The 47,481-nt window shown below is 74.2% G+C and carries 42 protein-coding genes and 1 pseudogene; 24 read left to right on the top strand and 19 right to left on the bottom strand.

Annotation, left to right across the window (positions count from 1 at the left end; translation table 11 throughout):
* On the bottom strand, positions 1-485 hold a 485-nt coding region (locus ABZU32_RS36520; protein ID WP_354930166.1), incomplete at its 3' end, for a helix-turn-helix domain-containing protein.
* A 192-nt stretch (positions 486-677) separates the two neighbouring features.
* Here ABZU32_RS36520 and ABZU32_RS36515 point away from each other — a divergent pair.
* A complete protein-coding gene (locus ABZU32_RS36515) occupies positions 678-1,850 on the top strand; it encodes an MFS transporter (protein ID WP_354930163.1) in 1,173 nt (390 codons plus the stop codon).
* A 50-nt stretch (positions 1,851-1,900) separates the two neighbouring features.
* Here ABZU32_RS36515 and ABZU32_RS36510 read toward each other — a convergent pair whose 3' ends face one another.
* Complete coding sequence (locus ABZU32_RS36510; protein WP_354930160.1) at positions 1,901-2,281, bottom strand: DUF427 domain-containing protein; 381 nt, start codon at positions 2,279-2,281, stop codon at positions 1,901-1,903.
* A gap of 274 nt (positions 2,282-2,555) precedes the next feature.
* Complete coding sequence (locus ABZU32_RS36505) at positions 2,556-3,404, bottom strand: alpha/beta hydrolase (protein WP_354930157.1); 849 nt, start codon at positions 3,402-3,404, stop codon at positions 2,556-2,558.
* 127 nt (positions 3,405-3,531) lie between these two features.
* On the opposite strand from ABZU32_RS36505, the gene ABZU32_RS36500 reads away from it, so the two are divergent.
* The 3 genes from ABZU32_RS36500 (at position 3,532) to ABZU32_RS36490 (ending at position 6,806) form a co-directional block, all read left to right on the top strand.
* A complete protein-coding gene (locus ABZU32_RS36500; RefSeq protein ID WP_354930154.1) occupies positions 3,532-4,872 on the top strand; it encodes a PLP-dependent aminotransferase family protein in 1,341 nt (446 codons plus the stop codon).
* Between the two features lie 156 nt (positions 4,873-5,028).
* A complete protein-coding gene (locus ABZU32_RS36495) occupies positions 5,029-5,745 on the top strand; it encodes a VIT1/CCC1 transporter family protein (protein WP_354930151.1) in 717 nt (238 codons plus the stop codon).
* Positions 5,746-5,909: 164 nt separating this feature from the next.
* Entirely contained in the window at positions 5,910-6,806 is an 897-nt protein-coding gene (locus tag ABZU32_RS36490) for a hypothetical protein (RefSeq protein ID WP_354930174.1), read from the top strand.
* 207 nt (positions 6,807-7,013) lie between these two features.
* Here ABZU32_RS36490 and ABZU32_RS36485 read toward each other — a convergent pair whose 3' ends face one another.
* The 3 genes from ABZU32_RS36485 to ABZU32_RS36475 form a co-directional block, all read right to left on the bottom strand.
* On the bottom strand, positions 7,014-8,003 hold the full coding sequence (locus tag ABZU32_RS36485) for a sulfotransferase (RefSeq protein ID WP_354852684.1): 990 nt from the start codon (positions 8,001-8,003) through the stop codon (positions 7,014-7,016).
* Positions 8,004-8,287: 284 nt separating this feature from the next.
* A complete protein-coding gene (locus tag ABZU32_RS36480) occupies positions 8,288-9,940 on the bottom strand; it encodes a TIGR03086 family metal-binding protein (RefSeq protein ID WP_354930148.1) in 1,653 nt (550 codons plus the stop codon).
* A gap of 40 nt (positions 9,941-9,980) precedes the next feature.
* On the bottom strand, positions 9,981-10,964 hold the full coding sequence (locus ABZU32_RS36475) for a cation diffusion facilitator family transporter (RefSeq protein ID WP_354930145.1): 984 nt from the start codon (positions 10,962-10,964) through the stop codon (positions 9,981-9,983).
* On the opposite strand from ABZU32_RS36475, the gene ABZU32_RS36470 reads away from it, so the two are divergent.
* Entirely contained in the window at positions 10,947-11,336 is a 390-nt protein-coding gene (locus ABZU32_RS36470; RefSeq protein WP_354930142.1) for a hypothetical protein, read from the top strand. The two genes, ABZU32_RS36475 and ABZU32_RS36470, sit on opposite strands and share 18 nt — an antisense overlap.
* A 108-nt stretch (positions 11,337-11,444) precedes the next feature.
* On the top strand, positions 11,445-11,768 hold the full coding sequence (locus ABZU32_RS36465; RefSeq protein WP_354852697.1) for a metalloregulator ArsR/SmtB family transcription factor: 324 nt from the start codon (positions 11,445-11,447) through the stop codon (positions 11,766-11,768).
* A 149-nt stretch (positions 11,769-11,917) separates the two neighbouring features.
* Here ABZU32_RS36465 and ABZU32_RS36460 read toward each other — a convergent pair whose 3' ends face one another.
* From ABZU32_RS36460 to ABZU32_RS36445, 4 genes are all read right to left on the bottom strand, one after another.
* Complete coding sequence (locus tag ABZU32_RS36460) at positions 11,918-12,610, bottom strand: isocitrate lyase/phosphoenolpyruvate mutase family protein (protein WP_354930139.1); 693 nt, start codon at positions 12,608-12,610, stop codon at positions 11,918-11,920.
* A gap of 258 nt (positions 12,611-12,868) precedes the next feature.
* Positions 12,869-14,170, bottom strand: a complete 1,302-nt coding sequence (locus ABZU32_RS36455; protein WP_354930136.1) for a cytochrome P450 — start codon at positions 14,168-14,170, stop codon at positions 12,869-12,871.
* A gap of 141 nt (positions 14,171-14,311) precedes the next feature.
* Positions 14,312-15,307: a GNAT family N-acetyltransferase gene (locus ABZU32_RS36450; RefSeq protein WP_354930133.1), complete on the bottom strand. Its 996-nt coding sequence runs from the start codon at positions 15,305-15,307 to the stop codon at positions 14,312-14,314.
* A 209-nt stretch (positions 15,308-15,516) separates the two neighbouring features.
* On the bottom strand, positions 15,517-16,434 hold the full coding sequence (locus tag ABZU32_RS36445) for an ATP-binding cassette domain-containing protein (RefSeq protein ID WP_354930130.1): 918 nt from the start codon (positions 16,432-16,434) through the stop codon (positions 15,517-15,519).
* Between the two features lie 167 nt (positions 16,435-16,601).
* Between ABZU32_RS36445 and ABZU32_RS36440 the strand changes: the two genes are divergently transcribed.
* From ABZU32_RS36440 to ABZU32_RS36430, 3 genes are all read left to right on the top strand, one after another.
* Complete coding sequence (locus ABZU32_RS36440; protein WP_354930127.1) at positions 16,602-17,894, top strand: sensor histidine kinase; 1,293 nt, start codon at positions 16,602-16,604, stop codon at positions 17,892-17,894.
* A gap of 41 nt (positions 17,895-17,935) precedes the next feature.
* Entirely contained in the window at positions 17,936-18,640 is a 705-nt protein-coding gene (locus ABZU32_RS36435; RefSeq protein ID WP_354930171.1) for a response regulator transcription factor, read from the top strand.
* Positions 18,641-18,754: 114 nt separating this feature from the next.
* Positions 18,755-19,549, top strand: a complete 795-nt coding sequence (locus ABZU32_RS36430) for a TetR/AcrR family transcriptional regulator (protein WP_354852708.1) — start codon at positions 18,755-18,757, stop codon at positions 19,547-19,549.
* 65 nt (positions 19,550-19,614) lie between these two features.
* Here the strand turns inward: ABZU32_RS36430 and ABZU32_RS36425 are convergent, their stop codons facing one another.
* Positions 19,615-19,983 (bottom strand): nuclear transport factor 2 family protein, encoded by a 369-nt coding sequence (locus ABZU32_RS36425; RefSeq protein ID WP_354852710.1) that lies wholly within the window; start codon positions 19,981-19,983, stop codon positions 19,615-19,617.
* 403 nt (positions 19,984-20,386) lie between these two features.
* On the opposite strand from ABZU32_RS36425, the gene ABZU32_RS36420 reads away from it, so the two are divergent.
* Complete coding sequence (locus tag ABZU32_RS36420; RefSeq protein ID WP_354930124.1) at positions 20,387-22,015, top strand: FAD-dependent monooxygenase; 1,629 nt, start codon at positions 20,387-20,389, stop codon at positions 22,013-22,015.
* 365 nt (positions 22,016-22,380) lie between these two features.
* On the opposite strand, the gene ABZU32_RS36415 is transcribed toward ABZU32_RS36420, so the two are convergent.
* The gene (locus ABZU32_RS36415) at positions 22,381-23,211 is read right to left on the bottom strand and encodes an ABC transporter permease (protein ID WP_354930169.1); all 831 of its coding nucleotides are present in this window, start codon (positions 23,209-23,211) and stop codon (positions 22,381-22,383) included.
* Positions 23,212-23,557: 346 nt separating this feature from the next.
* Positions 23,558-24,537 (bottom strand): annotated as a pseudogene (locus ABZU32_RS36410) (ATP-binding cassette domain-containing protein).
* A gap of 322 nt (positions 24,538-24,859) precedes the next feature.
* Between ABZU32_RS36410 and ABZU32_RS36405 the strand changes: the two are divergent.
* The gene (locus ABZU32_RS36405; protein WP_354930121.1) at positions 24,860-26,863 is read left to right on the top strand and encodes a cellulose binding domain-containing protein; all 2,004 of its coding nucleotides are present in this window, start codon (positions 24,860-24,862) and stop codon (positions 26,861-26,863) included.
* Positions 26,864-27,077: 214 nt separating this feature from the next.
* Positions 27,078-27,848 (top strand): TetR/AcrR family transcriptional regulator, encoded by a 771-nt coding sequence (locus tag ABZU32_RS36400; protein WP_354853354.1) that lies wholly within the window; start codon positions 27,078-27,080, stop codon positions 27,846-27,848.
* 13 nt (positions 27,849-27,861) lie between these two features.
* Here ABZU32_RS36400 and ABZU32_RS36395 read toward each other — a convergent pair whose 3' ends face one another.
* Complete coding sequence (locus tag ABZU32_RS36395) at positions 27,862-28,812, bottom strand: SDR family oxidoreductase (RefSeq protein WP_354930118.1); 951 nt, start codon at positions 28,810-28,812, stop codon at positions 27,862-27,864.
* Positions 28,813-28,927: 115 nt separating this feature from the next.
* Between ABZU32_RS36395 and ABZU32_RS36390 the strand changes: the two genes are divergently transcribed.
* Positions 28,928-29,509 (top strand): helix-turn-helix domain-containing protein, encoded by a 582-nt coding sequence (locus ABZU32_RS36390; protein ID WP_354930115.1) that lies wholly within the window; start codon positions 28,928-28,930, stop codon positions 29,507-29,509.
* On the opposite strand, the gene ABZU32_RS36385 is transcribed toward ABZU32_RS36390, so the two are convergent.
* A complete protein-coding gene (locus ABZU32_RS36385; RefSeq protein ID WP_354930112.1) occupies positions 29,506-30,012 on the bottom strand; it encodes a TetR/AcrR family transcriptional regulator in 507 nt (168 codons plus the stop codon). The two genes, ABZU32_RS36390 and ABZU32_RS36385, sit on opposite strands and share 4 nt — an antisense overlap.
* Positions 30,013-30,136: 124 nt before the next feature.
* Between ABZU32_RS36385 and ABZU32_RS36380 the strand changes: the two genes are divergently transcribed.
* The 4 genes from ABZU32_RS36380 to ABZU32_RS36365 all read left to right on the top strand — a co-directional run bounded on the left by ABZU32_RS36380 (position 30,137) and on the right by ABZU32_RS36365 (position 34,054).
* A complete protein-coding gene (locus tag ABZU32_RS36380) occupies positions 30,137-31,255 on the top strand; it encodes an FAD-dependent monooxygenase (RefSeq protein WP_354930109.1) in 1,119 nt (372 codons plus the stop codon).
* 273 nt (positions 31,256-31,528) lie between these two features.
* A complete protein-coding gene (locus tag ABZU32_RS36375; protein WP_354930106.1) occupies positions 31,529-32,053 on the top strand; it encodes an FAD-dependent oxidoreductase in 525 nt (174 codons plus the stop codon).
* Positions 31,984-32,829 carry a sigma factor-like helix-turn-helix DNA-binding protein gene (locus ABZU32_RS36370; RefSeq protein WP_354930103.1) on the top strand — a complete coding sequence of 282 codons (846 nt, stop codon included), beginning with the start codon at positions 31,984-31,986 and terminating at the stop codon, positions 32,827-32,829. Before ABZU32_RS36375 ends, ABZU32_RS36370 begins: the two co-directional genes overlap by 70 nt.
* A gap of 238 nt (positions 32,830-33,067) precedes the next feature.
* Complete coding sequence (locus ABZU32_RS36365; protein ID WP_354930099.1) at positions 33,068-34,054, top strand: hypothetical protein; 987 nt, start codon at positions 33,068-33,070, stop codon at positions 34,052-34,054.
* A gap of 51 nt (positions 34,055-34,105) precedes the next feature.
* Here ABZU32_RS36365 and ABZU32_RS36360 read toward each other — a convergent pair whose 3' ends face one another.
* Together ABZU32_RS36360 and ABZU32_RS36355 are read right to left on the bottom strand one after the other, a co-directional pair.
* Entirely contained in the window at positions 34,106-35,977 is a 1,872-nt protein-coding gene (locus ABZU32_RS36360) for a potassium transporter TrkA (protein ID WP_354930097.1), read from the bottom strand.
* 399 nt (positions 35,978-36,376) lie between these two features.
* A complete protein-coding gene (locus ABZU32_RS36355) occupies positions 36,377-39,880 on the bottom strand; it encodes a BTAD domain-containing putative transcriptional regulator (RefSeq protein WP_354930094.1) in 3,504 nt (1,167 codons plus the stop codon).
* A gap of 322 nt (positions 39,881-40,202) precedes the next feature.
* Between ABZU32_RS36355 and ABZU32_RS36350 the strand changes: the two genes are divergently transcribed.
* From ABZU32_RS36350 to ABZU32_RS36330, 5 genes are all read left to right on the top strand, one after another.
* The gene (locus ABZU32_RS36350) at positions 40,203-40,610 is read left to right on the top strand and encodes an ATP-binding protein (protein WP_354853338.1); all 408 of its coding nucleotides are present in this window, start codon (positions 40,203-40,205) and stop codon (positions 40,608-40,610) included.
* A gap of 186 nt (positions 40,611-40,796) precedes the next feature.
* Positions 40,797-41,177: an STAS domain-containing protein gene (locus tag ABZU32_RS36345; RefSeq protein ID WP_354853336.1), complete on the top strand. Its 381-nt coding sequence runs from the start codon at positions 40,797-40,799 to the stop codon at positions 41,175-41,177.
* 205 nt (positions 41,178-41,382) lie between these two features.
* Positions 41,383-42,723, top strand: coding sequence for a M1 family metallopeptidase (locus ABZU32_RS36340; RefSeq protein ID WP_354930091.1), 1,341 nt, complete (start codon positions 41,383-41,385; stop codon positions 42,721-42,723).
* A 51-nt stretch (positions 42,724-42,774) separates the two neighbouring features.
* Positions 42,775-43,260: a redox-sensitive transcriptional activator SoxR gene (gene soxR, locus ABZU32_RS36335; protein WP_354930088.1), complete on the top strand. Its 486-nt coding sequence runs from the start codon at positions 42,775-42,777 to the stop codon at positions 43,258-43,260.
* Positions 43,261-43,458: 198 nt separating this feature from the next.
* Positions 43,459-43,953 carry a universal stress protein gene (locus tag ABZU32_RS36330; protein ID WP_354930085.1) on the top strand — a complete coding sequence of 165 codons (495 nt, stop codon included), beginning with the start codon at positions 43,459-43,461 and terminating at the stop codon, positions 43,951-43,953.
* Here ABZU32_RS36330 and ABZU32_RS36325 read toward each other — a convergent pair.
* Positions 43,931-44,953: a YafY family protein gene (locus tag ABZU32_RS36325; RefSeq protein WP_354853326.1), complete on the bottom strand. Its 1,023-nt coding sequence runs from the start codon at positions 44,951-44,953 to the stop codon at positions 43,931-43,933. The genes ABZU32_RS36330 and ABZU32_RS36325 overlap by 23 nt on opposite strands.
* Positions 44,954-45,007: 54 nt before the next feature.
* Here ABZU32_RS36325 and ABZU32_RS36320 point away from each other — a divergent pair, with 54 nt between their 5' ends.
* Together ABZU32_RS36320 and ABZU32_RS36315 are read left to right on the top strand one after the other, a co-directional pair.
* The gene (locus ABZU32_RS36320; protein WP_354853324.1) at positions 45,008-45,760 is read left to right on the top strand and encodes a DeoR/GlpR family DNA-binding transcription regulator; all 753 of its coding nucleotides are present in this window, start codon (positions 45,008-45,010) and stop codon (positions 45,758-45,760) included.
* On the top strand, positions 45,757-46,953 hold the full coding sequence (locus tag ABZU32_RS36315; RefSeq protein ID WP_354930081.1) for an MFS transporter: 1,197 nt from the start codon (positions 45,757-45,759) through the stop codon (positions 46,951-46,953). The genes ABZU32_RS36320 and ABZU32_RS36315 overlap by 4 nt, the downstream gene beginning before the upstream one ends.
* A gap of 6 nt (positions 46,954-46,959) precedes the next feature.
* Here ABZU32_RS36315 and ABZU32_RS36310 read toward each other — a convergent pair.
* Positions 46,960-47,481 (bottom strand): hypothetical protein (locus ABZU32_RS36310; protein WP_354930078.1); only part of this gene is annotated, 522 nt, incomplete at its 5' end.

The raw sequence follows: 47,481 nt of genomic DNA, 5'->3' as shown, positions 1-47,481 counted from the left end.
GCCTCGGCCAGCTCGCGGGCGAACGCGGCGCGGTCGGCGGCCGAGGCGAAGCGGATCTCGCCGTCGATGGCGAAGGTCGCGACCTTCTGGCGCGCTTTGGCCGCCCCGGTGATCAGCTGCCCGACGTCGCGCACCAGCCGGGAGGCCACCGCCAGCAGCCACCGCGCCGACAATTGGTCGGGCGCCCGGGAGGGATCGGGCTGCACCGGGGCGAGCGCGACCGGCGAGATGACGTAGGAGGCGGCGGTGGCGCGCATCACGCGCTCGGTCACGTTGCCCTTGCGCCGCTCTTCCACCAGCTCGACCAGCCCGTACCGCTCAAGGGTCTTGAGGTGGTAGTTCACCTTCTGCCGCGGCAGGCCGACCTTGGCCGCCAGCATGGTGGCCGACCCGGGGACGGCCAGCTCGGCCAGCAGACGGGCCCGCACCGGATCGAGCGAGACCTCGGCCGCCGCCGGATCCTCGATGACCGCCACATCCAACATGCCGCAACACTCCCAGCGACCAGATTCGCCCGTCAAGGCGGCCCCGCCCCGTCCCGGAGCGGCGTGCCGTCCCCATGGGACCGTCCCCAGAAGCGTAGTCCCGCCCCCGCCGCGAAGGCCCGCCGGGACGAGCCCGCGACGCCATGATCACCTCGCGCCGGCCGGCGCGGGGGGCTCTGCTAGGTTCTTGCCGTGGACCGGGGCATCGTCAGGCGCGCCCGCGTGGCCATCGCCGTGACCTTCGCGGTGCACGGCGCGGTGTCCGGCTCTTTCGCCACCCGCATCCCCTGGCTGCAGGAGCATCTGGGCGCCGGTCCCGGAGAGCTCGGGCTCGTCCTGCTCGCTCCGGCCGTCGGCTCGCTGGTCACGATGCCCATGGTGGGGCGGTTCGCCCACCGCGTCGGGGTCCGGCCCGCCACCCGCCTGCTGATCGCCCTGTGGTGCGTCATGCTCGCCCTGCCGGCGCTCGCGCCGGGTCTGGCCCTGCTGTGGGTCACCCTGCTGGTGTACGGCGCGGTCGCGGGCATGTGCGACGTGGTGATGAACGCGCAGGGCATCGAGGTCGAGCAGCGGCTGGGCCGTTCGATCATGCCCGGCCTGCACGGAATGTGGAGCGTCGGCGGGCTCGCGGGCGGCGCGGTGGGGGTGGCGGCGGCGCACGCCGGAGTGGACGCCCGCGTCCACCTCGCCGCGATGGCCGCGGTGCTGCTGGTCGTGGGCGCGGCGGCCGGGCCATGGCTGCTGGACGTGCGCGCCCCAGCGGGTCAGGACGCTCCGGCGCGGTTCGTGCTGCCGTCCCGGCCCCTGCTCGTGCTGGGGGCGGTCGGCTTCTGCGCGGTCTTCGGGGAGGCGGCGGCCCAGGACTGGTGCGCGGTCTACCTTCGGCAGGTCACCGGCACCTCCCCCGGCGTCGCGGCGTTCGCCTACACCGGGTTCGCCTTCACCATGGCCGCGGGGCGACTGGGCGGGGACCTGGTGGTACGCCGCGTCGGCCCGGTCGTCTCGGTGCGCCTCAGCGGGCTGCTCGCCACGGCGGGCGGGGTGCTGGTCGTGGCGGCGCGCACCCCGCCGCCCGCCATCGCCGGGTTCATGCTGATCGGGCTCGGGGTGGCCGTGGTGGTGCCGCTGGTGTTCGCGGCGGCCGGCAACGCCGGGCGCACGCCCAGCGAGGGCGTCGCCGGGGTCGCCACGATCAGCTACAGCTCGGGCTTCGTCGCGCCGAGCATGATCGGCGGGGTGGCGTCCGTCACCAGCCTGCCGATCTCCTTCGTCCTGGTGACCGTGGCGATGACCGCGGTGCTCCTGGGCGCCGGCTCACTGGCTCGGCGCCCGCCCGCAGAGAACACCGACCGCGCCGCCGCCTGAGCGGACCCGCGCGCCGGGCGCCACGCCGGGGCGGGGACGCGGTGGGGCGGTCAGCCGGCGGGGTGCTCCTCGATGGCGACGCGGTCGGGATAGAAGGCGAGGTGGCCCTCGATTTCGGCGACGGCCGGGTAGGGGGTCTCGTAGGTCCAGATGGCGTTGACGCCCTTCTCACCGCCTTCGGCGAGGCTGTAGTAGGAGGCATCGCCCTTAAAGGGACAGTAGGTGGCGTGTTCGGTGCGCTCGAGCCGCCCCATGTCGACGTCCTCGCGCGGGATGTACTGCACCGGCGGGTAGTCCGCCTCGCGCAGGGTCAGGGCGTCACGGGTGTCGGCCAGCACGCGCCCGCCCGCCGACACCACGACGCGGCCGGGAGTGCGCTCGACGGTGATGGGGTGGTCGGGGCCTGGTGTCAGCACCGGCTTGTCGGCCATGGTCGTCTCTTCTCCGTTGGGCCGTGCCGGCGACCGGCCGTCGGGCCGCTCGGGGAAGCCGGGCGCGAAGGGCGGTGACCGGCCCCGTCTCCGGTCGTCCGTCCCATTCTCACCGCCCCGCCGACCACCGTGTACCACCGGCCGTCCCCGCCGGGGCCGGTGCGCCGTGCCGGCGCCGCCAGGGCCGGAGCCGGGCGGCGGCGGCCGGAACCCCGGATTCACCGGATCCGCGCCAGAGTCGCCGGATTCGCCGGCGCCGAGTCGCACGGCGGGCTCAGGAGCCGCCAACGGGACCGGGCCGGACGGGCGGACCAGGCGTCGCCGCGGCGAAGGTGGACAGGAACTCGTCGAGCGCGCGGCCGAACTCGGCGGGCGCCTCCAGGTTCGGCATGTGCGCGGCGCCCTCGATCACCGCCAGCGTCGAGCGCGGGATGCGGCGGTGCATGAACTCGGCGTCGGCGACCGGGGTGAACTCGTCGTGGCGTCCCACCACGACCAGCGCGGGCACCGCGACGGCGGCGAGCATGGCGCTGTAGTCGGGACGCTCGGCCCGGCCGCGCAGCGCCGCGGCCGCGCCCTCGGCGGGCGCGTCCCGCATCATCCGAAGCACGTGGGCGGCGACCTCGGGCATCGTCGCGATCGTGGAGGGGGCCACCATCTTGGGCAGCACCTCCTCGGCGTAAGGGCGCATGCCCTCGGCGAGGAGGCGGTCGGCCATGGCGTTGCGCGTCCTCCTGCCCTCCTCGGTCTCCCCTTGGGCGAAGGTGTCGGCCAGGACGAGCCCGCGCACGCGGCCGGGGAACAACCGGTGGAACTCCAGCACGATCTGGCCGCCCATGGACAACCCGCCGATGACGGCCTCGTCCACCCCCAGGTGGTCCATCAGGGCGGCGATGTCCCGGGCGAAGACCGCGAGCGGCGTGATGCCGAGGACGACGGTGCTGCCGCCGTAGCCGCGCAGGTCGGGGACGATGACCCGCCATGCCGGGCCGGCGAGGCCGGCGACCTGCGGCGCCCACATCGACCGGTCGAACGGGTGTCCGTGGACCAGCACCAGTGGGGCCCCTTCGCCCTCGTCGTCGTAGGCGACGGTGATCCCGTTGACCTCGGCCGTCGTCCCCATCGCTGCTCCCCTCCCACGGCGCCCGTGACGTCCGGGCCTGGCCGCGATGCTAGGTGGGACACGTCGATCGGTGCAATAGGGTAAATTGCCCTCGGTGCAATGTTGACTTCGTATCGATAGGGGTCCGATGGAGGACTACCGGGTGATCGCCGACGCCGTGGCCGCCGACATCGCCGCCGGCCGGCTGCGCCCGGGCGACCGGCTGCCGCCCCAGCGGCTCTTCGCGCGGCGGCGCGGCATCGCCGCCTCCACCGCCGGCCGGGTGTACCAGGAGCTCGCCAAGCGAGGCCTCGTCGCCGGAGAGGTGGGCCGCGGGACGTTCGTGCGCGCCCCGGGCCGCTCTCCAGGCAGCGCCCTGGTCGAGCCGGGCGGGTCGCGCGTGGACCTGGAGCTCAACTATCCGGTGGTGCCCGGGCAGCCGGCCCTGCTGGCCGGAAGCCTGGGCGGCATGCTGCGCCCGGACGTGCTCGGCTCGGCGCTGCGCCCGATGCCCGCACAAGGGACGGCCGCGGCCCGGGACGCGGCCGCCGGGTTGCTGGCCCGGGGCGGCTGGCGGCCCGACCCCGCCCGCGTGCTGTTCGCCGCCGGCGGGCGGCAGGCGATCGCCGCGGCGATCGCCGCGCTGGTGCCGCCGGGGGCGCGGCTCGGCGTCGAGGCCCTCACCTACCCGATGGTCAAGACGATCGCCGCCCGGCTCGGCGTCACCCTGGTCCCGCTGGCCTGCGACGAGAAGGGGCTGGTCCCGGAGTCGCTGGCCGCCGCCCACCGCGGCGCCCCGCTGCGCGCGGTGTACCTCCAGCCGACCCTGCACAACCCGTTGTCGTCGACCATGCCCGCCCACCGGCGCCAGGAACTGGCCGAGACGCTCGGCGACCTCGGACTGCACGCCATCGAGGACGCCGTCTGGGCGTTCCTGCACGCCGGTGACCAGCCGCCCCTCGCGGCGCTGGCCCCCGAGCGCACGATCCTGCTCGACAGCCTGTCCAAGCGACTGGCCCCGGGGCTGACGGCCGGCTTCGCGGTCACCCCCGCCGGCCTGGCGGCGCCGATGGCCGCCGCCCTGCGGTCGGGGGCCTGGACGGCGACGGGTTTCGCGCTGGAGGCCGCCGCCCGCTGGACCATCGACGGCACCGTCGACGCCGTCGTGCTGGCCAAGCGCGAGGACGCCGCGGCCCGCCAGCGCCTGGCCGCCCGCGCCCTCGCGGGGTTCGCCGTGCGCGCCGACCCCCACGGCTACTACTGCTGGTGGGAGCTGCCGCGCCCCTGGCACGCCGAGACCTTCGTCGCCGCCGCCGCGCGCCGGGGCATCGCGGTCACCCCGGCCGCGTCCTTCGCCGCGGGGCCGCACGGCGCGCCGCCCGCCGTCCGCGTCGGCCTGGCCTCACCGCCGCCGGAGGTGCTGGCAGGCGCCCTGGAGGAACTGGCGGCCCTTGGGCGGAGCTCCCCCGAGGACGCCCTCACCGACTGAGCCGCCGGGGGCTTTACCGTCCTTTGACACCGGCGTCCCGGCTGGCTAGCGTGAACGATCGGCCACGGACGACAGCGGCTTCGAGCAGGCGTCCATGTGCAGGGCGCCGGCGGTCCCGGCGCCCATCCGGTGGGCAGACCGCCCGAAAGGAACGCGATGTCCTCCGCTCCCCTCCACGCCGCCGAGGTGCACCACAGCCACAGGGACGTGACCGGCGGCTGGCTGCGGCCGGCGGTGTTCGGCGTCATGGACGGGCTGGTGTCCAACGCCTCGCTCATCGCCGGGGTCGTGGGCGGCGGCGCCGGGGCTCACACCGTCACGATCGCCGGCCTCGCGGGCCTGGTCTCCGGAGCCTTCTCCATGGCCACCGGCGAGTACACCTCCGTTCGTTCGCAGACCGAGATGACGCTCGCGGAGATCGACGTCGAGCGCCGGGAGATCGCCCGGAACCCCGAAGCCGAGGAGCGCGAGCTCGCGGCGCTGTACGAGTCCCGCGGACTCTCCCCTGACCTGGCCCGCGAGGTGGCCCGCCAGCTGCACCGGCACGACGAGGTCGCCTGGCGGGTGCACGCCCGCGAGGAGCTCGGCGTCGACCCCGACGACCTTCCCTCGCCGTGGAAGGCGGCCGGGTCCTCCTTCCTGGCCTTCGCGCTGGGCGCGCTGGTGCCGCTGCTGCCGTTCCTGTTCGGCGTCGGCTCGGTGGCCGTGGCGGTGGCGCTCACCGCGGTGGCGCTGTTCGCCACCGGAGCGCTGGTCGCGCGGCTCACCAGCCGCTCGCCGCTGTTCGGCGGCGCCAGGCAGCTCGCGCTCGGCGCGGCGGCGGCCGCGGTCACCTTCGGCGTCGGCCATCTCGTCGGCACGGTGGTCTCCTGAGCGACGGCCGTGACCAGGCAGCCGCCGCTCGGGACGGTGGCGCATGCCGGAATCGTGGGGACTCCGGGGTGGCCCCGGGAGCACTCTGGGGTGACTCGCACCCCCTATGACCGGCCAATCTTTCGTCATCACCCCCGATTCCCGTCTATTGTTTCGACGTGCCGATGAACGAAAACGACCCGCGAAGCGCCCTGCCGGCTCTCCGGCCCGACCGCTCGGTCCTCGTCCTCGCCCCTCCCGGGGATGAGCCCGGCCACTGGGTCGGGGCCCCGAGCTCCGTCCACAGCGATGGCGTCTTCTACCTCGCCTACCGCCTCCGGCGGCCGATCGGCGAGGGACGCGGCTACGCGGTCCGCGTCGCGCGCTCCCTGGACGGCGAGCGGTTCGAGCCGATCTACACCATCACCCGCGAGGAGGCCGACACCGAGTCCCTGGAGCGTCCCGCGCTGGTGCGCACGCCCGAGGGCCGGTGGCGGCTCTACATCAGCTGCGCCACCCACGGCACCAAGCACTGGCGCGTCGAGGTGATGGAGGCCGCCGACCCGTCGGCGTTCGACGCCGCCCAGCGCAAGGTCGTGCTGCCGGGCGACCCCAAGACCGCGGTCAAGGACCCGGTGATCCTCCACCGCGACGGCCAGTGGCACCTGTGGGCCTCCTGCCATCCCCTGTCGGACCCGGGCGAGGAGGACCAGATGGTCACCGACTACGCCACCAGCGCCGACGGCCTGGAGTGGACCTGGGAGGGCACGGCGCTCAGCGGCCGTCCGGGCTGCTGGGACGCGCGGGGCGCCCGCGTGACCTCGGTGCTGCACGCCGGCGACACCGTCCTGGCCACCTACGACGGACGGGCCACCGCGGCGGAGAACTACGAGGAGCGCACGGGGCTGGCCATCGGCGCCTACTCCACGCTGGCCCCGGTGGGCACCGAGCCCATCGCGGAGTCCCCCTACGGCGGCCTGCGCTACCTGGACATCCTGCCGCTGCCCGACGGCCGGCGGCGCGTGTACTACGAGATCACCAGGGAAGACGGCTCGCACGAGCTGCGCACCGAGCTGCACTGACCTCACTGCACTGACCTCACTGCACCGACCTCGCGGCACCGACCTCGCGGCGGGGCCGCACCCGGCTCCGCACCGCCCGCGGGGCCCGCACGGCGGCCGATCACGGCGTCAGGGGACCCGCGCGGCCGGCCGGTGGCGGCGTCCCGCCGGGGTCGCGGGCTCAGTGCACGCGCCGGCCGGTGATGGGGTCCCGCCGGAGGCGCGGGCTCAGTGCACGCGCGGGCGTCCGTTGCGCGCCTGCCCCTGGCCGGGGGGCCGGTCGCCCATCAGCCCGCCCGAGCGGTCACGGGGCCGCAGCCAGTCGCCGAACTCCTCCCCCGTGACCTCCTCCAGCAGCGCGATGTCGTCCCGGAACCCGGGGATGAGCGCCTGGCGCTGCTCCCAGCTCAACGGGCGGCGCGGACGGCCGCTGTCCTGCAGCGTCTTCTCCAGCGGCTCGGTGAGCCGGGCCGCCAGCGAGCCCGGCAGATGGCGTCCCAGGGTCGCGCCGGCGCGCATCAGCCGCGACAGCGCCCGGTGGCGCAGCGTCGGATCGGGATGGGCGGTCACGTTCTCGCGGGGCACCTCGGCGACCAGCCCCGGCTCGACGCCGAGGAACAGGCAGATGCGGTCGAGGGTCGCCGCCGGCTCGTCCACCAGGTCGCGGTAGCGGAACACCAGGACGTTCTCCCGGGGGAACAGGCCGAACAGGTGCTCCAGCTGCTCGCCGTACCGGCCGAGCGCCACGTAGTGCCAGAACGCCGACCATCCGGCGGCGATGCGGCGCTCCTCCTCGGCGCAGGCGCGCACGACGTCGCCGACCGGCTCCAGGCCCGCCGACCACAGGTGGGTCCAGTTGGAGTGGGCGCGCTCGACGGGATCGCGCAGCACGACGATCAGCCGGGCCTCGGGGAGCAGCGCGTGGATGCGCCGCTGCGCCTGCCGGTCGTACAGGTAGAAGGGGGTGGACTCCCCCTTGAGCGCGCCCGGCGGGGCCGGGTCGAACAGCGCCTCGTAGTCCGTCCTGCGCCAGACGTGCTCTTTGAAGGTCTGGGCGTCTCCGGGCCCGCCCCGATCGGGCGGCGGCCCGTCGGTGAGGAAGAACTTGGGCTCTTTGACGGCGGACATGAAGATCCCCGGATGCCGCGCGAGCGCGGCGTGCAGAGCCGTGGTGCCCGACTTGGGGGCTCCGATCACCAGGAAGTCCGGTAGGGCCACGCGATCTCCTTGGTCAGATCACACCACCGATCATCATACCCCCCTTAATGACTAGGAAATAGGGATTTAAACGTCGCATGCCAGATCCCTGCCCGATGATCTCCCCGCGGGACGGACGATCTCCCCGGCGCGGGCCGGGGAAGGCGGTGACACGGCCCGCACAGACGGAGGGCGAAAGTCCAGGTTGAGGGCGAAGCCCAGGTGGCCGCCCCGCCGGCGATCGCCCCCCGGCCGCCACGCCAGGGCCGGGCATCGCGCCGCCCGTGGGACGGCGCGAAAGCGGGTCAGTCCAGGCGGCGGCCCAGGTAGGCGGCCAGGCGGTCGGCAGGGGCCGCGCCGTCGGGCACCGGGCGCTCGGGGGCGAACGAGCCGCCGGGCGTGCGGGGCAGGCCGCCGTAGATCTCCCGCACCGACGGCATGAGCGCCTCGGCGACGTCGGGGACCAGGTCGGCCGGGCGGCCGATCGCCCTGGCCAGGTCCCAGCCGTGCACGGTCATCTCGATGAGGACCTGCTCCACCAGCCGCCAGCCCGGTGCGGGCCCGAACCGCTCGGCCAGCATGCCCGGCCGGCGGAAGGCGGCCATCGTGGCCTCGGCGGCGGCCCGGAAGGCGGCGACGTGGTCGCCGCCGAGGTGGTCGCCGGCGAAGTCGGAGCGAGGGGCGCCTTCGGCGAGGCCGGCCCACAGCAGGTTCTCCCAGACCAGGTGGTCCAGCAGCGCCCGCACATCCCATCCCTCGCACGGAGTCGGGTCGGCCAGCCTCCCGGGCGGCACGGCGGCGACCAGCTCCCCCACCTTCGCCAGCACACGGGCGCAGTCGCCGACGATCCCCTCCGGGCCGGCGTCGCCCACCGTCCCCGCGGCCGTTTCGGGGCGGTCGCCGGTGATGGCGGGCGCCGCGTCCTGCTCACCGGGCGCGGGGGCCCGACCCTCTTGCCGGAGGAGGGCGGCGATGCGGGCCTCACGGGCGCCGGGCTCGGGATTGGTGCGCAGTGCGGTCGTCAGCCACCGGCCCGCGGCCGCGATGCTCGGCCGCACCGGCAGGCCGTTGATGACGCACATGAGCTGCCAGTACCGCTCCAGGCGAGGGTCGGCGGCGTTCTCCAACTGTTCCAGCAGCATGCGGCGCGCCTCGGCGCCGTCCTGGTCCGGAGTGCCGGGAACGCGGACCTGGGTGGGGAGCCAGGCGGCGACGACGGCGGCCACCACCGGCTCGGCCGCCGGCGAGTCGGCTGCCGAGCCCGCCTCCATGGCGGCGCTCACCTGCCCGACCCACAGATCGGTGACCCGCTCCACCTCCCGCAGGTCCTGCTCGTCGTGCTCGCGAAGCGCGTGCCGCGCGGCGTACTCGGCCATGCGCCGCATGCCGGCGGCCAGTGCCGGGTCCTCCAGAAGCTCGCCGAGCTCCAGCCAGGCGTCGATCTGCTCGGGGGTGGGCTCGGGCGGCAGCTCGGGCAGGGCCGCGAGCAGCCCCTCACGATAGCCGGGGGCGTCGGCCTCCCCCACGGCGTCCGCCACGAACTCGCGGACGACGGCGTTGCGCTCGGCGGCGGACAGTCGTGCCAGCCTGGTCATGAGAGTGAGCCTTTCGGTGGCCGTTCTACCGGAGGTGATCGATCGCAGCACCGCCTGCTGCGACCTCAACGTGCGGATCCGGACCTCCAGCGCGTCGGCGTGGACCGCCGCCACCTCGGTCAGATCGCGCTCGCGGGCGACGACGTCCCTGATCGCGGCCATGCCCAGCCCGAGATCGCGCAGCGCGCGCGCCAGTTCGAGCCGGGCGACCGCGTCGGGGGCGTAGAGCCGGTACCGGGCCGCCGTGCGGTCCGCCGGCGGCACCACACCGATGTCGGACCAGTGGCGGATCAGCTTCACCGGCATCCCGGTGCGCTCCGCCAGCTCTCCGATGCTCAGCAACCTCTCGTCATCGCCACGCACCGGACCACCTTCGGGTCTCCCACAGTGGGAGAGTCAAGCCTCAGGCCGTGGTCGTCTCGCGGTGCCGGTTCAGCCGCTCGTGGTAGTCGGCGTCGCGCGGGCCGTGGGGGTCGGCGTGGACGGTCGCCGCGCGAAGGCGCGCCACCTGGTGGATGAGCCGGTGCTCGGCCTCGACGGCGACCGCGTGCGACTCCACGAGCGACAGGTCGTGGTCCACCTGGATCTCCACCTCGGCCCGCAGCGTGTGGCCGATCCACCGCAGCCGGACGGCGCCGACCCCCCGCACGCCCGGGGTCTGCGACAGGACGCGTTCGGCCTGGTCGAGCAGGGCGGGATCGACGGCGTCCATGAGACGGTGGTAGATCTCCCGGGCCGCGTTCCGCAGCACCAGGGCGATCGCCAGGGTGATCAGCAGGCCGATGATCGGGTCGGCGATGGGGTAGCCGAGCGCCGCTCCGCCCGCGCCCAGCAGCACGGCCAGGGAGGTGAAGCCGTCGGTGCGCGCGTGCAGGCCGTCGGCGACCAGGGCGGCCGAGCCGATCTCGCGGCCCACCCGGATGCGGTAGCGGGCCACCCACTCGTTGCCCAGGAAGCCGACCAGCCCCGCGCCCGCGACCCAGCCGAGCTGGCGGACCTCCTGCGGGTCGAGCAGGCGCTGGATCGCCTCGTAGCCGGCCAGCACCGCCGAGGCGGCGATGATGACGACGATCACCAGGCCGGCGAGGTCCTCGGCCTTGCCGTAGCCGTAGGTGAACCTGCGGGTCGCCGCCCGCCGTCCGAGCCAGAACGCGATGCCGAGCGGGACGGCGGTCAGGGCGTCGGCGAAGTTGTGCAGGGTGTCGCCGAGCAGCGCCACCGAGCCGGAGAAGGCGACGATCACCGCCTGCACGACGGCCGTGACCGCCAGGATCGCGAAGGACAGCCCGAGCACGCGGATGCCCCGGCTGCTGGACTCCAGCGCGGTGTCGGTCTTGTCGGCGCTGTCGTGGCTGTGCGGAGTGACCAGATGAGCCCCGAAAGCCACCAGCCGCCCGAGAAGCCCCTGCCTACCCCCGCCATGCCCATGCCCATGCCCGTGCCCGTGCCCGTGCCCATCCTGCTCCGCGTTCGCAGGCTCTTCCGCGTGCCCGTGCTCATGGCCGTGCTCATGGCCGTGCTCAGTGCCGTGCTGAGTGCCGTGCTGGCGGGCGTGCTCATGGCCGTGCTCATGCCCGTGCCCGTGCCCGTGACCGTGCTCCTGATCGGTCACGGGGTCGGGTGCCGGCTCCCCGGACCCCGCAAGGCCGTGCTGTTCTCCATCGCCATGGCTCTGCCCGCGTTCGCGTCCGTCCGCGGGCCGGTGCCGGTGTCCATGCTGGTGTTCGGGGTCATGCCGGTCGAGCCCGCCGGGGGATGAAGGGCCGGACTGCTGGTCAGACATGGCTGCCTCGCTTGCGGACGGGGATTCTTGCGTGGAGTATATGTAGTCATGTACGCACGCGACAACGAATCAGGTGCACATCCGTTGCACCAGCAACCGACTTCCTCTCAGGTCGACACGGCCGTCGAGGCGTTTCGCATGCTCAGTGACGGCACACGCCTTCGGCTGATGTGGATTCTGGTCTCCGGTGAGTACGACGTCTCCTCGCTGGCCGAGCTCATCGGTGTCGCGCGTCCCTCGGTCTCCCAGCACCTGGCCAAGCTGCGTCTGGCCGGGCTGGTCGACACGCGGCGGCACGGGCGTCGCGTCCTTTACCGCGCCCGCGACGCGCACGTCCGCCGGCTGATCTCCGAGGCCCTGTTCCACGCCGACCACGAGGTCTCGGGCATCCCCCGCCACGAGACCTGACGACGCCCGCCCGGCCTGCGGCACCCGCGAACAGGCGGCGTCCGTAACCGGACCGGACGGCGCCGGCCCGGCCGGCCGCATCCACGAACAGGCGGCGTCCATCCCCGGACCTGACGGCGCCCTGGTCGTCGGCGCAGCAGCCGCCGTGCTCAGCCGAAGGCGTCGGCGAGCGCCTGGGCCTGGGCGTAGGACGGCAGCCCGGCCGCCACCACCTCCTCGTGCGCGGCCGCCCACGCCAGCTCCACCGCGTTGTGCAGCGCCGCCCGGAACAGCAGGGAACCGCAGCTCACCCGGCGGACCCCGAGCTCGCGCAGGCGCGCCACGGACGGACCACCCGGCGTGAACAGGATGTTGAGCGGAGCGTCCACCCCCGCCGCGAGCGCGGCGATGGCGGGCTCGTCACCCGCACCCGGGACGAAGACGCCGTCGGCCCCGGCGTCGCGGTACGCCCGCACCCGCTCCAGGGCCACCGCCAGAGGTCCCCGCCACGCACCCTCCGGGTCACCGGACCAGCCGGGCTCGGTCGCCGCGAACCAGAAGACGTCGGTCCGCGCGTTGACGAACAGCCCGGGGACGACGTCCTTGATCGCCGCGATGAGGGCGCACTGGCGGTCCCGCCCGGCCAGGGTGCCGCCTGGGCGGCCGTCCTCGATGTTCAGCCCGGCCACGCCCGCCTCGGCCAGTTCGGCGGCCAGCGCGGCGACCTCGCCCGGGTCCTCGCTGAACCCCCCTTCCACGTCCACGCTGATCAGCGCCGGCAGCCGGGCCAGGCCCGCCGCCAGGCGCATGGTGTCCTCGCGGGTGGCGCCGGCGGCATCGGGCTTGCCCGCGGCGGCCGCCACGCCCAGGCTGGTGGTGCCGAGGGCGGTGAACCCGCGGGCACCAGCGCCGCCGCCGAGGCGTGGTCCCAGGCGTTGGGCAGGAACAGGGGTCGCTCGCCGTGGTGCAGGGCGCGGAACTCCTCGAAACGGTCGATCTTCGCGTTCAACGGACGCGACCTCCGATCACAGTGGGTACAGAACGCGCCGGAGGAGATCCCGATCCCGCACGGGCGATCACGCACGGGCGGGAGCCGCCTCCGCGGCGGAGACGATCAGCCCTCACCGGACCCGCACCTCCAGCCGCAGCGGGACGCGCAGATTCGCGGAGAGCCCGTGGACCGTGCCGCCTCCGGCCCGCTCGCAGCGGGGCAGCAGCACCTCCAGCACGCCGCACGCCAGCGCGAGGCCGTGGTCGGATCCCGGGCACGACCGCGGACCATGGCCGAAGGCGAGGTGTGCGGTCGTCCGCCGCGCGGGGTCGAAACGGCCGGGATCGGGGAACACCCGCGGATCGCGCTCGGCGGCGGCGAGGTCCAGAAGCACCACCGTGCCCGGCGGGACACCGCGTCCCGCGATCTCGGCTCCGGCGGTGGCCACGCGCCGGGTGGACCGCACCGGCGGGTCACGGCGCGCCGTCTCGGCGACGAGCCATTCGACCGGCCACCCACCCCGGCCCCCACCGCCCCCGGACTCCACCGACCGCTCCCCCATCCGGCTACCGGCCTCCGCCACTACCGGCCCCTCTCCCCATCCTTCGTCGCCCTCCGTCCCGACCGGCCGGTCAGCGGACCTGTCACCGGCTCCCGGCTCCCCTGGCGGCCGCTTGGGCGCGGGCGGTGGAGGCAGGGCCGCGTCGAGGGTGTTGCCGATCAGGCCGGCGGTCGCGTCGCACGCTTGGACCAGCAGACCTATGCGCGCGGCGACCGCCTCGGGGTCGCCGGGGCCGAGCAGGGCGACCAGAGCGGACACCGCCGCGTCGGCTTCGCCATTGTCCGCGGCGCCGCCCCCCGTACCCGGGTGGTAGGCCGCCGCGACCGCCGAGACGGCGCTGACGAAGTCCCCTACGCCGTCCGGACGCGCCGGATCGAGCCCGGCCACGCCGAGCGCACCGCCGAGCACGCCGATCGGGACCGTGCGCGCGATCGACGCCATGACGTCGAACGCCTCATCCCCGGCATCCTCGACCACGGCGGCCGTCCAGTCCCGGGCCGCCGCGCGCAGGACCGAGGGTTCCATGCGGCGCAGGTCGGCAGCGACCATGGCCCGCCGGCGCCGGTGCCGGGGTCCGTTGCTGAACCGTGCCACGCCGGCCCGCAGCCAGGCGACCGTCCCGGGGGCAGCGTCGTCCGCCGGGACGGTCGGGACGACGAAGCGTGGGTCGGCCAGCACGGCGCACACCTCGGCATGACCGCTGACCGTCACCTCGGCATGACCGCTGACCGTCACCTCGGCATGGCCGGCGGCCGTGACGGCCGAATCGTCCGGCGGCCGGCCGGGCTCGTGACCGGGCGCCAGGGGCGCGGGTTTTCCACCTGTGGCGACGGCCCGCCTGGGCGAGCCGTCCACCTGCGAGAACTCCATGCCCCGACGCTAGGGCCGCGTCGTTTCACCCGGCGTCGAAACGTCGCGCCGGGGCCGGAGAACGGTAGGGCACCGGACGCCGGCGTATCCCGCCGCCCCATCAGGGGACCCGGACGAATCGGACGGCGGGGCCCGGGGCCTCTAGGGCCAGGTGTAGTTGAGCTCGCGCTCGAACTCGACGTAGCCGGCGCGGCGGAAGGCCCTGGCCATGGGCACGTTGCCGAGGTCGGTGGAGGCGCGGACGCGCGGCACGCCCTCGGCGGCCAGGATGCGGGTGCCCTCGGCGAGCAGGTCGTCGATGTGGCCCTTCCCCCGGTGCGCCGGAAGCACCCCGATGTAGGCGATGATCGGGTTGTAGGAGTTGTGCGCCGGGATGACGAAGCCCACCGGCTCACCGCCGGGCGTCGTGGCGACGCGCCACCACTCGCGCGGGCTCTGGTAGCGCTCCAGCTCCTCCTCATACTGCTGGACGGCCGCCTCCCGGGGGGTCATCCGGGTCAGCTCGTCCCGGCTGTGGGCGTCCAGTGTGCCCTCGAGCACCTCGGTCATCAGCTCCACGAGCTCCTCGCGGCCCGCCACCGGCCGGAACGCCAGGCGCCCGCCGGGCTCGGCGATCGGGGTTCCCGGTCGCCAGTTCAGCCGCAGCCGCTCCACGAACAGCCGGGCGCCGGTGAGCTCCAGCGCGGCGACCCTGGTCTCGACGACCCGGCTCGCCACCGGATCGTCACGCCAGCCCGGCGGGACGTACCGGATGTACTCCGGCGGGCGGGCGCCCTCGGGCAGCACGTGCTCCATGGCGGTGCGCAGCAGCCGCACGCCGTCGTCACCGCTGGTCGCGACGGCGCCGCCGCCCGTGCCGGCCGGATGCGCGGTCGCGTCCGGGGCGGCGGTGTCCGCGGCCACGTCGAAAATGTCGAGCAGGAAGGGAGCGGGGTCGCCGGGACGGCTCCACCAGGCGAGCCGGGCGGTCGGCCGGTCGCCCCGCAGGGCGACCCACATCCAGCCGGGCCGGCGCCTGCCGGTCCGCAGGTCGTCGGCCAGCTCGCGGTCGAGCATGTAGGGCAGGCGGGTGAAAAGATCGAGTTCTTCCGGCCCGGTGATCGGGCGCATGGTCAGGTCTTGCGGTACAGCGGTCACAACACTCTCCTGTGGAGGCGCGCCCGCACGGTTTCCGATGGTCAGCGCCGGTGCGCGACCTCGGAGGACACGAGCGCGGTGATCTTGGTGGTCATCGCCTCTTCCCTCCTCTCGTCTCAACGGGCCCGCCGACGTCCGGCCCGGCCCCGGCCGCAATTCCTATCGGTACGCGCGCCCGCCGCGCAACGGCTTTTCCCGTGCCGGGCGGGTCAGTGCCCGGTGAGGGTGCGCGGGGTGGCGTGGTCGCCGGTTCCCGCGGTGAGCCGCAGGTAGGCCTCCTCCAGGGAGGCGCCGCGGGGGGACATCTCGTGGACGGCGATGCCGTGGCGCGCGGCCAGGTCGCCGATGGCGGCCACCTCCATCCCGGTCACCGACAGGCCGCCGCCAGGGTCGTCCGCGACGACGCCGCCCGCCTCGGTGAGCACCGCGGCCAGCTCCGCCGTGCGGGGCGAGCGCACCAGCACCCCCTGCCCGTAGCGGCCGGCGAGCTCGGGCACGGAGGTGTCGGCGATCAGCCGGCCGCGTCCGACGATGATCAGCCGGTCGGCGGTCAGCTCCATCTCGCTCATCAGGTGGCTGGACAGCAGGATGGTGCGCCCCTCGGCCGCCAGACCGCGCATCAGCTCCCGGATCCAGCGCACCCCGTCGGGGTCCAGGCCGTTGACCGGCTCGTCGAACAGCAGGACCTCCGGGTCGCCGAGCAGCGCCGCGGCGATGCCCAGCCGCTGCTTCATCCCGAGGGAGAAACCGCCGGCCCGCCGCCGGGCGACACCGGCCAGCCCTACCTGTTCGAGCACCTGCGCTACGCGGGCCTGGCCGATGCCGTTCCCCCGGGCGAGCCATCTGAGGTGGTCCAGGGCGCTGCGCCCGGGGTGCAGTGCCGCCGCGTCGAGCAGCGCGCCGACCGTGCTCATCGGGCGCCGCAGGGAGGCGTACGGGCGGCCGCCGACGAGCGCCGCGCCGGAGGTGGGGGCGGCCAGGCCGAGGACCAGGCGCATGGTGGTGGACTTGCCGGCGCCGTTCGGCCCGAGGAAACCGGTCACCTGCCCGGGCCGTACCTCGAAGGACAGCCGGTCGACGGCGAGGGCGCGGCCGTACCGCTTGGTCAGTTCTCTCACTTCGATCACCGTGCCAGGCTGCCGCGAGGACACCGCGCGGCGCATCGTCCCTGGGCCGCGATCCGGCGGCCCCGCCGCAGGCGTAGCGCGGGGCCCGCGGGCGGCCGGCGTCCGCCCGGGGGATGACATCCCCCGGCAGGAGGTGCCGGGCCGGCCGGCACCGGTAGCCTGCGGAGGTGGACGACGCGGAGACCCAGGCCGAGAAGGCGGACCTGTGGCCGTCTCCCGGCCCGGGAGGCTCCGGCGCGGCCTGGTCGCCGCCCGCACGGGGCCGGTTGGTCAGGCTGGACGCGTTCGCGGCGGCCGGGTACACCTTGCTCCTGCTGGGCATCGTCCTGGCGCGGCACTCGGCGCCCGGCGCCGCTGTGCCGGTGGTGCAGTGCCTGATCGTCGCCGGCATGGGAATTCCCCTGGCGGTGCGGCGGCTGTGGCCGGTGCCGGTCTTCTGGGTTGCGCTGACCGCGACCGTGTCGTCGCTGTTCGCCGGGATGGTCAACGATGCCTTCGCCGCGGCCGCCTTCGCGCTCTACATGGTCGCGCTCACCCGTCCGGGGCTGCGCTGGGTGCCCACGCGGACGATCGGCGCGGTGAGCGCCGTCGTGATCGCCGGCTCCACGATGGCCGGTCCGGTCGGCTGGGGGACCGACGGCTTTCCGTTCACCTCCGTGCTGGTGGGCCTGCCCATCATGGGCGGGGCCTGGACCGTCGGCCGCGCGGTGCGGGAGCGCCGGCTGTACGTGCGGCGCTCGGCGAACGAGCTCGCGCGCCGGGCGGTCGCCGAGGAGCGGCTGCGCATCGCCCGCGAGTTGCACGACGTCGTGGCGCACAGCATGACGCTGATCACCGTGAAGGCGGGCGTGGCCGACCACGTGGCCGAGGCGCGTCCGCAGGAGGCCCGCAAGGCGCTGCGCGAGATCGAGTCGGTGAGCCGGGGCGCGCTCGTCGAGATGCGGCACATGCTGGGCGTGCTGCGCTCGGAGGGCGACGGGGAGCCGGCCGACCTGCTCCCGGCGCCGGGCCTTTCCGGGCTGCCCGAGCTGGCCGAGCGGGCGGCGCAGGCCGGAGTGCGGGTCGAGCTCGACGTGGCGGGGGCCGACGGCCTGCCCGAGGGGGTGGAGCTGTCGGTCTATCGCATCGTCCAGGAGGCGCTGACCAACGTCGTGCGGCACGCCGCGCCCGCGCACTGCCGGGTGCGGGTACGCGGCGGCCGGGGTGAGGTGCGGGTGGAGGTCGTCGACGACGGGCCTGGAGCCCGGGTGCTGCCCGGCACGGGCGGGGCCGGCGGCGGCCACGGCCTGGTGGGCATGCGCGAGCGGGTGGTGATGTACGGAGGGTCCTTCGACGCCGGCCCGCGGCCCGCGGGGGGCTTCGCGGTCACCGCCACCCTCCCCTACGGACCGCCGCCGGCGGGAGCGGGCGGCGCGGCGGAGGGGCCGGCTCCGGAGCCGGCGGACGGAGTGGCGTGGTGAGCGGAAAGGTGGACGAGCGGGTGGGCGAGATCGCGGCGGAGATGGCGCGGGGCGGTCCGGGCGCGGCCGGCGGCGGGGACATCCGCGTCCTGGTCGCCGATGACCAGGCGCTGCTGCGCGGCGGCTTCCGGCTCCTGATCGAGACCGCGCCGGGCCTCACGGTCGTCGGCGAGGCCGGCACCGGCGCCGAGGCGGTCGAGCTGGCCCGGTCGGAGCGTCCCGACGTCGTGCTGATGGACGTGCGGATGCCCGAGATGGACGGCATCGAGGCGACCCGCCGCATCTGCTCGGACCCGCGGATCTCCGGGGTGCGGGTGCTCATCCTGACCACGTTTGACCTGGACGCCTACATCTACGCGGCGCTGCGGGCGGGGGCCAGCGGCTTCCTGCTGAAGGACACCCGGCCGGCCGACCTGCTGGCCGCCGTGCACGTGATCGCCTCGGGGGAGGCGCTGCTCGCGCCCACCGTGACGCGGCGGCTGATCGCCGAGTTCACCCGCAGGCCCGAGCCGGCCCGTACGCTGCCGCGCCGGCTCGACGGCGTCACCGAGCGAGAGCGCGAGGTGCTCACCCACATCGCCCGTGGGCTGTCCAACAGTGAGATCGCCGAGCACCTGCACCTCAGCCAGGCGACGGTGAAGAGCCACGTGGGGCGCCTGCTGGCCAAGCTCCACGCCCGTGACCGCGCCCAGCTCGTCGTGGTCGCCTACGACAGCGGCCTGGTCACCGCCCCGCCCGCCGGTTAGCGCGACCCCGGGCGACTTCGCCCGGCCGCGCGCAGTGGCGGGATACGGGCAGATGATCTCCGTACACGGTACGCCGTACTCTGTACGGAGCGGGGTTGGTGGGAGGATGGCCGTGTGCCGCCCACGATCGACCGCAGCGGCGCCGGAGACCCGGTGCGCACCCTCGAGCTGCTCTGGAGGCGGCCGGGTGCCCGTCCGTCGCAGCGCGGGCCTCGCCAGGGCCTCACCGTCGACGAGGTGGTGCGGGCGGCAGTGCGGCTGGCCGACGCCGAGGGCCTCACCGCCCTCACCATGCGCCGCGTCGCCCAGGAGCTGGGCGTGGGCGCCATGTCGCTCTACACCTACGTCCCCGGCAAGGCGGAACTGCTCGACCTCATGCTCGACATGGTGTTCGGCGAGATGCCCCGGCCCGACCTGTCCGGCCTGGCCTGGCGCGAACGGCTGGAGGCCGTGGCGCGCGACAACCGCGACCTCTACGAGCGCCACCCCTGGGTGACCGCCGTGTCCACCAGCCGTCCACCGCTCGGCCCCGGCCTGCTCGCCAAGTACGAGCACGAGCTGCGCGCCTTCGAGGGCCTCGGCCTGGACGATGTGGAGATGGACGACGCCCTGTCCTACCTGCTGGGGTTCGTGCACTCCTCCGCCCGGTCGGCGGCCGACGCGCGCGCCTTCGAGCACGAGGGGGCGCTGACCGACCAGCAGTGGTGGGCGGCGAGCGCCCCCGTGCTCGCCCGGGTGTTCGACGCCGAGCGCTATCCGACGGCCTCCCGGGTGGGCGCCGCCGCGGGTGAGGCGCACAACGCCGCCTACGACCCCGGCCACGCCTACGAGTTCGGCCTGCGCCGCGTCCTGGACGGCCTCGGCGTCCTGATCGACCAGCGCCAGGGCGCCGGACCGGCCGACTCCTGACCTAGGCATACCCCGCGCCGCGTCGCCGCGTCGTTCGCCGAGGACGCCGCACCGGAGCGGGGGTGTCAGGCGGCGGGCACCTTGTCGAGGAAGCCGTGCACGTCGCGCAGCCGGCCGTCCTCGGTCAGCACCGCCACGTCGAAGCCGTCCACCACCGACTCGGCCTCGCCGGCCGGGCCCAGGTGCCAGCCGAACCGGACCAGGTTGTGGTGGGCGTCCACCGGCCCCGACAGGCGGAACTCGAATCCCGGGAACTGCCGCTGCACCGCGGCGATGGTCGCGTCGATCGCCTCGCGCCCCTCGACGGACGCCAGCGGGTCCACGTAGGTGCCGTCCTCGACCCACAGCCCGTCGACGGCCGCACGGCGGGCGGCGGGGTCGGTCTGGTTCCACGCCGCGATGTACCGGCTGATCAGTTCGTGCGCGTCACTCATCACTGCACTCCTTATATCTATCTATGGGTTGATATTTCGGCGGATGTCGGCGAACCATCCGATGTCCCAACAATGGCGGGCGGGCGCCGGGAAATCGATTACGTCACGGGTAACCGCGCACGGCCCTCACCAGCGTCGTCGTCCCCGCACCCGGCCGCACGACCGGTCCTTCCACCCGGGCGACGGGGCAGGCGCGTCGATGGTGGGTGCGCGAGTCCGGACGACGGACGGCGCGTCCGGCAGCGTCCAGACGACGGGCGGCGCGCCCGGGTGCGTGCGGGCGGCAGCGGGTGGCATTGCGGTGGCAGCGTCATGGCAGCGGCGTGGCAGCGGCGCCGTGCACGGTGGTCCCGTCACCGCCACATCCGGCGGAGACCACCTCCACCACCTGGGATGGACAATCATGAACCACACCCCCGTGCTGATCGCCGGAGCCGGGCCCACCGGGCTCACCCTCGCCGTCGACCTCGCCCGCCGCGGCGTCGCCTTCCGCCTGGTCGACGCCTCCCCAGAGGCGCGTCCCAACGGCTCGCGCGGCAAGGGCCTGCAACCTCGCACGCTGGAGGTCTTCGACGACCTCGGCGTGATCGAGCCGACCCTGACCACCGCCGCGCCCTACCCGCCGATGCAGGCCTACGCCGGCGACACGGTCGTATGGCAGGGGCGCCTGCACGAGCCGGCCGAACCCACCCCGGCCGTGCCGTACCCGATGGTCCTCATGCAACCCCAGTGGCGCACCGAGGCGATCCTGCGCGAGCGGCTCGCCGGGCTCGGCGGGCGGGTGGAGCAGGGCGTCGCGCTCGCCGGCCTGGAACAGGACGCCGGCGGGGTGACCGTCACCCTCGAGGGTCCCGCGGGCGCCCGCGAACGCCTCACGGCCGACTACGTGGTGGGGGCCGACGGCGGCGGGAGCACGGTGCGCAAACTGCTGGGCGTGGGGTTCGCCGGCACCACCCACGAGAGCGAGCGGATGCTGATCGGGGACGTCACCACCGCCGACCTGGACCGCGACCACTGGCACGTGTGGGGCGATCTCGCCGCGCAGAAGCTCGCCGTCGGGCTGTGCCCGCTGCCGGGCACCGACGTCTTCCAGTTCACCGCCGCACTCGGCCAGGACGAGACCCCCGATCGCACGCTGGCCGGGTACCAGGAGCGGCTGGACGCCGCCCGCGGAGACGCGCGCGTCCGCCTGACCGATTTGAGCTGGACCTCGGTCTACCGGGTCAACATCCGGATGGCCGACCGGTTCCGCGTCGGGCGGGTGTTCCTGGCCGGGGACGCCGCCCACGTGCACTCCCCTGCGGGCGGTCAGGGGCTCAACACCGGCGTCCAGGACGCCTACAACCTCGGGTGGAAACTGGCCCGGGTGATCGGCGGCGCTCCCGCCGCCCTGCTGGACGCCTACGAGGAGGAGCGGTTGCCCGTCGCGGCGGACGTGCTCGGCCTCAGCACCGCCCTGCACGAGAAGGCCAGGCGGGGTGACGCCGACGCGGCGCACCGGGGCGAGGACACCCAGCAGTTGCTGCTGTCCTACCACGGCGGCTCGCTCGCCGCCGTCGGCGCCCGCGCCGGCGACCGGGCGCCCGACGCGCCGTGCCACACCGCCGCCGGGGAGGCGACCCGCCTGTTCGACGTCCTGCGCGGCCCGCACACCACGCTGCTCGTCCTCGGTTCCACCGCCGGCGCCGCTCCGACCGGCGAGGACGTGGCCCGATACGGCGGCGGAACCGGGTCCGCCGGCCTCGGGTCGGCCGGCCTCGGGTCCCGCGGCCTTGGGCCCGCCGGCCTCGGGTTCGGCGACCTCGGGTCCGCCGGCCTCGGGTTCGGCGCGGATGCGGGGGTGCGCGTGTGCCGGGTCGGCACGGACCTCTCCGACTCCGGCGGGCACATCCGCGCCGCGTACGGCGACCGGGGATACGTGGTGATACGTCCGGACGGGTACATCGGCGCGGTGACCGAGGACCCCGCCCAGGTGGAGGGCTACCTGGCCCTGCTCGGCCACCGCCCCGCCACCCCGGCCGCCACCGGCTGATTATGCGCCCTCGCCTCACCGCGGTCGGCGCTCCCGAGGGCGGGTCAGCCGTGAGTGCGGGCCGGCACTGGGGGCGGAACAGCAGTGGGTGCGGGCGGCAGGGGAGGCCGACAGTGGGACGGGCCGGTGGTAGGGACGGACAGGCGGTGGGTGTGGGTCGGCAAGGGGGACGGCCCCGCATCGGGGACCGGCCGGCAATGGGGCCGGCCCCAGGGGTGGGGCCGACCCGGGGGTGGGGCCGACCCGGGGGTGGGGCCGACCCGGGGGTGGGGCCGACCCGGGGGTGGGGCCGACGGCCCGGTGGGGACGACGGCCCGGTGGTGGGTGCGACCCGATGGTGAGGACGGCCCGGTGGTGGATGCGGGTCAGCGGTCCAGGGTGCGGTACCGGCGGACCGAGAGCGGGAAGAAGACCGCGATGAGCAGCAGCGGCCAGGCGAGCGCCAGCAACGGCGCCTGCTGGGCCGCCCAGGAACCGCCGCCCCAGCCGGGGTTGCCGAACAGCTCCCGGGTCGCCGCGACCGTCGCCGACATGGGATTCCATTCGACGACCGCGCCGAGCCACCCCGGCATCGTGGCCGGAGAGGCGAAGGTGTTGGACAGGAACCCCAGCGGCCACACCAGGATCTGCACGGCCATGACCGCCTCGGGGTTGCGGATGGCCAGCCCGAGGTAGACGCCCGTCCACAGCAGGGCGAACCGCAGCAGCAGGAGCAGCCCGACGGCCGCCAGGGCGGGTCCGAGACCGTGGTGCCACCGCCAGCCGACCGCCAGCCCGCAGGCGATCATGACGGCCAGCCCGAGCGCGGAGTTGAGCATGTCGGCGGCGCAGCGGCCGGTCACCACCGCCGAGGGGGCCATGGGTATCGAGCGGAACCGGTCGGTGACGCCCTTGGCCGCGTCGGCGCTGACCGCGGTGAAGGTGGCCTCGATCCCGAAGACCATCGTCATGGCGAACATTCCCGGCATGAGGAACTCGCGGTAGTCCCCTCCTCCGGGGATGGCCATGCCGCCGCCGAACAGGTAGGCGAACATCAACACGATCATGACGGGGAAGAGCAGCTCCACGACGACCTGGCCGGGCCGCCGGGCCCGGTGCGCCAGGTCGCGGTGGGTGATGGTCCAGCCGTCGGCCAGCGCCCACCGCAACCGCGCGGCGGCCGTGCGGGGCGGCGCGGGCGGCGCCACCGAATCCATGACGGTCATGCCGCCACCTCCCACCCGTGCCGCGCCCCCGCGTCCCCGCATCCAGCGCGCCCGCCGAACGCTCCGGGCATCACCAGGACCGTCCCCATGCCGCCGTCCCCCTCCGTCCGCGCCACGCCGCCACGCGCCCCGCGTTCACCGAGTCCGATGGGGGTACTCGTGGTCGTCTCTACGCCACCGTCAACCTCCGTCCCCGCCGCGCCGCCGCGCCGCCCGTATCCACCGGGTCCGATGGGGGTACTCGTGGTCGTCCTCATGCCGCCGTCACCCTCCGTCCGCGCCACGCCGCCACGCGCCCCCCGTCCACCGAGTCCGACGTGGGTGCTCGTGGTCGTCCTCATGCCGCCGCCTTCTTCGTCGGGTCGGGTGCCGTCGCCTGGTGGCCGGTGAGGTGGAGGAACACTTCGTCCAGGGTGGGACGGCGCAGGAGGATGTCCTCGACCGGTACCCCCTCCTCCGAGAGCGCCCGGGTCAGGGCGGTCAGCGCGGCCACCCGGTCGCGCACCGGGACGCTCACGCGCCGCCGGTCGGTGTCGCGGTCGGCGCGCGCGCCCGCCACCCGTTCGGCGACCGCCGCGGCGGCGCCCATGTCGGCGGGCTCGCGCACCACGAGCTCGACGCGGTCGCCGCCGATGAGCGACTTCAGCTCCTCCGGGGTGCCCTGGGCGATCGTCCGGCCGGCCGAGAGGACGCAGATGTCGGTGGCCAGCCGGTCGGCCTCCTCCAGGTACTGGGTGGTGAGCAGCACGGTGGTGCCGCCGGCGACGAGCGAGGCGACGGCCTGCCAGACCTCTCCGCGTCCACGCGGGTCCAGCCCGGTGGTGGGCTCGTCCAGGAACAGGACCGGCGGGGTGAGGATGAGGCCGGCGGCCAGGTCGAGCCGGCGGCGCATGCCTCCGGAGTACAGCTGACCGGCTTGTCCCCGGTGTCGGCCAGCCCGAACCGTTCGAGCAGTTCGTCGGCGCGGCGGCGCGCTCCCGCCGTGCCGAGGTGGTACAGCCGGCCGAACATCACCAGGTTCTGCCGGCCGCTCAGCACCTCGTCCAGGGCGGCGTTCTGCCCCACCAGCCCGATGCGGCAGCGCGCCCGCGCGGCGTCGCGGACCACGTCGAAGCCGGCCACCTCGGCCCGGCCCGCGTCCGGCCGCAGCAGCGTGGTCAGGATGCGCACCGCCGTGGTCTTACCCGCGCCGTTGGGCCCGAGCAGCCCGCATACCGTGCCCGCCGGCACCGCCAGGTCGAACCCGGCCAGGGCCTCGGTGCGGCCGTACCGCTTGCGCAGCCCCTCGGCGAGGATCGCGTGTCCTGTGGACCCCACTCCCGCCTCCTTCCCATTAACTCCGTACGTTGTACCGTACAGCATACGGGACATCGTACGGAATAACCGGGTCCGACAGGGACCTTGGCTGAGCGAGCGTTCGGCGGCCAGGTTCCGCGTCCGCGAACGGCCAGGAGGGCGGGGCGAGAAGCAGTTCGGCGATGGCGGCGGCGATGACCGTGCGCAGTGAAAGTTTCACGGTCGGTTGACGCAGGACGGCGTCAGCTCCCAGGATCATGGGTGCTTCCCGGTCGGGAGGCATGAGATGTCCATGGCGAGGGGTCCGATGCCGAAAGCTCTGTTAGCGCTAACATCCGCCGTCGTGCTGACGCTGGCCGGCCTGAACCTGCCCGCCGCGCACGCCGACGAGCCCGCCGCGGTCGCGGTGACCGTCAACGCCCGCGCCGCCCTCGCCACCGTCCCCGCGACCGGCATCGGCGCCAACCACGCGATCTGGGACGCCAACCTGGGCACCGACGCGACCGCCGACCTGCTGAAGGACGCCGGCGTGAAGGTGCTGCGCTATCCCGGCGGCTCCTACTCCGACATCTACCACTGGGCCGACCACACCGCGCCCGGCGGGTACGTGGCGCCCGGCACCGACTTCGACACCTTCATGCGCGGCGTGCGGCGCACCGGCGCCCAGCCGATGGTGACCGCCAACTACGGCACCGGCACCGCCGCGGAGGCCGCCGCCTGGGTCCACCAGGCCAACGTCGTCAAGGGCTACGGCGTGAAGTACTGGGAGATCGGCAACGAGAACTACGGCAACGGCCGCTACGGCAGTGCCTGGGAGGCCGACGACCACGCCGACAAGAGTCCGGCCGAGTACGCGCGCAACGTCGTCGCCTACGCCGACGCGATGAAGGCGGCCGACCCCTCCATCAAGATCGGCGCGGTGCTGACCACGCCCGCCAACTGGCCCGACGGGCTGGTCGCCGCCGGCGACGACGGCACCTGGAACAAGGTCGTCCTGTCGGCCGCCGGACCGAAGATCGACTTCGTGATCGTGCACTGGTACCCGGGCGCGCTCGACAGAGCCGGCCAGGTCCCCGACATGATCGACCTCACCCGGCGGCAGATCGCCGCGTACGCGGGCCCGGGGGCCGAGCGCATCGGCATCGCGATGACCGAGTTCAACACCGGCACCAGCAGCGCCGGCGCCACCACCCAGCCCGGCGCGCTGGCCGCCGCCGACGCCTACGCGACCCTGCTGGCGAACGGGGTGTTCACCGTCGACTGGTGGAACACCCACAACGGCATCGGCCCCGTCACCCAGGTGGCCGGGCAGACCGACTACGGCGACTTCGGCCTGCTGTCGAGCGGGGCCTGCACCTCCGGCGGCGAGGTCTGCGAGCCGGCGCTGAACACGCCCTTCGCGCCGTACTTCGCGCTGCAGATGGTGAGCAGGTTCGCCCGTCCCGGCGACCGGTTCCTCCGGGCCGCCACCGACCAGCCCAAGGTGGTCGCGCACGCCGTCCGGCGCCCGGACGGCGACCTCGCGGTGCTGATGCTCAACACCTCGGCCGACACCTCCTACCCCGTCACCATCGGGTACGCCGGCTTCGCCCCGGCCGGCGCGGCGCCTACCGTGCTCACCCACACCAACGGCGCCACGAGCATCACCACCGCCACCGCCGGCAGCGCGACCGCCCAGACGCTGCCGCCCCTGTCGATGACGACGATCGTCGTGCGTCCCTCCTCCTCCCAGACCGGGCTGCCGGGGGCGCCCGGCCAGCCCACGGTTTCGGGGGTGACCGACCACGGAGCCACCATCTCCTGGCCCGCCGCCTCCGCCGGCGCCCGCCCGATCGTCAAGTACGAGATCCACCGCCAGAACGGCGTCGTCAGCGAGCAGCTCGGCGAGACCGCGGGCACCTCCTTCACCGTCGCCAACCTCACCCCCGGTACGCGCTACACGGTGAATGTGATCGCCCGGGACGGCGGCGGCGGCCTGTCGCCGGCGTCCCCGCCGCTGACCTTCACCACCGGCACGCCCGCGTCCAGTTCCTGCACGGTCCGGCTGAGCGACCAGAACGACTGGGGCAGCGGGTACGTCGGCGCCATCGACGTCACCAACAACGGCGCGCCGATCGACGGCTGGACGCTGAACTTCGGCTGGCCGCGTTCCTGGCAGAGCCTCGGCAGCGGCTGGGGCGGCGTCTGGACGCAGGACGGCTCGCAGGTCAAGGTCGTCAACGAGGCCGGTCACGGCTCGCTGCCCACGGGGGCGACGGTCAGCGTCGGCTTCGTCGGCAACTACAGCGGCCCGAACGTCCTGCCCACCGTCTTCACCCTCAACGGGACACTCTGCTCGGCCGCGTAGCCTTCGTCGTCGTGCGGCGTCCCGCGGCCGTCCTCCTCAAGGGCCGCGGGACGCCGGCCGCCCCACCGGGCGCAGTGCCCGTCCGTCCGGTGACGCGGGGCGCCGTTCACCGCCGGGCGGGGTGCGTCCGGCATGGAGGGGGGCCGTTCGCCCGGGGCGGCGGGGGTGCGGGTCCGGTGTGGTCCCGGGCGGCGGCCATAGGATCGGGACCACGATGACCACGGAGTACACCGGCGGGGGCGACCCCGCGCGCAGCCTCGCCCTGCTGTGGCGCACCCGCGAGAAGTCCGGGCGCAAGGGCGGGCCCGACCTCAGCGTCGACCGCGTCGTCCGCGCCGCCGTCGAGCTCGCCGACGCCGACGGCCTGGCGGCGCTGTCCATGCGGCGCGTCGCCCAGCGCCTCGGCGTGGGCACCATGTCGCTGTACACCTACGTGCCGGGCAAGGCCGAGCTGCTCGACCTCATGCTCGACACGGTGTGCGGCGAGCCCGCCCGGCCGGCCGAGGTGCCCGGGGGGTGGCGCGGCAGGCTGGAGTTCGTGGCCCGGGAGAAGTGGGCGCTCTACCAGCGTCACCCGTGGATGCTGTACGTCGCCACCAGCCGGCCGCCGCTCGGTCCCAACGTGGCCGGCGCCTACGAGTATGAGCTGGCCGCCGTCGAGGGCATCGGACTGACCGACCTGGAGATGGACTCCGTCGTCACCCTGGTCGCGGGGTTCGTGCACGGCGCCGCGCGCGGCGCGGTCGACGCCGCCCAGGTCGCACAGCGCACCGGTGTGTCGGACGAGCAGTGGTGGTGGGCCCACGCCCCCTACCTGGCCAAGGTGATGGACCCGTCCCGCTACCCGCTGTCGGCGCGGGTGGGCACGGCCGCCGGGGAGGAGTACGGCGCGGCCTCCGCTCCGCAGCAGGCGTTCGAGTTCGGCCTCCAGCGGGTCCTGGACGGCGTCGAGGCCCTGGTGACCCGTCGGACGGCCGCGTCCTAGGACGGCCGGCGCCCTAGAACGCGGCCGCCTGCGTGGAAGCGTTGTGGAAGTAGTGGCCTTTGTCCAGGTCGTCGATGAGTCCGGGCTGGGTCGGCCGCCACCCGAGCAGCTCGCGGGTCAGTGCGCTGGAGGCCGGGCTGTCGGCGGCGAGGAAGCCCGCCAGCCAGCCGAAGTGCGCGCCCGCGTCTTCGGGTGCGACGGCGGCGACCGGCAGGCCGAGATGCCGGCCGATCACCTCGGCGACGTCGCGGATGGGCACGCCCTCGTCGGCGATCGCGTGCAGGACCGATCCCGCCGGCGCCTGCTCCAACGCCAGGCGGAACAGGTGGGCGGCGTCGAGCCGGTGCGCGGCGGGCCAGCGATCGGCCCCCTCGCCGATGTGGCCGGAGAAGCCCTTGTCGCGGGCGATGCCGACCAGGACCGCCATGAAGCCGGGGTCCCCATCCCCGTGCACCGTCGGGGGGAGCCGCACGACCGACGAGCGGACGCCGCGCGAGGCCAGGGACAGCGTCATCCGGGCGGTCTCCTGCCGATCCCGCGGCCCGCCTGCCGCGTGGGCCACCTTCGGGCCGGACCCGCGCCCGTCCTGCTCGGTGGCCACCCGCCCGGGGGCGAGCCCGACGATCCCGGAGGCGATGACCAGCGGCCGACCAGAGCCCGCGAGCGCCTCGCCGAAGGTCTCGACGGCGCGCCGATCGGCCTGCGTGGCCTCCGCGAAGCCACCGGAGAAGGCGATGTCGTGCTTGAACGCCAGGTGGATCACCCCGTCGGAGGCGGCGGCCGCGTCGCGCAGGCCGTCGAGATCGTCGATGGTGCCGCGACGCACCTGTGCGCCGGCCGCGGTGAGCGCGGCGGCGGAGGCGTCCGAGCGCGCCAGCCCGACGACCTGATGACCCGCGCCGACCAGTTCGGGGACGACGGCGGAACCGATCCATCCGGAGGCGCCGGTGACGAATACGCGCATGAGAAGTACTCCAAAGGGTCCGATCGTCCGGGGCATCCAGGCCCCAGACCGATGTCAGTGACTGTCATCAACGTAGCACCGATGTCAGCCACTGTCATCAAGGTAGGATTCCGGCATGGGACGATGGGAGCCGAACGCGCGCGGCCGGCTGGAGCAGGCGGCGCTGGAGCTCTACATCGAGCGCGGGTACGAGCAGACCACGGTGGCCGAGATCGCCGGACGGGCCGGGCTGACCGAGCGCACGTTCTTCCGGCACTTCGCCGACAAGCGCGAGGTGCTGTTCTGGGGCTCGGGCCCGCTGCGCGAGCACCTGGTGGCCGCCGTCGAGGACGCCCCCGACGCGGCGGCCCCGATCGAGATGGTGGCACGAGCCGTCCAAGCCGTGGGCGAGCTGATGGGGGAGCGCCGCGAGAGCGCCCGGCGGCGCCGGTCGGTCATCGACGCGAACCCCGAGCTGCAGGAACGCGAGCTGATCAAACTCGCCACGTTGTCCGCGGCGCTCGCCGGCACGTTGCGCCGGCGCGGCGTCACCGATCCGGCGGCGAGCCTGGCCGCCGAGGTCGGCCTCGCCGTCTTCAAGGTCGCGTTCGAGCGCTGGGTCGGCGACCCCGCGCAGCCGGGGCTGTCGCAGCTCATCCGGGAGTCCTTCGACGAGCTGAAAGCCGTGACCGCGGGCAGCCGCTTGCAGCAGCGCTAGCCTGTCGCCGCGAAGCCGTACAGCAGAGACCGGACGACCTCATCGGGGTCGGGGAGACCAAGACCGAGCAGGCCACGGTAGGCCACGAGTCCGGCGAACAGGTCGGTCAGTAGCCACAGGTCGCTGTCCGGGCGCAGTTCGCCGCGCTCGATCGCCCGGTCGTAGACCGCCCAGGTCCGTGCCATCCGGTCGCGCATGCTCGTGCGGACGAGGTCGGCCACGACCGGATCGCGGCCGCTCTCGCCCAGGATCTGGCGGCTCAGCGCGGCGAGCCGATCGTCGTGCCAAATGGCCAGCGTGTCGACGACCACCTGCCGCAGATCACCGGCGAGTGAGCCGGTGTCGGGGATGGCGACCTGGATGTCGAGCAGTTGGGCCAACCCGTCCAGCAACATGTCGCGCTTCGTCGCGTAGCGGCGGAACACGCTCGCGCGGCCTACGCCGGCGTGTGCGGCCACCTCGTCCATCGTCATCTCCAGACCGCGCTGAAGCAGCAGGTCCAAGACGGCGGAACGGATCTTCGCATCGACGGCCGGATCAGGCCGGCGACCCCTGGAGGACGGACTTCTCGACATATGTGATACTCTCCATATCAGATACTATGAGTATCGGAAATAGGGTGACGTGATGAGAGTACTGGTCGTCGGCGCGGGCGTCGCCGGACTCGCCGCCGCGCGTGGCCTGGTCAGAGCGGGGCACGAGGTCGAGGTGTACGAGCGGGCGCCTGCGCTGAGCACGGCGGGCGGATCCGTGACCCTCTGGAGCGGGAGCACCGGCATCCTGCACGACCTCGGCGTCGATCTGACCGGTGTCGGGCGGCGCATCGACACGATGGAGTCGCGGACGCACCGCGGACGGACGACGCTCACCGTCGACGTCGCCGCCGTGGCCCGTCGCTACGGCACGCCGAACGTGCACCTGCCCCGCCAGCGGCTGGTCGAACGCCTCGCCGGCGGCCTGCCCGACGGTGTGCTGCGCCTCGGCTTCACCTGTACGCACGTGGATCACGAACGGGGTGAGATCACCTTCGCCGACGGCGGCACGGCGCGCGGCGACGTCGTCGTCGGGGCCGACGGACGCTCCTCGGTGGTACGCGACCACCTCTGGGGCGGCGACCCCGGCCAGACCACCGACTGGGTCACCTGGCAGGGGTTCGTCAAGGCCCCGCTCGACCTCGTCTCCTCCCATCGGGTTGTCATGATCGTTGGGCGAGAAGGGCTCTGCGGCCTGATCCCCGCGGGGGAAGGGCTGCTGCTGTGGTGGTTCGACCATCGGGTCGACCACCGTGAGCCGCTGCCCACCTCCCCCGTCGAGGCGCTGGCCGAGCGCTTCGGAGGTTGGGCCGCGCCCGTACCCGAGGTACTCGCCTCGATCGGCGAGGCCGACCGTTTCCCCCACCACCGCCACCGCGTGCCGAAGGTCTGGGGCCGCGGTCGTACGACGCTCGCCGGGGACGCCGCGCACTCCATGCCGCCGACGATGGCCCAGGGAGCGAACCAGGGCTTGGAGGACGGCTGGACCCTGGCCCGTGAGCTCGAAGGTCCAGGATCGGTGGCGGAGAGACTGCGCCGCTACGAGCGGATCCGCTCCCGGCAGGCCGCCCGGGCGGCGGACCTGGCGGCCACCGAGAACACCAACAACCACCGGCTTCAGGCACTGACGCGGCTGGTCCCCGACACGCTGGTCACCGCCGGATACATCGCCTGGCTCCGCCGGGTCAGCACCTACCTCAGCACCGCCGTCTGACCCCTTCTTGATTCTTTCCGTTGCATTCGCCAAGGCCCGGTAAGGCGGGCTTCTACCGCCGAAGTGCGTTCCGGATCTCCTCGGAAACCGGCTCTGGATTCACGAAAGAACGAGCAGGTCTGCGGGGTCGACTGGTAGCGGATGCCTGTCGGGAGCATCGCTGGGCGGTGGTCCTGGCGCTCTGTGACCCACGCCACATGCGGTTCCTGTCAGCAATCGGGGCTCTGTTCCGCTCAACTCACGCAAGAGCGAGCGAACCGACAGGAGCGAGACATGAAGCACCGCATCGTCGTCCTCGGCGCCGGCTATGCCGGGGTCTACCTGGCCGGGAACCTGGCCCGCCGGCTGTCCCCGGCGGACACCGAGATCACCGTGGTCAACGCTGTGCCGGACTTCGTCGAGCGGCTGCGGCTGCACCAGGTGGCGGCCGGTCGGGAGGTCGAGGCTCAGAAGCTCGCCGACGTCTTCGCGGGGACGGGGATACGGCTGTGCGTGGCCCGTGTCACCGCCGTCGACCCCGAGAACCAGGTCGTCGCCGTGGCCGATGCCGACGGCGGCGGCGAGCTCGGCTACGACACCCTCGTCTACGCGCTCGGCAGCCATGTCGCCGACGGCGGCGTCCCCGGCGTGGCCGAGTACGCTTTCGACGTCGCCGGCCGGCCATCGGCGCTGCGCCTGCGCGAGCGCCTGGACGGCTGCTGGGCTCCGCCGCCGACGCCGAAGACGCCGTGCAGGACGCGTTCCTGCACTGGCAGGCCGCCGACCGACGGCGGATCCGGGTGCCAGAGGCATGGCTGACCAAGGTCGTCACCAACCTGTGCCTCGACCGGCTCCGCTCGGCACAAGCCCGCCGCGAACGCACCGCCGGCGCCTGGCTGCCCGAACCGCTCCTCGACGGCGACCCGATGCTCGGCCCGGCCGACTCGTTCGAGCAGCGCGAATCGGTCTCCCTGGCCGTGCTCACGCTCATGGAGCGCCTGTCAGCCCTCGAGCGGGGCGTCTACGTCCTGCGCGAGGCGTTCTCCTACAGCCACGCCGAGATCGCGGAGATCCTCGACATCAACGAGTCCGCAAGCCAGCAGCACCTCCACCGGGCCCGGCGCCGCATCACCGCCGTGCGCCGCCCCGGCGGTGAGGTCGACCCGGCATCCGCTCGCGGGATCGTCGAGGAATTCCTCGCCGCCGCCGCCTCGGGCCGCGTCGAACGGCTGGTGGCGCTGCTCACCGACGACGCAACCGCGATCTCCGACTCCAACGGCGCCGGCCTGGCCGAGAGGCTGCTGCGGTACGACACTCCGCAGCGCATCGCCGCCGTCGCACGGGCCGGTTTCAGGCCCACACCCGCGAAACGGCGCCTTGCCGGCGGCACGCCCGCCGTCCACTACGCGCTCGTCAACGGCGCCCCCGCCGTCCTGTTCGTGCTCGATGACCAGGTCGTCGGCGCCGTGACGTTCGGCGTCACAGGCGGCAAGATCGCTACCGTGCACGGCATCGCCGCCCCCACCCGCCTGGTCCGCCTCGCCGAAGCCTGGCGGCGGCACGGACCGCACACGCCGCTCGTCAGCCAGTGGTGACCCGACGCCGACCGCGGCCAGGCGCAACGCGTTGGACGAACGCCCCGCTGGGCGCACGCCGGAGGACCGGCGATCGCCCACCGTGTCCGGTTCCCCAGGACCACCGCCGACCCGACACCGATCAAGAGAGCCGCCCTCGACATGATTTCGACTCAGGGCGGCCCTGCGCGCGGCGAGGTCGTCTGAGATGATCGCAACCGAAGATCATCGGACCCGGCGCACCCCCGGAAGGTCGGCAGTGGACGGATTCTTCGTCGATTACGGCGGACTACGTGACTTCGTACGGGGACACTCCGCGCGGCAGCCGGACGTGGACGCCTTCCCCGGCGCTCTTTCCGAGCTGATGCCCCGGCCGGCGGACTACCCCGAAGCAGCGGGGGACTTCCGCACGAGGTTCGACCGGCACGCCTCCGCGGCCGCCACGACGGCGGCCCTGCTGCGCGAGGGCCACCACAAGGCCGGCGCGGACGTGCGGACCGCCGGCCTGCGCTACGGCCAGGCCGAGGAGGCGACCGCCGGGATGGTGGCGGCCTCCGGCGAGCACTCGGCCGGGCGGACCGGCGCCGTGCTCGGCGGCCTCGGCGTCCAGGCGTCCGCGATCCTCGCATCGGTGGCGGGCGCCGGGAGAGCCGCCCGGATGGGCAGGAGCCCGGCGATGCCGGCGGCGGGCGGCGGCGGAAGCGCCCTGCTCACCATGGCCGCGACGCTGATCGTGATAGCGAACGCCCGCGACCCCGAGGCCTGGGAGCGGCGCGGCCTGGCGGCGGCCCGGCTCGGGACGAACGTGACCGAGCACGCCGACGGCGTCCAGGGTGCCGTGCGGGCCTCGCACGACCATCTGCGCGGCGAGGCCGGCGACGCCTTCAGAAGCCTCATGCTCTCCGACGTCGTCGCGCCCACCAGGACGCTCTCCGAGGCCGTCGGGGAGATGAGCGCCGCCGCGCTCGCCGCCGGCGATGCCCAGCGCAGGTTCAACGAGCGGATCGTCAAGGGCGCCCCGCTGGCCATGCTGGCCGGCGCGCCGGCGGGGTACCTGCTGCCGCCGACGCAGGTCACCGTGGCGGCGTTGTGGCTGATCTACGTGGTGAACTGCCGCAAGCGGCTCCGCCAGGACCTCGAGGCGGCCGGCGGCTACCTCGGGCGGACCGGGGCCCTGTCGGAGGTCGCCGGGAGGCTGGGGAGGGACCGCCCCGCGCCGGGCCGGCCCCCGGCGGTGACCATCTGACCCGGGGCCCGGCGGAGGACGGCCCCCGCCTGCCGCGCGGCCCGCAGGAGGTCAGAGGTTCTCGGCCAGGACGATGACGTTGTCGTCGGCGCCGAAGGTCAGGGGCGCGGTCTTCGGCGGGTTGAGCGTCACCCCGAAGGAGGGTGTGTGGTCGCTGTGCCGCTTGACCCGGTAGCCGATGGCGGTCTGCCCGCGCCGCCTGGCCACCTCCATGACGGTCGCGAAGTTCGCCTCCACGCCCGGGACGAGGTAGTCCGAGGCGGGCCGCAGGTGGATCTCCGGGCCGGTGGGGTCGAAGAGCTGGGAGAACACGCCGTGCAGATGCCGGTTCTCCGCGAGCTGGGTCAGCAGCAGGCTGATGAGCTTGGTGCTGATGATGAAGTCGTCGGCCTTGGTGACCTGGAAGATCTCCCGGTTGGCGTCGTCGTTGATCTCGGTCACGATGGTGTAGGGGTCACCGAGGCTCACCTTGATGTCGCGCAGGTGCAGCAGCGTCACCAGCGTCCGGTCATCGGCGTGCTCGGGGTCGACCTCGTCGTCGGCCAGCACGACCAGGTGCCGGTAGCCGCCGAGGTCGAGGTTCTCCAGCGACCGCCGGCTCGTCGGCCGGCAGTACTTGTAGCCGACGGTCAGGTTCTCCCGTCCGGTCTCGAGGACGTCCACCGGCCGGCCCGGGGCGGCGATGTCCACCACCGACCCCGGCTCGACCAGGCGGTCCAGCAGGTCGATCAGCTTCAGAGCGCGCGAGTTCCACCCGATGAGCAGGGTGCGGTCCGGGGTCTGCACCCGGTCGGGGGCCGCCGCGACGGCCTGGGCGACGATCGCGGGAGCGGAGCCGGCGAGCTGGATGAGCAGGTCGTCCTCGGCCAGGACGATCACCTGGTCCCTGGCGTCGATCACCGTCTCCTGCGCGGGGTTGAGCAGCACCCGCCCGTCCATTCTGCGCAGCCCGACCGGGATGCCGAGGTCGTAGGCGCCGAGCGCCTCGCCGTAGGTGCGGCCGGTGAGCGCGGGCTCGGGGCGGATGTAGAGCTCGTTGCCGTCGAAGTCCAGCAGGTCGGTGCAGACCGTGGACAGCCCCGACTGGCGGTGCGACTGGGCCACCAGCCGCACGGTGATGTCGTCGGCGTCGATCACGATGGCCGACTCGCCTCCGGCGAGGCGCGCGGCGGCGAGGTTCTCCGACTCCTGCACGGCGGCGACCACGTGCGGCCGCACGCCCCGCCAGGCGCGGTTGTTCAGCAGCAGCAACGCCTTGATCACATCGACGTCGGCGTCCTTGTCCGGCGAGGGCAGCACCATGATCGCTTTGGCGGTGTCCGGGCTGACGAGCTCCAGGTCCACCCGCTTGAGCGGGCTTCCCGACCGGCAGATGACCCTGGTGCGGCCGGTCTCCCCCACCCGGGCGCGGATTTGGTCGTCCATGTCGACCTTGTCGCGGTCCGCCAGGATCACCACACAGGACCGCCGTTGCCCCTCGTTGGCCTTGACGAGCTCCTCGATCACGGTGAACACCTGCTCCGACCAGCCGAGCACGATCGTGTGACCGCTCTCGATCAGCCGGGACCGGCCCTTGCGCAGCTCGCTGATCCGGTTCTCCAGACCGGTGGTCAGCACACCGATGAGCGAGCTGACGATGAAGATGCCCCCGATGGTGATGGTCAGCATCAGCGCCAGGAACACCGGGCTCCCGCTGTCGCCGCCCATGGTGCCGGGGTCGATGGCGCGCATCAGGCTCATCCACCCGACGCCCCGCCAGCCGCCGTTGTTCCTGGTGTCGGCGTCGGTGAAGGCGACCACGGCGGCGGTGACCAGCACGATGAGCACCACGGACGTCAGAGCCAGCCAGCCGATCAGCGCCGGCGTGCCGCGGTCCATCGTCCCGTCGAACCAGTACCGAAGCCGCTCTCGCAGTCTCCGCATCGTTGCCCCCGCCCATCGCAGCCGTCAAAAAGCCGGCGCCCTCAGCCGCCGGCCATCGATCATTGAAGCAGTAACCGAGGGCGAACCGTGCACGTACCAGGACATCGCTCCGGCTTCCCAGCGGACACAAAGCCGTTACGGCCCAGGTCAGAGACTCCTCCTCGCCGCCGCAGTCCGCAGGGGTTCGTCACGGAACGCCCGCGACCGGCAGGGGTGAGACGGGCGCGGACGGCAGAGGCGAGACGGGCACGCGGACGTCAGGGGCGAGGCAGGCACGCGGACGGCAGGGAAGTGAGGCGGGCGCGCGGACGTCAGGGCGAGGCAGGCACGCGAACGGCAGGGAAGTGAGGCGGGCGCGCGGACGGCGGAGCGGTGCCCACGGTAGGCCGCGGCGGGCCGTCAGGGGCCGGGAAGCAGGGCCGCGGCGTCCGGGACGGGCGAACAAGCGCCCGCGCGCCATGCCGCGGCGAAACGGGCCTCACCCAGCGCATCCCGGCATCGGGCGACCAGAGCGGCCACCTCGCGGTCGGCGCTGTCGGGCACGCCCCGCAGCCGGGAGGCCGCCGCCAGCGCCGCGGCGGCGCGTCCGGGCTCGCCCGCCCCCACGAGCCACTCGGCCGCTCCCTCGAGGACGGTGGCGCGCGCGGTGTCGTCCGGGATAGCCGCCACCGCCTCCAGAGCCTCCCGTAGACGCCGCTCGCCAGCGGCGCGATCGCCCGCCAGGGCCTCCACCCGGGCCGCCTCCAGCCACACGAACGCCACCAGCTGCGGCGGGATCATCGGCGGACGGGAGGCCGTGCCTCCGGCGAGCTGCTCGGCCGCCAGCAGGTCCATCGCCCGGCGCAGGCGCGTGCGCGCCTCCGCGTGGTCCCCCGCGCGGCGCGCCGTCTCCCCCAGGGCGTGCCAGGTGCGGGCCTGCGCCAGCGCGTCCCCCGCCCGCTCGGCCGCCACCCGCGCCTGCCGCAGCACCGCCTCCGCGCCCGCCAGGTCGCCGGTGCGGGCCCGCAACTGGCCCAGCCGCACAGGCAGCATCGCCGGACCGGGCAGCGCGTCGACGCCGCCGATCTCCGCCGCCCGCGCCGCCGACTCCTCCAGCAGGGCCAGCGCCTCCGCCGGCTCGCCGCGGTTCTCCGCCACCAGCGACAGCCAGAACAGCGCCAGCGCCATCCCCCAGCGCTCGCCGAGCCCGTGGAAGGCCCGCGAGGCCGAGCGCACCAGCACCTCGGCGCGTGGCGCGCCGCCGGGGACGAACTCGAACTCCACGATGCCCTCGATGAGCAGCGTCGTGGCCCGCGCCCACGCGTCCGGGTGGCGGCCGAAGTGCTCGACCGCGGCGGCGGCGCGGCGCCGGATGTCGGCGACGCCGCCCGCGTACGCACCCACGATCGCCCACGAGCCGAGCACCGCCGGCCGGTCGGACCGGTACATGCGGTCCAGCAGCTCGCCTGGCCGCATCCCTGCGACGCCCGCGCCGTCGCCTTCGCCGCCGGTGTCCTCGGACCCGGCCAGGAGCAGGCACATCGCGTGCTCGGCGGCCAGCCCGGGCGGGGGCGCGTCGCCGGTGGCGCGGGCCACCGCCGCCGCCCAGTCGGCCGCCTCCCGCCGCCTGCCCCGCATCACCCACGACCACAGCCGCGCCGTGTACAGCCGGACCGCCGTCTCGGCCCACCCGCACTCGATCGCGTGGCCGAGGGCCGCGTCCAGGTCGCCCTGATGGCCGTCCAGCAGGCGCAGCGCCGCGGCCTGCTCCGGGCCGCGCAGCGACGGCTCGCAGCGCTCGGCCAGCTCGAGGAAGTACGCGGCATGCGCCGCCCGCACCCGCCGTTCCTCCGCCCCCGCCGCGCCGTGCGCGACCGCCGCGCCTGCGGTGCCGTCCCGGCCCGGCGTGCTCGACCCCCCGGCCGCACCCGCAACGGACCGCCCACCGAGGGAGCTGGCTGCGCTGTCGGCGCTCTCCGTGCTCCCGCTCCCGGCGCTCCCGGCGCTCTCCGTGCTCCCGCTCCCGGCGCTCCCGGCGCTCTCCGTGCTCTGGGCGAGTTTCTCGGCCGCGTAGTGGCGCACCGTCTCCAGCAGCCGGTAGCGCACCCCCTCGCCGTCCCCGGCGAGGGACGAGCCCTCACCCGGCCGGGAGCCATCGGCGGCCTGGACCAGCAGGGACCGGTCGACCAGCGACGTCAGCACGTCCAGGCCGGCTCCGCACACGCGCGCCGCGGCCTCGGCCGACGCCCCGCCGCCCGCGAACACCGACAGCCGCCGCAACGCCGCCCGCTCGGGCTCGGTGAGCAGCTCCCAGCTCCAGTCGATCGTCGCCCGCAACGTGCGGTGCCGCCGCTCCACCGCGCGGCTGCCGCGTCCCAGCACCTCCAGGCGGTCGCCGATCATGCCGGCGAGCTGGGCGAGGGTCAGGGAGCGCAGCCGGGCGGCGGCCAGCTCGATAGCCAGCGGCATGCCGTCCAGCTCCCGGCACAGCCGCACGACGTCGGCGAGGTTGCCCTCGTCGACGGCGAAACCCGGGCGGACGGCCGCGGCGCGCTCGGCGAACAGGGCGACCGCGGCGAACGACGGCGCCGACAGCGGCGTGACGTCCTCGCCGGGCACCGCGAGCGGCGGCAGGGGATGCAGGGCCTCACCGGTGACGCCGAGCGGTTCCCTGCCGGTGGCCAGCACCCGCACGCCCGGCGCGGCGGCGAGCACGCGCTGGACCAGCTCGGCGGCCTCCTCCACCACGTGCTCGCAGTTGTCCAGCACCAGCAGGGCACGGCGCCCCCCCAGCGACGCGCACAGCCGCTCGGCCGGCCCGGCCCCCCGGGCGCCGCCGAGGCCGGCGAGCAGGCCTGTGCCGGCCAGGGCCGCGTGGACGGCCGCCGCGACGCCGGACGGCCGGGCCAGGTGGCCCTGGACGCCGGACGGACGGGGCAGGTGGCCCAGCACGCCGGACGGACGGGTCACGTGGGCCAGTTCGACCAGCCACACCCCGTCCGGCGCCCGTTCGCGTCGCGCCGCCTCCACGGCCAGCCGGGTCTTGCCCGCCCCTCCCGGCCCGATCACGGTGACCAGCCGCGCCTCCCCCAGCAGGCGGCCGACCCTGGCCAGGTCGTCGTGCCTTCCCACCAGGCGGGTCAGCGGCGCCGGCAGGTTGCCCCCGGCCGCCGTGCCCTGGACGGCCGGGGAGGCGTCGGCGCGGAGGGCGTGCAGGTGGGCGGCGCGGAGTTCGGCGCCCGGGTCCACGCCGAGCCCGTCCGCCAGCGCCGCGCGCACGCGCTCGTACACCTCCAGCGCGTCCGCCCGCCGGCCGTCGGCGCACAGCGCCCGCATGAGTCGGGCCTGGAACGGCTCCCTGGTGGGATGCGCGGCCGCCAGCTCCTCCAGCTCGGCGACCAGCCCGGGAACCGCGCACGCCAGGTCGGCGTCGATGCGGGCCTCGAGCGTGGCCAGCCGCAGCTCCTCCAGCCGCGCGGCGGGCGCGGCGGCGAAGGGGAACCGGGAGGCGTCCACCAGCGCGGGCCCGCGCCACAGCTCCAGCGCCTCGCGCAGCGGCCCGCCCGCGCCGGACGGGTCGCCGGCGCGCAGCAGGGCCGCTCCCCGGGCGGCCCGCGCGTCGAAGACCCACGCGTCCACGGCCGGCCCCTCCGCGCCCAGCCGATACCCCGACGGGTGGGAGGCGACCGCCTCCCGTCCGCCGAGCTCACGGCGAAGGCGCGCCACAAGGGACTGCAGCGCCGCCGCCGGGTTGGCGGGCGGCTCGCCCGGCCACAGGTCGTCGACCAGACGCTCGACGGTGACGACCCGCCCGGGGTCGAGGGCGAGCCGTACGAGCAGCGCCCGCAGCCGCGCGCCCGCGACCTCGACCGGGTTCCCGTGCGCGTCCTGGACCCGGAGCGGCCCGAGGATCCCGACGCGCACGGCATCCCGCCCTTCCCTCGATCACGACGGCTCCATTCTCGTGGACCCGCGCCGGTCGCGTGGTTCGTCCCTGCACTTACCTCGACCGGAACGCATGGAGTGCCGTATCTCTGTTATCGCCGGGCTCACGGGGTAACAGGTGAATTCTCCGGGCCCCGGGATGCGGCGCGCCGATTCGTCCTTACCGTACGGTTGTGCGGACGCCGCGCCGCCGGGGGTGGGAGAGCGGCCGGTGCGTGACCCAGGACGTCCAGGCGTTATGGTCAAGCCCGTGGCGGAGTTCTGACAGGTGGACGACTGGCGGCGTGGCAGGAGGGTGCCGGTGGATCGCAGGGGGCATGCGTCCGCGCAGTGGCCGATCACCGATGATCTCAGCACCTTGCGGGGGCAGGTGCGCGGGTACGCCGCTCTGGCGGGTCTTTCCGGCGTGCGCCTGCAAGACCTGGTGCTGGCGGTGAACGAGGCCGCCGCCAACGTGCTCGACCACGCCCACGGCGAGGGGCACGTCCAAGCCTGGCATGACGAGCGCTCCGTCACCGTCGAGGTGCACGACCGTCTCGGGCAACTCGTGCCTGCGCACGCCACCGCCGGCGACCCCGGGGTGACCACGCTGCGCGGCCGGGGCCTTTGGCTCATGCAACAGCTGTGCGACGAGGTGCGCATCACCAGGGACGCCCAGGGGTCGGCGGTGCTGCTGCGCCAGGAGATCAACGGCCTGCCGAAGGCCTGACCCCGACCGGGTCCCCTCACTTACCGATCAAGCATCGCTCTATCTGTGGGCAGGCGTGGCCGCTTCGCATATCGTCACCGATGTGGAGCATCAGCTAGTCGCCATGCGGGCCGGTCCCGGTGCGCGCACCCCCGGTCACCCGCCCGCGGCCCTGTCCGCCGTCCCCGCCGATCCAATGCTCGCTCCGTGAATAGGTCGCCCATGAACTTCACCGTGCAGGTCGAAGGCGGCTCCGCCGACGGCCACTCCTCCCCGGTGCGCACGCTGGTCCTGACGGGGGAACTGGACCACGGCAGCGTCCCGCACCTGCAGAAGGCGCTCGACAAGGCCTACGCCGACCAGTGCCGGCACCTGATCATCGACGTCACCGGCCTGGCCTTCTGCGACTCCACCGGCATCAGCGTGTTCCTGGGCGCCCGCCGCGCGCTGGCCGCCCGCGAGGGGAGCGTCGCGCTCGCCGGCCTGAACGCGCGCGTCCAGCGCACCTTCCGCCTGACCGGGGTGGCCGACGCCTTCTCGACCTACCCCACCGCCGACGAGGCCCGCGCCGCCCTGTCCGCGTCCTGACCGGGGCGCCCGCACCGCCCTCTCCCGGCCGGGCATCTTGACCGGGGCCATGACCGCGCGCCCGCACCGGCGTCACCGCCGAGCGGCGCCGGCCTGCACGTCCTCCATGCCGGGAGTAAGGGGATCGTTGACCGGCCCCGGGAGAGAAGTTACGTTACGTCGGCGGGGCGGGGGTTTCCGGTGTTCGGAAGGGAGAACCGTCCTCATGCTCCGACGAATGCTCTTCTCCGCCGCTGCGGCGGCACTGCTGCTGCTCGGCGGCGTCCCGTCGGCCGCGCTGGCGGCGGACGCGACCCGCACGCCCGCCACCGCCGTCTACACGGTCACGCTGGCCAGTAACGCCTCGGGCAGCACCTGGACCGGCCATCAGAGCGTCAGCTTCGGCAACCCGTCCGCCGACCCGCTCACCGAGGTCTACCTGCGGCTGTGGGACAACTACCACGGCAGCTGCCCCTCCACCCCGATCACGGTCACCAACGTGACGGGGGGCACGCCCGCGCCGCTGTCGGTGAACTGCACCGCTCTGAAGATCACGCTGCCGTCACCGCTGAACCAGGGCCAGAGCACCTCGATCGGATTCGACCTGAGCATCGTGGTGCCGAGCGGCGCCGACCGGTTCGGCCGTGACGGGTCCTACAACTTCATCGGCAACGCCCTGCCGGTGCTGGCCGTCCGGGACGGCAACGGCTGGCACCTGGACCCCTACACCAACAACGGCGAGGCGTTCTACCAGCTGATCAGCGACTACACCGTCACCCTCGACCATCCGACCTCGCTGCTGGTGCCCGCCACCGGCACTTCGGTGGACACGCCCGGCGCCTCCGGCCGGACGGTGACCACGGCCACGGCGAGCAAGGTGCGCGAGTTCGCCTGGGCGGCGGGGCCGTTCGTCAAGACGACGAGCACGACCACCACCGGCGTCACGGTGAACGTCTACCGGGTGAGCTCGATCAGCTCCAGCAGCGCAGCGTCCATGATGACGACCGCCAAGAACGCGCTGGTGGCGCACGCGGGGCGTTTCGGCGCCTTCCCCTACGGCGAGGTCGACGCGGTGCTGGACAACAACTTCTGGTTCGGCGGCATGGAGTATCCCGGCTTCGTCCTGGACGTGATCAGCTCCACGGCACTGGCGCATGAGCTGGCCCACCAGTGGTGGTACGGCATCGTCGGCGACGACGAGTACAACAGCCCGTGGCTGGACGAGTCCTTCGCCGACTACGCGACCGACCTGTACAACGGCATCTCGGGCACCAACTGCTGGAACAGCGTCTCCTGGCAGTCCTCCGCCGAGAAGATCAGCAATTCGATGGCCTACTGGGACGCTCATTCCGGCCGGTACGGCACGGTCGTCTACGGCTACGGCAAGTGCGCGCTGCACGACCTGCGCCGCGCCATCGGCACGACCGCGATGCAGAACCTGCTGAAGGACTACGCCGCCTCCCACTGGCTCGGCGTCTCCACCACCGCCGACTTCAAGGCCGCCGCCCAGGCCGCGACCTCGGTGAACCTGTCCTCGTTCTGGACCGCGCACCGCATCGACGGCTGACCGCCCCGGCCGGACCTGAACTATTGTTCAGGTCCGGCTAGCCTTGGCGGCATGACACGAGTCTCCTGGCGGGCCGCGCAACTGACGGTCGGCGAACTGTCCGAGCGCAGCGGCGTGCCCGCCTCGGCCCTGCGGTTCTACGAGCGGCAGGGCCTGATCCACAGCCGGCGGACGGCCGGCAACCAGCGGCGCTACACCCGCGACACCCTGCGCCGGGTGGCCTTCATCCGGGCGTCCCAGCGCGTCGGCATCCCGCTGGCCACGATCAGGGACGTGCTCGCGCTGCTGCCCGAGGGGCGCACGCCCACCCGCACCGACTGGGCCCGGGTGTCCCAGTGCTGGCGCGAGGACCTCAACGCGCGCATCGAGCAACTGGAGCGACTGCGCGACCGCCTCGCCGACTGCATCGGCTGCGGCTGCCTGTCCATCGACATCTGCGCCCTGGCCAATCCGCAGGACGCTCTCGGCGAGCGGGGTCCTGGTGCGCATCGCCTGATGAAGCCTGAAGTGTCCAAAGCCGACGCCTTTACAAAGTAGATCACATCGGCCACGACGACCGGTTCGCGATCACGTGCGCGTCGGCGCTCCCGATCGGCGGCCGCCGTAGAGGGGGTGAGCAATGCCACACCCAGAGTGATGAATTGTGTGTGTATTGTGACATTTAGTGAGCATTTTTCCCGAGCTTTGGCGGCTCGTCACCTGTCTCACGCGATGATCGATGGGGAGGAGGTCCCCGTGACGCACAACACGAGTCGACCACGCATCGTCGTGGGCGTGAGCCACTCCCCCGCGGCGACGGCCGCCCTGCGCTGGGCGCTCGGCGAGGCCCGGCTCCGGGACGCGATGATCCAGCCGGTGCACGCCTGGCAGTGGTCGGGGCAGCACCGCGCGTCGTACGCGCCCATGGGCACCTGGCGCTCCCACGACGAGGAGTACGCCGCCGCCAGGGAGCAGACCCGCCGTGTCGTCGCCCAGGTCGCGCCCTCCCTCACGCCCATCGTGGCGCACGGGCCGCCCGCGCAGGTGCTGCTCACACACTGCGAGGGCGCCGAGATGCTGGTGCTGGGCATCCGCAACCCCGAGCCCGGCACGCCGGTCGCCGCGACGCCCGTGCTCGCGGCGCTGATCATGAGCGCCCCCTGCCCGGTGGTGGTCGTCTCCCCCAAGTCCGTCCCCCTGCCGGCCTTCCCCTCCTACGAGGTCACCCTCAGCGTGGCGCCGACCGGATGACCCCGCCGGGGTCGTCGCGGCCCGCCGTGTCGCCGTACATGGCGGCCAGGCGCGTCACGGTGCCGGCCATCATCTCGCGCAGCTCCGGCGGCCCGAGGACCTCCAGGTTCGCGCCCAGGCGCAGCAGCTGCCAGCAGGCGTGCCGCACCGACTCGACCGGCAGCCGCAGCACCGTCCAGCCGTCCTCGCCCGGCGGCCCGGCCTCGGCCAGCGCGGCGTCGACCGGGCGCGCGCCGAGGGTGTGGCTCAGCAGACCCTCCATCCCCGGCGCCAGCCGCACGGTGGCCTCGGCGGTGTACATGCGCTCACGGAACTCGGCCGTGTAGGTCTGCCAGAACTCCCCGAGGTCGAAGCCCTCCGGGCGGGCGAAGCGCTCGGGCAGCACCTCCAGCGACACGATGCGCGAGACGCGGTAGGTGCGTGCGGCCGACTCCTCCGGCGCCGCGACCATGTACCAGGATCCGCCCTTGAGGACCAGACCGTACGGGCGGACCTCCCGCACCACCTCGGCGGGCCCCCAGCGGCGGTAGACCATGCGCAGCCCGCGCCCCTCCCACACCGCGTCGGCGACCTGCCCCAGGTGGGGGGCGTCGTCGGCGTCGCGGTACCAGCCGGGGACGTCCAGCAGGAACCGCTCGCGCATGCGTGAGGCCTGGGAACGCGGCTCGGGCGGCAGGGCGGCCAGCAGCTTGAGCTCGGCGGCGGCGGCCACCTCGGCCAGGCCGAGCTCGGCGGCCGGACCGGGCAGCCCGGCCAGGAACAGCGAGGACGCCTCCTCGGCGGTCAGGCCGTTGAGCCGGGTGCGGTAGCCGTCCAGCAACCGGTAGCCGCCCGCCGGGCCCCGATCGGCGTAGACGGGGACGCCCGCGGACGACAGCGCCTCCACGTCGCGGTAGACGGTGCGCACGGACACCTCGAGCTCCTCCGACAGCTCGGCGGCCGTCATCCGGCCGCGCGCCTGCAGGACCAGCAGTAGGGAGATCAACCGGCTCGCGCGCACGCCCCCAGTCTCCACGATTTGCCAAACAAACACCAAAAATGTTCATATGAACACATGGATCGATTGCGGGCGATCATGGACGCCCTGATGACCGCGGACAGCGTGTCGGTCGCCGAACTCGCGGCCCGGCACGGCGTCTCGGAGATGACCATCCGGCGCGACCTGGACGAGCTCGCCCAGCAGGGCGTGGTCCGCCGGGTGCGCGGCGGGGCCCAGAGCCTGCTGCTGCGCGGCGAGGAGCCGCCGTTCGGCGTGCGCGAGCACGAGGCGCCGGAGGCCAAGCTCCGCATCGCCGCCGAGGTCGCCGGCCTGCTCGCCGACGGAGAGGCGGTCGTGCTGGACGGCGGCACCACCGCTCTGGCGGTCGCCCGGGAGATCCGCGACCGCCGGCTCACCGTCCTCCCGCTCTCGGTGCAGGGCATCCAGGCTCTCAGCGACGCCCCCCGCGTACGGCTGGTCCTGCCCGGCGGCGAGGTGCGGCACGGCGAGCTCAACATCGGCGGCCCCCTGACCGTGAACACCATCGCCTCCCTGCGCTTCGACACCGCCGTCATCGGCTGCTGCGGACTGTCGGCCGAGCACGGGGTCACCGCGCACGCGCTGGACGACGTCGCGGTCAAACAGGCCGCCATCGCCTCCGCCCGCCGGGTGGTCGTCGCCGCCGACTCGGCGAAGTTCCGCCAGACGGCCTTCGCCGCCGTCTGCCCGCCCGCCGCGGTCGACGTGCTGGTCACCGACGAGGGCATCCCCCGCGACCAGCGGGAGGCGTTCGCCGCCGCCGGCGTCACCGTGCGCGTCGCCGCATGACGCTCACGCTCCACCGCGACGCCGCCCTGCGCGGCGCCCGCCTCGCGGTGTGCCTCGCGTTCCTGATCCCCGGGATGGCCATCGGCGTGTGGACCTCCCGCATCCCCGCGCTCAAGGAGGCGCTGGCGCTCGGCGACGGGCAGCTCAGCGTCGCCCTGCTCGCCATCGCGGCGGGCGCGCTCGCCGGGATGCAGCTCGTCGGGCGGCTGGTCGACCGGCTGGGCAGCGCCCGGGTCACCGTGCCGCTGGCCTTCGCCCAGGCCGCCGTCCTCCCTCTGCCCGCCCTCATGCCCTCCCTGGTCTCCCTCGCCGCCTCGCTGGCCGTGTTCGGCGCCGTCCACGGCATGCTCGACGTGGCGATGAACGCGCGCGCCGTCGAGGTCGAGCGGGCGTGGGGAGGACCGCTGATGTCGTCCTTCCACGCCGTGTTCAGCATCGGGGGCTTCCTCGGCGCCGCGCTCGGCGGGCTGTCGGCGCACGCGGGCGTGGGCCCCCTGCCCGCCTTCGCCGCCGTCGGCGTCCTGCTCGCCGTGCTCGCCGCCCTGACCGCGCGCCGCCTGGCCGGCGGAACGCGCGGCGGACGGGACCGGACGGCCGACGCCGTCCCCGAGCCGCTCCCCGGACGTCGGCGCGGGCTCGGGGGAGGGCTCGGCGGGGTGCTGCTGCTCGGCCTGCTCGGGTTCTGCTGCATGGTCGGCGAAGGCGCCTCGGCCGACTGGGGCTCGGTCTACCTGCGCGAGCACCTCGGCAGCTCACCCGGCTTCGCCGCCGCCGCCTACGCCGCCTTCTCGATCGCGATGACCGCCGGCCGCCTGACCGGCGATCGCCTCGCGGCCCGCTTCGGCCCGGTGGCGCTCGTCCGCTGCTGCGGAACGCTGGCCGGCGTCGGCCTGGCCTCGGCGCTGCTGATCGGCGACCCGCTGGCCGGGGTGATCGGGTTCGGCTGCTTCGGCGCCGGTCTGTCGTGCATCGTCCCGCAGGTGTTCTCCGCGGCCGGCAACCGCGACCCGGCCCGCGCCGGGCAGGCGCTCGCCCGGGTGGCGAGCCTTGGATACCTGGGCTTCCTGACCGGGCCGGTACTGATCGGCGCCGTCGCCGAACTGCTGGACCTGCCGCGCGCCCTGGCCATCCCCGCCCTGCTCGCCCTCTTCGTCGCCCTGGCCGCCCCCGCCGTCCGTCCTCCTCGTCCCTGACGACCCTCAGATGGGGTCGCCCTCGTCGCCGGGCAGGCTCGGGCCGGGTGAGACCGTGCCGCTGTCCCCCGGAGAGGGCACCGGCGACGGCTTGAGGGTGTCGTCGGGCGAGGGCAGCGGCGGCGGCGTCGGCACGAACATCGTCGGCGGCAGCGGCCGGGACGGCGGCGCGGTGTCGTCGTCGCGGCCCAGCAGCAGCCACGCGATCGCCCCGGTCAGCACCACCAGCACCACCAGGGCCGACAGCGCGGCCAGCACCGCGCGGCGGGTCTCGGTCAGGGGCGGCGCGGGCGGCGGCGGCTCCGGGACCGCCGGGGCGCGGTCGCCGAGCCAGTAGGGGACGAAGTCGGGCCCGTGGGTCTCCCCGATCAGCGTGCCGCTGACCAGCACCGACCGCAGGAACCACGCCGCGCCGACCCCGCCGGACGCGTACGGCACCGCCACCCAGGGCGCCGCGCCGTCGTCCATGGCGATGATCTGCGGCGCGCCGGCGGGCCCGCGGCCCCCGGCCCCCGCCCACAAACGAAG

The sequence above is a fragment of the Sphaerisporangium sp. NPDC005288 genome, from assembly GCF_040607475.1.
Taxonomy (GTDB): domain Bacteria; phylum Actinomycetota; class Actinomycetes; order Streptosporangiales; family Streptosporangiaceae; genus Sphaerisporangium; species Sphaerisporangium rhizosphaerae.
This window is presented reverse-complemented; position numbering and strand designations above follow the sequence as displayed.

Bases quoted from the DNA above. Each gene is read 5' to 3' on its own strand.
- ABZU32_RS36510 (WP_354930160.1), bottom strand. From the start codon at position 2,281: ATGGCCGACAAGCCGGTGCTGACACCAGGCCCCGACCACCCCATCACC.
- ABZU32_RS36505 (WP_354930157.1), bottom strand. From the start codon at position 3,404: ATGGGGACGACGGCCGAGGTCAACGGGATCACCGTCGCCTACGACGAC.
- ABZU32_RS36500 (WP_354930154.1), top strand. From the start codon at position 3,532: ATGGAGGACTACCGGGTGATCGCCGACGCCGTGGCCGCCGACATCGCC.
- ABZU32_RS36495 (WP_354930151.1), top strand. From the start codon at position 5,029: ATGTCCTCCGCTCCCCTCCACGCCGCCGAGGTGCACCACAGCCACAGG.
- ABZU32_RS36490 (WP_354930174.1), top strand. From the start codon at position 5,910: ATGAACGAAAACGACCCGCGAAGCGCCCTGCCGGCTCTCCGGCCCGAC.
- ABZU32_RS36470 (WP_354930142.1), top strand. From the start codon at position 10,947: ATGAGCCCCGAAAGCCACCAGCCGCCCGAGAAGCCCCTGCCTACCCCC.
- ABZU32_RS36455 (WP_354930136.1), bottom strand. From the start codon at position 14,170: ATGGAGTTCTCGCAGGTGGACGGCTCGCCCAGGCGGGCCGTCGCCACA.
- ABZU32_RS36435 (WP_354930171.1), top strand. From the start codon at position 17,936: ATGGCGCGGGGCGGTCCGGGCGCGGCCGGCGGCGGGGACATCCGCGTC.
- ABZU32_RS36425 (WP_354852710.1), bottom strand. From the start codon at position 19,983: ATGAGTGACGCGCACGAACTGATCAGCCGGTACATCGCGGCGTGGAAC.
- ABZU32_RS36420 (WP_354930124.1), top strand. From the start codon at position 20,387: ATGAACCACACCCCCGTGCTGATCGCCGGAGCCGGGCCCACCGGGCTC.
- ABZU32_RS36415 (WP_354930169.1), bottom strand. From the start codon at position 23,211: ATGGATTCGGTGGCGCCGCCCGCGCCGCCCCGCACGGCCGCCGCGCGG.
- ABZU32_RS36400 (WP_354853354.1), top strand. From the start codon at position 27,078: ATGACCACGGAGTACACCGGCGGGGGCGACCCCGCGCGCAGCCTCGCC.
- ABZU32_RS36395 (WP_354930118.1), bottom strand. From the start codon at position 28,812: ATGCGCGTATTCGTCACCGGCGCCTCCGGATGGATCGGTTCCGCCGTC.
- ABZU32_RS36390 (WP_354930115.1), top strand. From the start codon at position 28,928: ATGGGACGATGGGAGCCGAACGCGCGCGGCCGGCTGGAGCAGGCGGCG.
- ABZU32_RS36380 (WP_354930109.1), top strand. From the start codon at position 30,137: ATGAGAGTACTGGTCGTCGGCGCGGGCGTCGCCGGACTCGCCGCCGCG.
- ABZU32_RS36375 (WP_354930106.1), top strand. From the start codon at position 31,529: ATGAAGCACCGCATCGTCGTCCTCGGCGCCGGCTATGCCGGGGTCTAC.
- ABZU32_RS36360 (WP_354930097.1), bottom strand. From the start codon at position 35,977: ATGCGGAGACTGCGAGAGCGGCTTCGGTACTGGTTCGACGGGACGATG.
- ABZU32_RS36340 (WP_354930091.1), top strand. From the start codon at position 41,383: ATGCTCCGACGAATGCTCTTCTCCGCCGCTGCGGCGGCACTGCTGCTG.
- soxR (WP_354930088.1), top strand. From the start codon at position 42,775: ATGACACGAGTCTCCTGGCGGGCCGCGCAACTGACGGTCGGCGAACTG.
- ABZU32_RS36320 (WP_354853324.1), top strand. From the start codon at position 45,008: ATGGATCGATTGCGGGCGATCATGGACGCCCTGATGACCGCGGACAGC.
- ABZU32_RS36315 (WP_354930081.1), top strand. From the start codon at position 45,757: ATGACGCTCACGCTCCACCGCGACGCCGCCCTGCGCGGCGCCCGCCTC.